The sequence below is a fragment of the Kastovskya adunca genome (genome assembly GCF_059505785.1).
Window position 1 is genome coordinate 1 of sequence record NZ_JCACLG010000025.1, and the last position, 57671, is coordinate 57671.

41 protein-coding genes and 1 tRNA gene (1 of these 42 running past the window's edge) are annotated in these 57671 nt (G+C 47.6%); 21 read left to right on the top strand and 21 right to left on the bottom strand.

Features of this window, described 5'->3' with window-relative positions; translation table 11 throughout:
• Positions 1-304: SH3 domain-containing protein (locus AC5JR3_RS08920; RefSeq protein ID WP_495845078.1), on the top strand; the 304-nt coding region annotated here is incomplete at its 5' end.
• 324 nt (positions 305-628) lie between these two features.
• Here AC5JR3_RS08920 and AC5JR3_RS08925 read toward each other — a convergent pair.
• Together AC5JR3_RS08925 and AC5JR3_RS08930 are read right to left on the bottom strand one after the other, a co-directional pair.
• Positions 629-1780, bottom strand: a complete 1152-nt coding sequence (locus AC5JR3_RS08925; protein ID WP_495845079.1) for an RRXRR domain-containing protein — start codon at positions 1778-1780, stop codon at positions 629-631.
• 326 nt (positions 1781-2106) lie between these two features.
• Positions 2107-3384: an aspartate aminotransferase family protein gene (locus tag AC5JR3_RS08930; RefSeq protein WP_495845082.1), complete on the bottom strand. Its 1278-nt coding sequence runs from the start codon at positions 3382-3384 to the stop codon at positions 2107-2109.
• A 273-nt stretch (positions 3385-3657) separates the two neighbouring features.
• On the opposite strand from AC5JR3_RS08930, the gene AC5JR3_RS08935 reads away from it, so the two are divergent.
• Together AC5JR3_RS08935 and AC5JR3_RS08940 are read left to right on the top strand one after the other, a co-directional pair.
• The gene (locus AC5JR3_RS08935; protein ID WP_495845083.1) at positions 3658-5337 is read left to right on the top strand and encodes a DUF8738 domain-containing protein; all 1680 of its coding nucleotides are present in this window, start codon (positions 3658-3660) and stop codon (positions 5335-5337) included.
• 160 nt (positions 5338-5497) lie between these two features.
• A complete protein-coding gene (locus tag AC5JR3_RS08940) occupies positions 5498-6121 on the top strand; it encodes a gamma-glutamylcyclotransferase family protein (RefSeq protein ID WP_495845085.1) in 624 nt (207 codons plus the stop codon).
• A gap of 3 nt (positions 6122-6124) precedes the next feature.
• On the opposite strand, the gene AC5JR3_RS08945 is transcribed toward AC5JR3_RS08940, so the two are convergent.
• Entirely contained in the window at positions 6125-11965 is a 5841-nt protein-coding gene (locus tag AC5JR3_RS08945) for a PAS domain S-box protein (RefSeq protein ID WP_495845087.1), read from the bottom strand.
• A 1060-nt stretch (positions 11966-13025) separates the two neighbouring features.
• On the opposite strand from AC5JR3_RS08945, the gene AC5JR3_RS08950 reads away from it, so the two are divergent.
• From AC5JR3_RS08950 to AC5JR3_RS08975, 6 genes are all read left to right on the top strand, one after another.
• Positions 13026-16511, top strand: coding sequence for a PAS domain S-box protein (locus AC5JR3_RS08950; RefSeq protein ID WP_495845088.1), 3486 nt, complete (start codon positions 13026-13028; stop codon positions 16509-16511).
• 18 nt (positions 16512-16529) lie between these two features.
• Complete coding sequence (locus tag AC5JR3_RS08955) at positions 16530-17249, top strand: response regulator transcription factor (RefSeq protein WP_495845090.1); 720 nt, start codon at positions 16530-16532, stop codon at positions 17247-17249.
• Positions 17250-17619: 370 nt separating this feature from the next.
• On the top strand, positions 17620-19362 hold the full coding sequence (locus AC5JR3_RS08960; protein ID WP_495845092.1) for a putative bifunctional diguanylate cyclase/phosphodiesterase: 1743 nt from the start codon (positions 17620-17622) through the stop codon (positions 19360-19362).
• 81 nt (positions 19363-19443) lie between these two features.
• A complete protein-coding gene (gene lgt / locus AC5JR3_RS08965; RefSeq protein ID WP_495845094.1) occupies positions 19444-20331 on the top strand; it encodes a prolipoprotein diacylglyceryl transferase in 888 nt (295 codons plus the stop codon).
• Positions 20332-20669: 338 nt separating this feature from the next.
• On the top strand, positions 20670-21482 hold the full coding sequence (cobM, locus tag AC5JR3_RS08970) for a precorrin-4 C(11)-methyltransferase (protein ID WP_495845096.1): 813 nt from the start codon (positions 20670-20672) through the stop codon (positions 21480-21482).
• Between the two features lie 209 nt (positions 21483-21691).
• Positions 21692-22174, top strand: coding sequence for a flavin reductase family protein (locus tag AC5JR3_RS08975; protein ID WP_495845099.1), 483 nt, complete (start codon positions 21692-21694; stop codon positions 22172-22174).
• 343 nt (positions 22175-22517) lie between these two features.
• On the opposite strand, the gene AC5JR3_RS08980 is transcribed toward AC5JR3_RS08975, so the two are convergent.
• Positions 22518-23087, bottom strand: a complete 570-nt coding sequence (locus tag AC5JR3_RS08980; protein WP_495845101.1) for a type 1 glutamine amidotransferase domain-containing protein — start codon at positions 23085-23087, stop codon at positions 22518-22520.
• A gap of 554 nt (positions 23088-23641) precedes the next feature.
• Between AC5JR3_RS08980 and nuoB the strand changes: the two genes are divergently transcribed.
• Positions 23642-24388, top strand: coding sequence for an NADH-quinone oxidoreductase subunit NuoB (gene nuoB, locus AC5JR3_RS08985; RefSeq protein WP_495845103.1), 747 nt, complete (start codon positions 23642-23644; stop codon positions 24386-24388).
• A gap of 76 nt (positions 24389-24464) precedes the next feature.
• Here nuoB and AC5JR3_RS08990 read toward each other — a convergent pair whose 3' ends face one another.
• The 4 genes from AC5JR3_RS08990 to AC5JR3_RS09005 form a co-directional block, all read right to left on the bottom strand.
• Positions 24465-25295 carry a metallophosphoesterase gene (locus tag AC5JR3_RS08990; protein ID WP_495845105.1) on the bottom strand — a complete coding sequence of 277 codons (831 nt, stop codon included), beginning with the start codon at positions 25293-25295 and terminating at the stop codon, positions 24465-24467.
• A 58-nt stretch (positions 25296-25353) separates the two neighbouring features.
• Positions 25354-26526 carry a phospholipase D-like domain-containing protein gene (locus tag AC5JR3_RS08995; protein WP_495845107.1) on the bottom strand — a complete coding sequence of 391 codons (1173 nt, stop codon included), beginning with the start codon at positions 26524-26526 and terminating at the stop codon, positions 25354-25356.
• Between the two features lie 773 nt (positions 26527-27299).
• Positions 27300-28475, bottom strand: coding sequence for a PAS domain S-box protein (locus AC5JR3_RS09000; protein ID WP_495845109.1), 1176 nt, complete (start codon positions 28473-28475; stop codon positions 27300-27302).
• 511 nt (positions 28476-28986) lie between these two features.
• Positions 28987-29895: an alpha/beta fold hydrolase gene (locus tag AC5JR3_RS09005; protein ID WP_495845111.1), complete on the bottom strand. Its 909-nt coding sequence runs from the start codon at positions 29893-29895 to the stop codon at positions 28987-28989.
• 212 nt (positions 29896-30107) lie between these two features.
• Between AC5JR3_RS09005 and AC5JR3_RS09010 the strand changes: the two genes are divergently transcribed.
• From AC5JR3_RS09010 to AC5JR3_RS09025, 4 genes are all read left to right on the top strand, one after another.
• The gene (locus tag AC5JR3_RS09010; protein ID WP_495845113.1) at positions 30108-32297 is read left to right on the top strand and encodes an FAD-dependent oxidoreductase; all 2190 of its coding nucleotides are present in this window, start codon (positions 30108-30110) and stop codon (positions 32295-32297) included.
• A gap of 51 nt (positions 32298-32348) precedes the next feature.
• Positions 32349-33677, top strand: a complete 1329-nt coding sequence (locus AC5JR3_RS09015; protein ID WP_495845115.1) for a glycoside hydrolase family 3 N-terminal domain-containing protein — start codon at positions 32349-32351, stop codon at positions 33675-33677.
• A gap of 268 nt (positions 33678-33945) precedes the next feature.
• The gene (locus tag AC5JR3_RS09020) at positions 33946-35169 is read left to right on the top strand and encodes a DUF4336 domain-containing protein (RefSeq protein ID WP_495845117.1); all 1224 of its coding nucleotides are present in this window, start codon (positions 33946-33948) and stop codon (positions 35167-35169) included.
• Between the two features lie 988 nt (positions 35170-36157).
• Positions 36158-37108 (top strand): aspartoacylase, encoded by a 951-nt coding sequence (locus tag AC5JR3_RS09025; protein ID WP_495845119.1) that lies wholly within the window; start codon positions 36158-36160, stop codon positions 37106-37108.
• On the opposite strand, the gene AC5JR3_RS09030 is transcribed toward AC5JR3_RS09025, so the two are convergent.
• Positions 37030-38916, bottom strand: coding sequence for a glycoside hydrolase family 10-like protein (locus AC5JR3_RS09030; protein WP_495845121.1), 1887 nt, complete (start codon positions 38914-38916; stop codon positions 37030-37032). The genes AC5JR3_RS09025 and AC5JR3_RS09030 overlap by 79 nt on opposite strands.
• A gap of 433 nt (positions 38917-39349) precedes the next feature.
• Between AC5JR3_RS09030 and AC5JR3_RS09035 the strand changes: the two genes are divergently transcribed.
• Positions 39350-39856, top strand: coding sequence for a hypothetical protein (locus AC5JR3_RS09035; RefSeq protein WP_495845122.1), 507 nt, complete (start codon positions 39350-39352; stop codon positions 39854-39856).
• Positions 39857-39945: 89 nt separating this feature from the next.
• Here AC5JR3_RS09035 and AC5JR3_RS09040 read toward each other — a convergent pair whose 3' ends face one another.
• From AC5JR3_RS09040 to AC5JR3_RS09060, 5 genes are all read right to left on the bottom strand, one after another.
• On the bottom strand, positions 39946-40770 hold the full coding sequence (locus tag AC5JR3_RS09040) for a DUF3153 domain-containing protein (RefSeq protein ID WP_495845124.1): 825 nt from the start codon (positions 40768-40770) through the stop codon (positions 39946-39948).
• 68 nt (positions 40771-40838) lie between these two features.
• Positions 40839-42140 (bottom strand): TldD/PmbA family protein, encoded by a 1302-nt coding sequence (locus AC5JR3_RS09045; RefSeq protein ID WP_495845126.1) that lies wholly within the window; start codon positions 42138-42140, stop codon positions 40839-40841.
• 133 nt (positions 42141-42273) lie between these two features.
• A complete protein-coding gene (locus tag AC5JR3_RS09050; RefSeq protein WP_495845128.1) occupies positions 42274-43050 on the bottom strand; it encodes a ferritin-like domain-containing protein in 777 nt (258 codons plus the stop codon).
• Between the two features lie 29 nt (positions 43051-43079).
• The gene (locus tag AC5JR3_RS09055) at positions 43080-43817 is read right to left on the bottom strand and encodes a ferritin-like domain-containing protein (protein ID WP_495845130.1); all 738 of its coding nucleotides are present in this window, start codon (positions 43815-43817) and stop codon (positions 43080-43082) included.
• 197 nt (positions 43818-44014) lie between these two features.
• Complete coding sequence (locus tag AC5JR3_RS09060) at positions 44015-44731, bottom strand: PEP-CTERM sorting domain-containing protein (RefSeq protein WP_495845132.1); 717 nt, start codon at positions 44729-44731, stop codon at positions 44015-44017.
• Between the two features lie 633 nt (positions 44732-45364).
• Between AC5JR3_RS09060 and AC5JR3_RS09065 the strand changes: the two genes are divergently transcribed.
• Positions 45365-45826, top strand: coding sequence for an orange carotenoid protein N-terminal domain-containing protein (locus tag AC5JR3_RS09065; protein WP_495845134.1), 462 nt, complete (start codon positions 45365-45367; stop codon positions 45824-45826).
• 210 nt (positions 45827-46036) lie between these two features.
• Here AC5JR3_RS09065 and AC5JR3_RS09070 read toward each other — a convergent pair whose 3' ends face one another.
• Positions 46037-48121, bottom strand: a complete 2085-nt coding sequence (locus AC5JR3_RS09070) for an ATP-binding protein (RefSeq protein ID WP_495845136.1) — start codon at positions 48119-48121, stop codon at positions 46037-46039.
• Between the two features lie 161 nt (positions 48122-48282).
• Positions 48283-48804: a hypothetical protein gene (locus AC5JR3_RS09075; RefSeq protein WP_495845138.1), complete on the bottom strand. Its 522-nt coding sequence runs from the start codon at positions 48802-48804 to the stop codon at positions 48283-48285.
• A gap of 292 nt (positions 48805-49096) precedes the next feature.
• Between AC5JR3_RS09075 and AC5JR3_RS09080 the strand changes: the two genes are divergently transcribed.
• Positions 49097-49555, top strand: coding sequence for a hypothetical protein (locus tag AC5JR3_RS09080; RefSeq protein ID WP_495845140.1), 459 nt, complete (start codon positions 49097-49099; stop codon positions 49553-49555).
• Positions 49556-49566: 11 nt separating this feature from the next.
• Here AC5JR3_RS09080 and argB read toward each other — a convergent pair whose 3' ends face one another.
• Positions 49567-50460 (bottom strand): acetylglutamate kinase, encoded by an 894-nt coding sequence (argB, locus tag AC5JR3_RS09085; protein WP_495845141.1) that lies wholly within the window; start codon positions 50458-50460, stop codon positions 49567-49569.
• A 340-nt stretch (positions 50461-50800) separates the two neighbouring features.
• Positions 50801-51172, bottom strand: coding sequence for a DUF2237 family protein (locus tag AC5JR3_RS09090; protein WP_495845143.1), 372 nt, complete (start codon positions 51170-51172; stop codon positions 50801-50803).
• Positions 51173-52083: 911 nt separating this feature from the next.
• Here AC5JR3_RS09090 and AC5JR3_RS09095 point away from each other — a divergent pair.
• Both AC5JR3_RS09095 and AC5JR3_RS09100 read left to right on the top strand, forming a co-directional pair.
• A complete protein-coding gene (locus tag AC5JR3_RS09095; protein ID WP_495845145.1) occupies positions 52084-52920 on the top strand; it encodes a hypothetical protein in 837 nt (278 codons plus the stop codon).
• 80 nt (positions 52921-53000) lie between these two features.
• Positions 53001-53711, top strand: a complete 711-nt coding sequence (locus tag AC5JR3_RS09100; protein WP_495845146.1) for a histidine kinase — start codon at positions 53001-53003, stop codon at positions 53709-53711.
• Positions 53712-53871: 160 nt separating this feature from the next.
• Here AC5JR3_RS09100 and AC5JR3_RS09105 read toward each other — a convergent pair.
• A tRNA-Ser gene (locus AC5JR3_RS09105) sits at positions 53872-53956 on the bottom strand.
• Positions 53957-53991: 35 nt separating this feature from the next.
• A complete protein-coding gene (locus AC5JR3_RS09110; protein ID WP_495845147.1) occupies positions 53992-54933 on the bottom strand; it encodes a TIGR04168 family protein in 942 nt (313 codons plus the stop codon).
• Between the two features lie 361 nt (positions 54934-55294).
• Here AC5JR3_RS09110 and nadA point away from each other — a divergent pair, with 361 nt between their 5' ends.
• A complete protein-coding gene (gene nadA, locus AC5JR3_RS09115; protein ID WP_495845149.1) occupies positions 55295-56266 on the top strand; it encodes a quinolinate synthase NadA in 972 nt (323 codons plus the stop codon).
• A 77-nt stretch (positions 56267-56343) separates the two neighbouring features.
• Entirely contained in the window at positions 56344-57261 is a 918-nt protein-coding gene (locus AC5JR3_RS09120; RefSeq protein ID WP_495845151.1) for an AAA family ATPase, read from the top strand.
• Positions 57262-57361: 100 nt separating this feature from the next.
• Here the strand turns inward: AC5JR3_RS09120 and AC5JR3_RS09125 are convergent, their stop codons facing one another.
• Positions 57362-57671, bottom strand: partial view of a DUF4230 domain-containing protein gene (locus tag AC5JR3_RS09125; RefSeq protein ID WP_495845153.1) — the 3' portion only. Its footprint extends 401 nt past the window's final position; only the last 310 of its 711 coding nucleotides appear in the window; the start codon falls outside the window, past its right edge; the stop codon is at positions 57362-57364.

A 57671-nucleotide genomic window follows, 5' to 3' on the forward strand; every position in this document is an offset into this window, starting at 1 on the left:
AGCACCAGCACCAGCACCAGCACCAGCACCAGCACCAGCACCAGCACCAGCACCAGCACCACAGGCAAACCTCTGCCGCACTGTAACAGTCGCTGATGGTCTGAGCGTCCGTTCTGGCCCAGGTACCAACTTTTCGCAAGTTGGTGGCGTCAACTTTAACACCACAGTCAGGCTCACAAATCCGCCACGCAGTCAAAGAGATGCGACAGGACGCACCTGGATACAGATTGCCTCGCCTGTTGCTGGCTGGGTTTCTAGTGGGTTCCCAGAGGGCAACCTTAGCTCCCAGTTTCGTTGTCCTTAATACTTAATACCCGGTGAGAGGGAAATAACCTTTCAAGTCCGAATTATTAAGTAGGGATTTTTAGGGGCATGGCAGTGTTCATGCCCTTACTACTGTAGAAAAGAAAGGCGATCGCGTCTCTGCTTTAGTACGCAATTGTGCAGACAAAATCCTTTTGGTCATCTTTTCTTCTGGCAGGAGACTCCGTTTCGGCAAGACTTCGGCGTGAGGCTTCGACGGTGAGACTTCGGCGTGAGCGCGGTTCCTGAGCCTGCCGAAGGACAGTCGAACGCTCAGCTGAACCGCTCAGTCGAACGCTCAACGACCGCCGTTACAATCTTTGATTTAGCAGGAGAGGAATGCCAGTCCTCCACGTAGGTTTACGATTAGGTGACTTGAGTAGCGAATCAATCGGGTGTTTTTGTCAGTTACACCCTGCTTGAGTCGCTTTTTAGTAGGGAAGAATTGATACAAATCGTTAGCACTGATATATCCTTTAAGGGTGGTCACTGACTTGTACTGAGCCTTGTCGAAGTAGCCAGGCCGAAGTGTTGAGCGCTTGGTTTTGTACTCAACATAATCTCCGTTTTTGAAAGAGTGCGTCCCCTCAAAACCACCGTATGTATCACGAATCCCACCTTTTTGAACGGTTAAGTCGTGCATCTTACGGGGTCTTGAAGGAAGGCGCTCTACGATACCAAAGGTGAAGGGTGTCACCTGAATTGACCCTTTCCATTGATGTCCTGTCTGTCTCCCAGTCGTATTGACTGCATACCGGATGAAGTGCCGAGCGGCTTGCGCTATAGCATCCGATACGTGTGCGGCAGGTGCTTGCTCTGCCTTATTTTTAGACTTGGGAAGTTTGAGCCATTCCCTTGTTGCCTTAGTTTCCCATCCTTTAACTAAGATCACCGGAAAGCGATTATTTAGTTCTTTGATTAAGAATGTTTGACCTTGAGCGGCAACAGTAAAGCCAGGGCTATCTGACTTGTTGAGTCGCTCTACATAAGCGTGAGTGATTGGATACAATCGCCGCAGTTCGTCTATAACTCTCAGTTCTAGTTGCTTGTTGGCTCTAATGCTGGGAGGTAGCTTAGATGGTCGGCGATTATTAAATCTCTTCTGTCTGTGGTTGCGAAGTTTGAAGGGAAGACTTCGTTTGATTCGTCGTCCCCGTCGCATTCGGCGAAGTATAGCCCGTTGTGCTAGTCGTTTTTGAACTTGCTTCTTGGGTAGGTTAAGGTTCAACCCAATCAAGGTGTTTTGCTTAGACTGAACAGCTACGCCAGTAAAGCCGCTTCCGGGGTCGATGCCAAGACTAATATCTTGGTAAGCTCTACCCGATGGTTCTTCAACGAGTTGAACGCAGAATACTCGCAGGTCGTTTTGTACTACTTTGGCTTTCCCGTTTCTAACCCAGCGCCTTGCCCTTGATGATGAGGTGGGCATCGCAGGAGTGCCATCGGGATTCAGGACTGGTACACGTTTGTTGAACATGGAGATAATCCAGTTTGTTGACTGTACTTGTTGGTGGTCGTTGACTTGTACTGAGCCTTGTCGAAGTAGCCTAGTCGAAACGTTTCCCAACTACCCCTCGCCCATTCTTTGTCGCGATTCCTAACAACTGGTTAGGTCAAACAGATAATCCCTGCTGGCGTGGCACAAGGAAGTGTGTAACGCCAAAGAACTCAGTGGGCTATTCAGCTTGCTTTACGCTTGGAGTGAGCGTGTTTCTCCTCAAGCTCCCGTTAGAATCTTCGATTTAGCGGGAGAAGCTGACTGGTCGCTAGCTTGTCCCTAACGACCAACAACGCGCTCTCAACTTAGGCAGTGACCGTTTTTATTGCCTTTTCCACTACTTCCACTGCCCGCTCGACTTCTTCGGCTGTGACAATTAAGGGCGGGACGAAGCGGACGACTTTAGGGCCAGCGGGAACAAGGAGCAAACCGTCTTGAATCGCGGCTTTAACCACATCGGCGGAGGTGACTTCGGCGTCGGCACTCAGTTCCATGCCGTTAATTAATCCCCAGCCACGCACATCGGTAACTAAGTCAGGATATTTTGCAGCGATCGCTCTTAAGCCTTTGCGGAGTTGTTCGCCCCGTTCCTGCACGTTTTGGAGAATGTTTTCCTGTTCCAAGGTCTGACCCACCGTAAGGGCAGCCGCACAAGCCAGGGGATTCCCTCCAAAGGTGCTGGCATGTTCCCCAGCTTGGAAAACATCGCAGAATTTCTTGCACATCATCGCGCCAATGGGGATGCCCCCGGCTAACCCTTTAGCACTGGTGAAGATATCTGGCTCGATGCCCAAATTTTCGTAGCCCCAATACTTCCCGGTGCGACCCATGCCGATCTGCACTTCATCCATAATCAGCAGGAGTCCTGTTTCGTCGCAGATTTTCCGCAACCGTAGGAAGTAATCTAAATTTCCAGGACGGACGCCACCTTCTCCTTGCAAGCCTTCTAGCATAATTGCGGCGACTCGCTCGTTGCCCTCATCTAGGTCAGCGATCGCATTTTCGATTGCCCGTAGGTCGTTATAAGGTACGTAATGGAATCCTGGGACTAGGGGATTAAAATTCTTTTGGTACTTTGGCTGTCCGGTGGCGGTAATTGTTGCCAGCGTCCGCCCGTGGAAACTTGCTTTAGCTGTCAAGATTACAGGATGTTCAATATCCATCACAGTGTGAGCATACTTCCGGGTAAGTTTGATTGCCGCTTCATTTGCCTCAGCACCGGAGTTGCAGAAAAATACTCGCTCTGCACAGGAATGATCGATAATCCACTTTGCTAGCTGCCCTTGTTCCGGGATGTAGTAGAGGTTGGAGACATGGTGCAGCTTTTTGATTTGCTGGGTAACGGTTTCAACTAAGGCGGGGTGGGCATGTCCCAGGGTACAAGTGGCAATTCCCGCCACAAAATCCAGATATTCGCGCCCTTCGGTATCCCAAACCCGGCAACCTTCACCTTTTTCCAACGCCAGCGGAAAACGCCCGTAGGTCGCCATTACGCTGGTATCAAAATCTGCTGGGTTGTAGGGAGTTGATGTGCCTGATTCAGCAGGAATAGAAGAATTCTCTGCTAGCGTTTCTATGCTCACTCTTGGTTTTCTCCTCGTTCTTTTTCCTTATCTGGAATGGTAATGGGAATTGTTCAAAGTTTTTGTCTTTCTTGAACAAGAGATTCGGACTAGCAACCCACCTGATAAAATCACCCGATCGGGTGAGTCGAGAAGAGAATGCGCTCAAAACTTTACCCAGCTTAGCTTTGGGGTAGTTCTAAACGGGAAAAAATCTCCAGAACCTATGGAACTAACCCTCCCCGTATTAGCGTCCTAAACCTCTGTATAGTCTGATACAAGGTATTAAATTTTATGCATTACTTTCGCTCCCCAGGTGCATTGAGGCAGAGAATTTTTGCTACTTTAATTTTGACTAGCTTCTTGTCTTTGGGTGCTGGTATGTCGCTGGTAGATGCGGCATCAGCAGCAACCGCCGGACGCCCCCAGAGTGCGACAGAGTTAGTCAAACAACGACAAAATCGCGGCGATCGCTTACCGAATTCTGTCGTCAATGCCATTCGTCGCGACATCTCCCGCAACACCAATATTCCTCGCGGTCAACTACGAGCCGTTGATTATTCCCGACAAAGCTGGCCCAATAGCTGCCTGGGACTAGCCAAAGCTGGCGAAGCTTGTGCTGAAATCTTTATCGAGAACGGCTGGCGGGTGATTATGTCTAACGGTAAGCGCCAGTGGGTATACCGCTCTGATAACAGGGGCGACATAGTACGAGCAGAATCGATCACCAATCCCAATAACAGCAATTTACCCAACTCGGTTAAGACTGCCGTTTTGCAACTTGCCTCTGAGCACTATCGCGTCCCAACGTCCCAGATTCGGATCGCCACCGCTCAACAAGAAACCTGGGCTGATGGCTGTCTCGGACTTCCTAGCCCTGTAGAACGGTGTGCTGGCGTTCTCACTCCCGGCTGGCGGGTAACGGTAGAAGTCAGCGGGCAGCAAACTAATGTCTACCGCACCAACAACGATGGCTCCCAAATCAGAACGGATGCCACCGCCGATTTACCGCCCCGTACTGATCGCTTGCCCAATTCTGTCGCTAGAGCGGCGATCGCAGCGGCTCAGAGAGAACTGGGAGTACCCCCAGCCCAGTTATATATTCTCCAAACAGAACAGCAACAATGGCCCAATGGCTGTCTCGGTTTGGCTCGTTCTGGAGAAGGCTGTACCCAGGCGATCGTTCCTGGCTGGCGAGTTACTGTCAATGGCAACTCCCAAACCTTGGTCTACCGCACTAATAAGGATGGTTCTGCGGTGATGCGAGAAAATGCTGACGATCGCCTGCCCAGTGGAGAAACCCTACCCGATAGCGTCCGCCAAGCTGTATTGCAGAAGGCGCGATCGCGTTCAACGTTACCAAATCCTGACCTACAAGTTGTTCAATCTGAGCAAAAACAATGGACAGATGGCTGTCTCGGACTCGGTGGGATCAGTGAGCTTTGTCTGCAAGCCATCGTTCCTGGTTGGCGAGTTACCGTCACCGATGGTCAACAAACTCAGGTCTATCGCACCAATAACGATGGTTCTACAATTCGCTTAGAAGAAGCAGATGCCACTCCAGAAAACAGTGACGTAGTTCCCATTTCTGACAGCGAACTCCCACCTCCATTGCCCCGAAATACCGTTTTTCGGGCGATTACAACAGGTGGTATTGCCGGACAAACGGTAGAAACTCGCCTCCTCGCAGATGGGCAAGTGATTCAGACGCTGATTGTCCGGAACGGCAGCACAGTTCCACCTCGGATTTCTCGTATTTCCCGCCAACAAGTTAGACAGTTCCAGCAACTGCTACGTCAGCAATTCTCCCAGTTTGATCGCCTCAGTTACCCTGCCTCCACAGGTGCTGATTTCTTCACGATCACGCTGACAAGCCAAGGCGGGACAACCAGATACGCCGAAACGGAAATCAACCGTCTCCCTCAACCGTTGCAGGAAGTCATTCAATCCTGGAATCGCATTACCCAAGGTTAGTATTGACGATTAGCCACCGGAGATGCCCCCGTTATAGTTTTTGGACTTGACGGGGGAAAAACTGTGAATCTACGGTTTGTCGATCGGAATATGTTGTATTCTTAGGCAGCTTTTTGCTAGAATCCCTAGTCATAGCTACAAATATCACTGATAGCCGTTGATGAGTGTTCAGCCTAAACATCCCAGCGATCGCCACGACGAAGTCCGCCGCAATTCTCCACAACAGTTGAGCAATCCCTGCCAACTAAGAGAGAATTTGCACCCCCTGCCCCTTCAGGAGCCAATGTTCTACTATTTCGCCTATGGTTCTTGTATGTGCCCGGTGGACTTGAAGCGATCGCTCGGCGAGAATACTCACCCCTACGTCATCGGTGCTGCCACCCTCAAAGGCTATCGCTTAGGCTTTTATAGCAAATCTACTCTGCGTAAATGCGGCGTGCTAGATGTGGTAGTCGAACCAACAGCGGCAGTGGAAGGAGTGCTGTATCAACTCCCTTGGCGCTTGAGCGACGCCCTCGATCTTAGGGAAGAGATTCCCACCAATGGCTATCGGCACGAATCAGTAGAAATCCACTGCCAAGGGCGCATATACAACAACGTCCGTACCTATGTAGTGGTGGATAAGTTAGCCGAAGAACTTGCCCCCAACGACTGGTACTTCAACGTCGTGCTGCGAGGAGCCGTCACCTGCGGACTCCCAGAGCCTTATTGCTGGAAACTATTTGAACACATGCACCAGCTACAGCAGGGTCGCTGGCGCTCTACCCTTTTGCGTTCCGCTTAGACTTTAGCGCCGAATCGGAATTTGAATTAAAAACTCTGTACCCTGATCGGGTTCTGAAGAACACAGCAATTGACCGCGATGTTTTTCCACCACAATCTGGTAGCTAATCGACATTCCTAAACCTGTACCTTGACCCACAGGTTTCGTTGTAAAGAACGGATCGAATAACCGAGCGCATACCGACTCCATCATCCCTGTACCATTGTCAGCAATCCGAATTTCTACCTCATTGCTGTCATTAACCTCGGTACGAATCTTAATCATGCTGGGATAATTTTTCATAGTTTCAACGGATGCTGCCAACTCCGCCCTATGCTTTTTGTGGCACTCATCTAAGGCATCAATGGCATTCGCCAAAATATTCATGAACACTTGGTTAAGCTGTCCGGCGTAGCACTCTACTAAAGGCAAGTTGCCGTACTCTTTGATGACTTGAATACCTGGATGATCGGGTTTTGCTTTGAGGCGATTTTGCAGAATTAGTAGGGTATTGTCTAGACCGTCGTGGATATCAACAGCTTTCATATCGGCTTCATCTAGCCGCGAGAAGTTCCGCAACGATAGAACAATTTGGCGGATACGTTCTGCCCCCACCTTCATTGATGTCAGCATCTTGGGGAGGTCTATTTTCAGGAAATCAAGGTCAATTGCCTCTACCTCATCTTGAATCGCGGGTGCAGGTTCCGGATAGGATTCCTGATAGAGTTCAACCAAATTGAGCAAGTCGCTTGTATAGTCGTTGGCGTGGACAAGATTGCCGTAGATAAAGTTAACGGGGTTGTTAATTTCGTGGGCAACACCCGCAACGAGTTGCCCTAGGGAAGACATTTTTTCAGTTTGAACGAGTTGGGTTTGGGTCTGACGGAGTTCGCGTAAGGTTTGTTCTAATTGCGTCGCTTGCTCTCGCAGTTGCGCTTCTGACCGCCGCAACGCTGCCTCCGCTTCCTTATCCCCCGTGACATTGCGACAAACAATCACGCCGCCCCTCAGCACTTCCTCGTCATCCCAAAGCGGTCTGCCATTGATTTTTGCCCAGAGACCTTCCGGCGTACCAGCATGGCGAACAAACATTTCTAAATCATCAACCGCTTCTCCTTTAATCGCCCGTGCCAGAGGTAAATTGTCTTTGGGGTAGGGGGTGACGGCATCGGGTAAAAATAGACCGTAGGTGGCAGACCATTCACTGGGGGCGGTATCTGTAGAACCGGAGCCAAACATTTCCTCAGCGGCGGGGTTGAAGATTAAAAACTGCCCTTGTTCGTCGGCGACGATGACACCATCGCCCATGCTATTGAGGATTAATTCAAAGATGGCTGTTTGCTGCCTTAACTCTGCCTCAGAACGAGCTAATTCGGCGGCAGTTTGCTGCAATTGGGCTTCTGCTTGTTTGCGATCGCTAATATCCTTCATAAAGCAGTGATGCCCGATAAACTGCCCTTGCTCGTCGTAAGCAGAAATCATCACCAGTTGCTTATAAAAGATCGAACCATCTTTACGGATGCCCTTGGCTTCCGCTTCCACCTTGCCATCACGCAACATTTGTTGGTAGGCAATGCTCAACTTTTCCTGGTCGTCAGGATGTACCGTTAAGGGCCATTCCATCCCGATCATTTCTTCCGGTTCGTAACCTGCTGGGCTGGCGTAGGCTCTGTTGACAGTAAGGTAGCGCCCTTGGGTATCTAGCCGCGAAATTCCATCTACGGCATTTTCCATCGCCGCCGTCAGTTGGCGGAGTTCTTCCTCGGCTTGCTTGCGTTCGGTGATGTCACTGCCAACTCCGACAAATCCTGTAATGTTTCCTTCTGAATCGCGCAAAGCGGTTACCGACAGTAGCACTGGAAAGCGACTGCCATCTTTGCGGATATAAGACCATTCACACTCATCGTAGGACTTATGCGATCGCGCTTTGGCAACAAACGTCTCAAATCCAGGCTCAATAGGGATTCCCAACTCTTGAGATAACTGTTGCGATCGCCGCACGACTTCTTCTTTGTCATGCCAAATAGCAGGCGTTGCTTTTCCTAACACCTCTGCTGCTGTATATCCTAGCAGTCGTGCGGCGGCGTCATTAAAGGTGTGGACAATACCCTCTGCCGTAGTCGCAACAATTAAGTAGTTGGTACTATTAAAAATCGCTTGCTGTAGTGCTGTTGTCTGTTGCAGTTTCTCCTCTGCCAGCTTGCGTTCGGTAACGTCGCGCGTTACTTTCGAGAAGCCCCGTAGCTGTCCAGTTTTGTCCCATAAGGCTGTCACCATCACATCTACCCAAAACAGCGACCCATCCTTGCGAACGCGCCAGCCTTCGTCTTCAAACCAACCTTGGCTTGTTGCTACCCTCAGTTCTTCCTCTGGCTTCCCTTGCTCGATATCTTCAGGGGTGTAAAAACAAGAGATAGGCTGACCGAGAATCTCCTCAGCCGCATAGCCGTTGACGCGTTCTGCCCCATCATTCCAACTGACAATCCGTCCGTCAGGCGAGAGCATGAAAATCGCGTAGTCCTTCACCCCCTCCACTAACAAGCGGAAGCGCTCTTCGCTTTCCCGCAGTTCCTCCTCTGCTTGCTTGCGTTCGCTAATGTCGTGGAAGTAGACAGAAAGCCCATCTTCACTGGGATAAGCACGGACTTCAAACCAGCCATCCAGTGGTGGGTAGAACTCTTCAAAGGTGATGGAGATCTGTTGCGTTATGCTCTTGTGATAGTAATGGTCAAACGTCGAACCCACGGCTTCAGGAAACTCATCCCAAATATTTTTACCCAGGAGTTCTGTCTGGCTTTTCTTTAAAAGCTGTTCTGCCTGTTGATTAAGATAGGTGAACTGCCACTGATGGTTGAGAGCAAAAAAGGCATCAGTAATACTCTCAAGAGTATTGACAACTTTTCGACTTGATGCAATAAGTGCTTCTTCTGCTTGTTTTCGCTCCGTAACGTCAAAGCGGATGCTGATGTATTTAACAATTTTGCCATTGATGTCAAATATCGGGGCAATGGTGGTGTCAACCCAATAGAAAGAGCCATCTTTGCGCTTGTTTTTAATCTCGCCTTTCCAGACTCTGCCTTGTGAGATCGTCTCCCAAAGGTTTTGGAACAATGACTGGGAATGCTCCCCAGAGTTGATCAAGCGATGGTTTTGTCCAATCAGTTCTTCGCGGCTGTATCCGGAGACTTGACAGAACTTGTCATTGACAAAGGTAATCGTTCCCTTCAAGTCTGTTTCGCTGACAATTGCCGCTTCATCAAGAGCATTCTGCCGATTTTTCAGTTCTCTTAGCAGACTTTTTTGCTCTTTGGCGAGCTGTTTGAGGCGCTGTTGGGCTTGCCTCTGGCTGGTGACGTTGCGGTAAACGATCGCGCCCCCCCTGAGGATACCAGATTCGTCTAATAGCGGTCTGCCGTTAACTTTTAACCACAGACCTGTCGGCTTGCCAGGATGACAGACAAACACGTCCACATCGTCAAAGGCTTCGCCTCGAATCGTCCGCGTCAGCGGTATATCTTCTGAAGGGTAAGGAGTACAACCATCAGGCAAGAACAAGCCGTAGGTCGCTGACCATTCATCGGGGGGAGTATCTGTGGAACCCAAACCGACCATTTCCTGGGCAGCCGGGTTAAAGATTAAGAAGTTACCTGTTTCATCAGCAACGATGACGCCATCGCCCATGCTGTTGAGGACTAATTCCAGGATGCGAGTTTGCTGCCTTAGTTCTGCCTCAGAACGAGCCAACTCGGCGGCGGTTTGCTGCAATTGAGCTTCTGCTTGTTTGCGATCGGTGATGTCGCGCCAGCAACCGATAATTTCTTGAACATTACCGGATGTGTCTCGTACGAGCTTTAACTCATCGTGCATCCAGTGGTAAGTACCATCTTTAAAGAGGAAACGGTATTCCTGGGAATGGTGTTCCTGCTCAAACACCTGCTTCATCTCAGCGAAGATACGCGGAGCATCTTCAGGGTGAAGGTGGTTAGCCCAAAATCCTGAATCCTTCAGGAATTCCTCTGGCAAAAAGCCCATTTGTGCCGTGACATTCTCGCTGATGAAGGTAGCGGCGAGATTGTCCGAAACGCTGGCGCTATAAATCACCGCTGGGCTATAAGCAAGCAAATGTTGGAATCGTTCTTGAGTAGCCCACAGTGCTTCTTCTGCGGCTTTGCGATCGCTAACATCAAAGATCGCCCCATCTAGAGAGAGTACCTCTCCTACAGAGTTGAAGACGCCTTGACCTTTTTCCGAAACCCATCTGACGCTGCCATCTGCCCCAATCAGCCGATATTCAATGATGTAAGGCTGTTTTTTCGCCAATGCCTCATAAATGGAGCGTTCCATTACCTCTACATCTTCTGGATGGATGATACTCGCAAAGCAGCGGACTCTGTTTTGAATAAAGTCAGAGGCAGGATAACCTGTAATCTCAGCGATCGCATCGCTAATAAAATCCATTGTCCAATCGGCATCGCAAGCACAGCGGTAGATTGCCCCCGGAACATTAGATACGAGCGAGCGAAAGCGTTCTTCGCTTTCCTTGAGGACGGCGGCAACTCGCTGGCGCTCCGTGATTTCTGCTTGCAACTGCTCAACAGCATTTCTGAGTTCCGCCGTCCGTACTTCGACTCGCGTTTCTAGCTCGGCGTTGGCTCTAGAGAGCGCTTCTTCCGCCGCTTTGCGCTCAGTGATGTCATGCATTGCCACCACTGCACCGAGTTTTTTTCCTTGAGGATCGAAGAAGGCTTGTCCGCTGGCTAAAAGCGTTCGCTGGGGTCTGCCTTTAGGAGCCATTACCATTTCCACATTTTGAATTAATTCTCCCTGAAAAGCTCGGAACAAGGGGATGTCTTCTCTCTGCATCCGCGTCTTGCCATCGACATGATACAAGTCATAGTATTCCGACCAAGCTTCGGGAGGAATGGATTGTTCTGGCAGCCCATGATACTCTCGCGTTGCTTGATTAAAGCAAGTCAAAACACCATTAGCGTCGCAGGCGACAATGCCTTCTGTCAGGTTATCAAGTAGGGTTTTTAAAAATTCTCGTTCCTGATGTAAAGCTTCCTCGATTTGCTTGCGTTCGGTAATGTCAGTGACAATCCCATCGATCCGGATCGGAGTACCGCTAGCATCGCAGGCGAGACGACCTCGGTCGTAAAGCCAACGGACTTCGCCGTCTGGACGTACAATCCGGTATTCCCTTGCCAAATTACCTGTGGTAAAAACGGTACCCGTAGAATCTACAACTCGCTCGCGGTCTTCTGGATAAATAACGTCCTGCCAAAGGTTCGGGTTATCGAAAAACTCTTGCGGGGAACGACCGTAAACTTTTTCGGTGGCGGGGTTGATGTAAAGTATCTCAAAGTTTGTGCTGGAAACAGACCAAACCACGTTATCGAGGGAGTTGAGAACGCCATTAAGCTTTGTTTCGCTCTCGTACAAAGCCGCTTCTGCCTGCTTGCGACTGCGGATTTCTGCTTCCAACGCGGCGGGACTGGGCAAGGCGAGAGCTTGAGGAACAACTGACACGAGCGCGATCGCTATACAGACAGAAATCCCAGCCGTCAAAGCTTTCACTACCCCTGAAAGCCAGTAGGTCGGATGCCAAAGCGTCCACACTCCCATAATGTGAGTTATGCCACAGGAGACGATGAAGGCTCCAAATAATAGGAAGATCCAGTTGAAGGGAAAGTCCCGTCGCTTTTGAACGAAGTAGGCGAGGGCAAGAGAAATAGAGAAACAGCCAAGGGCAATTAGAGTATCGGAGGCGATATGTAGCGACAGCAATTCTGGCTTCCACAGGTAGCAATGTCCGTGGGGGATAAATGAATCTGTTTCAAAAAAGCCTTGCAAAGATTTCAGCATACAAATTTCCTCTTTTACTCCTTAGTGCGAAGCTTTTTTGGTTTATTGGTAGTGGAGGGAAAAGATTACAGCGCAATTTTCTATCTGGAGGTTGCTAGTTTTTTGCCGATTTTGGTGTTGTCAAGGTTGCTAACTGGAACGGTTTAAGTTCTCTATTTTAGTAATTGTCTTGAGATTTTGTAGCAGGTTTATTACGTTTACGATGTTGATAAAAGAACTACAAAAGCACACCAGAACGCAGAGAAAGAAGCAAGAGATAATAAGTTTCTTTCGGATGCTTTAGGGTGGATATATCCAAATTGTAGCCAAACATAATCCTTTCTTGTTCTCCCTATCTTTCATCTTTCTATCCAATCGTTTTTTACCTGGCGAACGCAAATTGGTATTAGGAGAAGTATTCAATATTAAAATGTATCAAAAATTACATTATAAAGTACTAAGTATAATTACTAGTATAAAAATGACTAATTCACCGATCAATAGGCAGAAGTTCACGGGATACTGCTGCTCAAATTTAGGTCAACTTTTATAAAAAGTAACACTTGCAAACCAACTAATCCAATGTAGAAATGCGTAAAAAGATTTAAGTAGTATTTCTGAAGGATTCACAACTGTTCTCAAAAAGTGTTTTTATTTACTGAGCTTTAAAGATGTTGTTGATGAATTCACTGGGGGTCAAACCCCTCTCCTTGTAAGGGTTCGGTGTATATCCATCTCTTACCAGGATGCAACACATTGTCCGATCCCCCTGATTGACTGACAAAAGTCTTTCGCCCTCACCCTAAATCCGTTTGCTTCAACTCAAGCCTACTTACAGTAATTTCACTGAGATTAGATCCACGAATTTACGGAAACATCCTCAGGGGTTATAAGTTAAGCAGAGTTATTGTAGTAACGGGTTTGGGAATTAGTTAATTTAATAATATTTGGGGAAATAACGGGAATAATAAGGGTGTCTCGTTGAGTAGAAGGATGCTTGAAATTGAAGAGCGCGATCGCGCTTTTCCTACCCGTTGTGATAACCCACTGTTTGTTTTAAAAGTTACGACACCAACCAATCATGCTTCTAGACTCTCTCCACTCCTTGAATTGGAAGCAGGCGATCGCTCCCGATCCGCTCGCCGTCGCTCCTGATACGTCCTTAATAGAAGCAATCTCCCTCATGAGCCAAGGGGGAGAGGGTTGTGTTTTGGTGATGGAGCAGTTGCAGCTAGTGGGACTCCTGACGGAGCAAGAGGTTATCCGGCTTGTTGCGACAGGGCGGAGTTTGGAGGGCGTCAAAATTGGCGAGGTGATGGTACAAAACCCCGTAACGTTGAAGCGATCGCAATGTTCTAATGCTTTTACCGTCTTAGATTTATGCGATCGCCATCAAATTCACTACCTGCCGATTGTGGACGATGGGGAGCAGGTGCTTGGTTTAGCGACGCCGACAACGCTCTGCCGATGGCTGCGGCAAGCGCAGGCTGAGGGGAGGGTAGCACAAGCCCCCCTTAGAGATCAAAAAGTAACAGACGCCCTAGGAGGCGAGCCTCACCCACTTACAGAGGAGACACTACACGCTGATGCCGATTTAGAGCAATGCGCTGCCGAACTCCTGGTAACGAATCAGCAATTAGAGGCGACGCTGGAAGAACTGCAAATCGCCAAGACTGAGCTAGAAAGGCGAGTCGAGGAACGCACCGCCACACTGAAACAAACCAATCAGCAACTACAGGCTGAGATTGCCATTAGCGAGGCTATCCGCCAGGAACGTCAGTGGGCAGAAGAGGCGTTGCGGGAAAGTGAAAAGCGACTGCGTATCGCCCTAGAAGCTGCCTGTATGGGGATCTGGGACTGGAATCTGCTGACTAATGAAGTAGTTTTGTCTCCTAGCCTTGAACAGCTACTGGGACTGGAAACAGAAGCCTTCACGAGTACCCACGACCGCTTCCTTGACTTGATTCACCCGGAAGAACGCGATCGCGTTTTACAAGAGAAACAGCGTGCTATTGCACAGAGGACACCCTACAGTAATGAATTTCGGATTGTCTTGCCTAGCGGCGAGATTCGTTGGATAGCCAGCAAAGGCAAGGTCTTTTACGACGCCACGAACAGAGCCATCCGCATGATCGGGGTAAAATTTGACATCACTCTCACCAAGCAGGCAGAGGCAGAACTCCGCGAGTTAGGAGCCGCCCTAGAAAATGCCGTAGAGGGCATCTCGCGGCTGGACACCCAAGGACGCTATATCGCTGTCAACAGAGCCTACGCCAATACTGTAGGTTATCAGCCGGAAGAAATGATCGGTATGGATTGGCAGCGCACTATAGTTCCTGAAGATTTGGAAAAAATGGTCGCCGCCTACCAACAAATGCTCCAATGTGGCAAGGTGGAAGCGGAAGCCAGAGGTGTTCGTAAAGACGGCTCGCTGTTTTATAAGCAATTGGTGATGATTTCTGCCTACGACTGGCAACGGCAATTCATTGGGCATCACTGCTTTATGAAAGACATTAGCGATCGCCGGCAAGCACAGGAGCTAATCTTTCAGCGCGAACAGCATCTAGCCGCGTTAGTTGAAGTTCAACGTCAGTTGTTAGCTTGGGATGGACAAGGCGATCGCTATCAGGGCATCCTAGAAACCTTAGCGCCAGTCTCCTGTGCTAGCCGCATTTATGTCTTTGAAAACCACACCGATGAAGCTAATCGCTGCTTTATGAGTCAAAAAGCGGAGTGGTGTGGCGAGGGAATTAAACCGGAGATTGATAACCCCACCCTGCAAAATCTCTCCTATGACAACTTCTTTCCGCGATGGGCGCAAGCCTTAGCGCGCCATGAAATTGTTAACGGCATCGTGGCAGATTTCCCAGAGTCAGAGCGCGTCATCCTAGAGCCGCAGGGTATCCTTTCTATTCTGATTTTGCCCTTAACGGTCAACGATGAATTTTTTGGGTTCATTGGCTTTGATAACTGTGTAGAAGCCCGTTTTTGGGAGAAGTCACAAGTCGCTCTCCTGCAAGCGGTGGCTGTGGCGATTTCCCTGGTACAGGAACGCTTCTTTGCCGAAGCAGCACTGCGCGAGAGCGAACAAAAATATCGCTCCGTTGTTGATACCGTTAAAGAGGTGATTTTTCAAACCGATGTAACGGGTGCATGGACATTTCTCAATCCTGCTTGGACAGAGATTACCGGATTTTCCATCGAGGAAAGCCTCAACAAGCATGCTTTAAACTACATCCATCCAGGCGATCGCCAACGCAATGGGGAACTATTCCGACCCCTAATCAAGCGTCAACAAGAGTTCTGCTGCCAGGAAATCCGCTATTTGACTAAAGACGGCGGCTTTCGTTGGATGGAAGTATTTGTGCGGCTAATGTTAGATGCCGACGGTACCCTCGTGGGTAGCTCTGGCACCTTAAATGACATGACTCAGCGCAATCAAGCAGAGGAAGCCCTACGGCAAAGCGAGGAAAAGTTTCGTAATTTAGTCGAACAAACCAACGACTGGGTATGGGAAATTGATAGCAACACAATCTTTACCTATGTCAATCCCAGAGTGCGCGAGATTATCGGCTACAAGCCGGAAGAGCTAATTGGCAAAACGACGTTTGACTTTATGGCGGTGGATGAGGCAAATGAGTTTTCAGCCATTCTCCAGCTTTATACTTCCCAGCAGAAGCCATTTATAAATCTTGAAAAAACCCTAATTCACAAAGATGGTCATCGGGTTATCCTGGAAACAAGTGGCTCACCTGTATTTGATTCTCAAGGAATTTTGCAGGGTTATCGAGGTATCAGTCGAGATATCACTAAACGCAAACAGGTAGAGCAGGAGATTCGTAAGGCTTTGATGAGAGAAAAAGAGCTTGGCGACCTGAAATCTCGCTTTGTTTCCATGACTTCCCATGAGTTCCGCACTCCTTTGTCAATCATTTCCTCATCGGCTGGGGTTTTGGAAGATTACAGCCACAAGCTAGACGAGCAGAAAAAGCGGAAGCACCTACAGCGCATTCAGGTATCTGTCAGACACATGACTCAGTTGTTGGAGGATGTGTTGGTGATTAATCGAGCCGAAGCGGGAAAATTAGAGTTTAACCGGACACCCCTGGATTTAGTCCTATTCTGCCGCGATTTGGTGGAAGAGCTGCAAAGCAGCACTGACAATCCGCGGATGATATTGCAGACCTACGGTGCAAGCACCTTGAAGCCTGTAGACAACCACCTAAAAGCCTGGGTTGATAAAAAGTTACTGCGGCAAATTCTCACCAATTTGCTCTCGAATGCCATCAAGTATTCACCCCTTGATAGCACTATTTATTTCCAACTGACCAGTGAAGATGGAGCGGCAGTTTTCCAAGTTAGGGATGAGGGTATCGGTATTTCCTCGGAAGATCAAACTAGACTGTTTGAATCATTCCACCGAGGTCAAAATGTTGGCAACGTCCCTGGTACCGGATTAGGGTTATCGATCGTGAAAAAGTGCGTGGAGGTTCACGGGGGGCAAATTACAGTTACCAGTGAAGTTGGAGTCGGCACAACCTTCGCGGTAACTATTCCCACAAAGTAAACAACAGTTGATAAACAGATGGTAAAAATTTTAGTAATTGAAGATGACGCTTTAGTCCGAGAGAACATTCAGGAAATTTTGGAGCTAGAAGACTTTGCTACCATTACCGCCGCCGATGGTTTCCTGGGTTTACAGTTAGCGAAAGCAGAAATTCCCGATTTAATTATCTGCGATGTTATGATGCCTCGACTAGATGGCTATGGACTTTTGGCAGCACTCCGCCAAAATGCTACTACTAACAGTATCCCTTTGATTTTCTTGACGGCAAAAGCTGACCGCTCTGAGTTGCGACAGGGTATGGAACTGGGCGCTGATGATTATTTAACTAAACCCTTTACGCCATCTGAACTACTCAGAGCGATCGCCGCTCGACTAGAAAAACAAACTAATGTGATGCAGCACTATTCTCAGGAGCGGCATCGAGTTGAGAAGTTGCAGCGAAAAATACAAGAAAGCCAGAAAATAGCTCATATCAAAGAAAATTTACTAAAAAAGCTTTCTCAGGACTTGCGCGATCCTGTCTCTAATATCAATATGGCAATTTATCTGCTAAAAAATTCTACCTCACCCGCCGAGCGCGATCGCTATATCAATATTTTGCAAAACGAATGTGCTCGTGAAATTGCTTTATTAAATGAAGTCTCTAATCTACAGGAACTTCTCAGTCCCGAAAAGGCAAAGGTTCTTTATCAGTTTAAGCTGCTTAGTGAAGATAAACAGAGGAAAAAGGGTAATTAAATTAGGACAAAGCAAATACTTAAAGGTTCGCATTCAATGTTTTTGCCCGCAATACAAACTAATTTGAAACATCTTCCGTTACAGCACAATGTTTAAATTTATTCTCGCCTACTTATTTAAAACTTAATTTTTATCTGTGTAGCCGCAAATTATTATAGGTTTGCATACTGGAAAGACAGGGTAGCCCGGTGAGCAGTCCTAGAAAATTACAAGGTGGTATCAGTAAAGACAAGCGTATTTATTTTATGCGGTAACTTTTAAGAAGTTTTCCTGATTTCTGCTGATAGATTTTTTTTATGGTCGGGGGTAAGAATGAAGATTATTAAGGATTTATCCAATCTTTTACAAGATTTACAAAAAGTTTAATCTAATGACAAAGATTTTAGTGATCGAGGACGAGGCAGAAGTTCGAGATAATATTCAAGAAATCTTGGAGCTTGAGGATTTTGAAACTATTGTTGCCCCAAACGGTCGCATTGGCGTCACCTTGGCTAAAGCACAAGTCCCGGATCTAATCATTTGTGATGTGATGATGCCGGAGTTGGATGGTTATGGTGTACTAAAAGAACTGCGTCAAGATGCAATCACTGCTACTATTCCCTTGATTTTTTTGACCGCCAAAGCAGAGAACTCAGACTTGCGCCAAGGGATGACATTGGGAGCAGACGATTATTTAACTAAACCCTTTACCCTGGCTGAACTGCGTCGGGCGATCGCGACTCGTCTAGAAAAAAAAGCGGCGGTTGTCCTGCATTACACCAACCAAATTAAGAACTTGGGAGCTAAGTTAGAGCATCTAACCTATTACGACAGTTTGACAAACTTACCCAATCAACGACTACTGCGGGAGCGATTTAATCAGGTAAAAACTCAAGCAGATTCCCAAAAACAACAGGTTGCTGTTCTGCTGATTAGCTTAGATCAATTCATCTCATTGACTAGTAGCTTAGGGCATACAGACACTGAGGTATTACTTAAAGCAGTTTCTCAACGGTTAGTCAACCAAATCAAACCTGTTGAAGATGACATCGATACGGTGGCTCGATTAGACATGGCTCAATTCGCTATCCTTCTCAAGCCAATTTCTTGTAAACAAGACGCCGCCAATGTCGCTCAAACAATTTTAGATGTTTTATCTCAACCCTTGCTTTTAAGCGATCGCGAAGTCTTCATCACCAGCAGCATTGGCATTGCCTTCTCTCTAGCCGCCTTCAGCAACCTAGACAACTTAATTAGTCAAGCTGAGGTAGCAATGAGGCACACCAAGCAAGGAGAGGGGAACGGTTATGAATTCTACACGACAGAAATGACCGCTGATTTTGATAACCGTTTTACCCTAGCAGCTGACTTGTACCATGCGCTAGAACGGGAAGAATTTCTTCTTTTTTACCAGCCCCAAGTAGACCTCAAAACGGGACAAATTTTCAGCACAGAAGCTCTCGTGCGTTGGCAGCACCCAGAACGAGGCTTGATTTCTCCAGCAGAATTTATTCCCTTAGCAGAAGAAACGGGTTTAATCATTCCCCTAGGAGAATGGGTATTGCAGACAGCCTGCGCTCAAGCGAAAGCTTGGCAAGCGGCTCATTCTGTGCCACTACAAGTTGCAGTAAATCTGTCTGCTCGTCAGTTTAGCCAGCCTGATCTAACTAAAAAAATAGTCCGAGTTTTAATAGAAACAGGTCTTGAACCAAGCTTGTTAAACTTGGAACTTACAGAAAGTATTCTCATCGCAGATGTGGAAGCAGCTAACAAAACCCTCAATGAATTAAATGCTGTGGGTATTCAAATTGCGATTGATGATTTTGGAATTGGCTATTCTTCTTTGAGTTACCTACAAAAGTTCTCCTTTCACACCTTAAAAATCGATCAATCTTTTGTTCGTAATATCACTAACAACCCAGGCAATATAGCCATTACAACTGCCATTATTGAGATGGCACACCGTCTCAACTTGAAGGTGCTAGCTGAAGGGGTAGAGACGGAGTCAGAACTGGAGTTTCTCTATCAGCATCAGTGTGATGCGATACAAGGCTATCTGTTTAGCCCGCCCAAACCAGCGGCAGAATTGACAAGGTTGCTGAAGGCGGGTCAACAACTGCAACAGAGAAAGTAGCTCCTAATTCCCAAAGGCAACATACAATCAATCGTGTAGCGAAATGTAAGGGGTGAGAATTTTTCTGCCTCTGTTGCTGGTATGACACATCTTTCTATGTTGCTGGGAATGCCCATTTTTCCCCTGGCATTTGAATTTACTTCTCCAGGGCCCATTATCGTTGAATTTGGCCCGGTCGCCATCCGCTGGTATGGTTTGTTAATTGCTTCAGCGGTATTAATCGGCGTCAGTCTTTCCCAATATCTGGCAAAACGCCGTGGTGTCAATCCTGACATAGTAGCCGACTTAGCAATTTGGCTGGTACTGGCGGCAATTCCCGCCGCACGGCTTTACTATGTCCTGTTTGAGTGGCAAGATTACTCCCAACGTCCTGAGGACATCATCGCCATTTGGAAGGGGGGTATTGCCATTCATGGTGCTATCTTAGGTGGCATTGCAGCGGCGCTGATTTTTGCCCGAATTCAGAAAGTTTCCTTTTGGCAATTAGCTGACTTGGTTGTACCGTCCCTGATTTTGGGACAGGCGATCGGGCGTTGGGGAAACTTCTTTAATTCTGAAGCCTTTGGAAGTCCTACCAATTTGCCCTGGAAACTCTATATTCCCCCTGGACGCCGTCCCCCTGGATTTTTGAATGTGGAGTATTATCACCCCACGTTCTTGTATGAATCTCTGTGGAATTTGCTGGTGTTTGGCATCCTGATGACGCTGTTTTTCCGCGATGTGCAAGGAAAGTCGCGCCTGAAGGTGGGAACGCTGGCTTTGGTTTATTTGGTGGGTTACAGTGCAGGTCGCGTTTGGATTGAGGGATTGCGTACTGATAGTTTAATGCTGGGCCCTTTGCGGATCGCTCAACTAGTTAGTTTGGGCGCGATCGCCATCGGTTTACTCGGCTTAACGTGGCTTTATATTCTCAAGCGTCCCTTACCAGATGTTGTTCATCCGGGTAGGGAGCAGCGGGAGGAGGGATGAAGTATGAAGTATGAAGTATGAAGTATGAAGGGTGAAGTATGAAATAGGCGATTGGAATAATGGCTAATCGTTGTCAATTTTTCTCTCCCCTGCTCCCCTGCTCCTCTGCTCCCCCGCTCCCCTGCTCCCCCGCTCCCCTGCTCCCCTGCTCCCCACTCACCGACTCAGGACTAATCTCAACTGAAACCAAACAACGCAGCAAAAAAAAAGCTCTAGAGCCTAAACTCCAGAGCTAAACCAGGGTGCATCTACCACTTCTTTATTCCCCAAGTAAGCGAGCCTAATCCGGAAGGATTTGAGCAGTCACAAAATTTTTCGGCAAAACCAGATTGTAAATAATGTCTATTTTCATCGATCCCTCCCAGGTTCAAGCCCTTCCTCCCCTGTCACCTGCCGTTTATATTGTGGGCGCGGGGCCAGGCGACCCGGAGTTATTGACGGTTAAGGCGCAAAAAGTTCTTCAAAGTGCGGATGTGATTGTTTTTGCTGATTCCTTAGTTCCCAAGCAAATTTTGCAGGGGGTACGTGCGGAAGCGGAATTGGTGCGAACGGGGAGTAAAACCCTAGAGGAGATTTTGCCGCTCATGATCGAGCGCGTGCGATCGCATAAATCAGTCGTCCGTCTCCACTCCGGCGACCTCAGCCTCTACAGCGCCATCCACGAGCAAATGCAAGTCCTGGCAGAAGCAGAGATTCCCTTTGAAGTGATTCCCGGTATCAGTGCCTTCCAAGCCGCCGCCGCCAAGCTGGGTGTGGAGTTAACTGTGCCGGGGTTGGTGCAAACCATCATCCTCACCCGCATCAGCGGTCGCGCTTCCGCCGTACCGGAAGCGGAAGAACTGGCATCCCTCTCGGCTCATCAAGCTAGTCTTTGTCTTTACCTCGCCGCTCGTCATGTCGAAGAGGCACAAGCGAAGCTGATGCAACACTACCCCGCAGATACCCCAGTTGCCGTTTGCTTCCGCGTTGGTTGGTCAGACGAAAAAATGTGGGTAGTTCCTCTGGAACAGATGGCAAGCCTAACAAAAGCCGAAAACCTAGAGCGGACAACACTTTACATTATTAGCCCAGCTCTAAAAGCCGCAGGCAAAGCCCGTTCTCGCCTCTACCATCCCGAACATTCTCACCTGTTTCGTCCCACTCGTCCTTAACAAGAGTGCGATCGCTCTATCAAATCACTTTAAAGACAACGTCCAGCCCAAAGGAATGCTGCAACGCCTTAAAAACCGTTTTCAACCAAAACCCTCATCAGCCTACCCTCACCTACTCCAAACGCCTAATCCTTCATAGGGGGAATTCCGCTGGCTCAGACAGATTGGTAAACTGATGCGGTGTAAGCGATTGGGAGGTAGAAAAACCCTTGCTAGACGAACAAGCAAAAAAGACAATGCTCCGGAAAATTCCTCATGGAATCTACATCTGTGGCGTAAAAGACGGCGAGGAAGTCAACGGCTTTACCATTAGCTGGTTGATGCAGGCTTCATTTAAGCCGCCACTCGTTGTCAACTGCGTTAACACGTCCAACAAGTCCTACGAGATGATCAAAAACAGTGGATTCTTTGCTGTTAGCTTCTTGGACAAAGGACAAAAAGACCTCGCTCAGAGGTTCTTCCAGCCGCTAAAGCGGGTTGGTAATCGCTTTGAGGATGTGGAGTTTTATGCCGGAGAAGCAACGGGATGCCCGATTATTGCTGATTCTCTGGGCTACATTGAGTGCAAAGTGGTTGGGGAAATCGCAGAAGGCGACCACAGTGTCTTTGTTGGGGAAGTGATCGGCTCTGGTGTCCACCGAGAGGGCGAACAGATTTTACTTGAAGATACTGGCTGGCAGTACGGTGGATAGAGAAGTATAGGAATTTATGCTAATTGCTGCTAATTGTTAATGGCTAATTGTCTTTAAGGGCGCAATTAGCTATTAGTATTGACACTCTCCGCGCATTTCTGCCGGAGAGTAAACCTCTTGCATAAGTCGAATAGACCCCCCTTAATCCCCCCTTAGTAAGGGGAAAGACTTGAAATCTTGCCCCCTCCCCTTAGTAAGGGGAGGGTTGGGGAGGGGTCTGGTACATTTTTGCAAGAGGTCTAGTATCAACCAAATCTGGCTCCTCAACTACCGGGATTGGCTTACTTCTAGAAGTGTTAGAAAAAGCCCCGTCACGGGATTATGAGGAGATTTTCAAAATTGCTTACGCAGACTTACGTTGCTCTGCATGTTTGCCCTCAGCAAATTCTTCAATCATCTTGCTGTTAAAAGCAGGAAGGTCATTCGGGTTGCGGCTGGTAACCAAACCGCTATCTACAACCACTTCCTGGTCAACCCAGTTTGCTCCAGCGTTTCTCAAGTCAGTAGAGAGGGAAGGCCAAGATGTAACCGTACGCCCCTTGACCACATCTGCTTCCACCAGTGTCCACAGACCGTGACAGATAGCTGCGACGGGCTTACCCGCCTCAAAGAATGATTTAACGAACTGCACTGCCTTTTTGTTGATACGCAGTTGATCCGGGTTCACGGTGCCACCTGGTAAGAGGAGGGCATCGTAGTCATCAGGACTCGCCTGATCTAGCTCTACGTCAACGGGAAATTCATCCCCCTTGTCGTAGTGATTCCATCCCTGCACTTTGTCGCTTTCGGGCGAAATCAGGTGAGTTTGAGCATTAGCATCGTTAAGTGCCTGCCTGGGTTTGGTCATCTCGACCTGTTCAAAACCGCTTGCTACTAAGATGGCGACTTTTTTACCATTGAGTTCTTGAGCCATACTTATAATCTCCTTAAGTTATTACGTTTACATTTAAATAAATGCTAATTCTTATGGTATTTATTTTGTCAGGTGCCTACCTCTATCGATTGGACTGGTTTTGCATATTAGGAGCTAGAAATCTAGATGTGCAATGTTCGCCAATCCCCTAAGTGAACTCAGTAAGTAGGCGAGAATTAAGTCAGGTGTGTTCAGTGTAAAATCTCAAATTGGCTTATATTCAGGAATTAAGCTCTATTTTGAAGGATTTAACCCTGAATGAAAATCTTTAATTATTTACATATCCTACTCATTCGTCGCTCTTAAAATAGATATTCTTATAAAAATTGAGATTGTAAATATATCTAATTAACTGCATTCTTGCATTGGTTTTGTGGAAGCGATCGCCTGTTATTTCAGCTACTCCCAGAGTGAAAGCAGGCTGCTGTCAAATCGAGTGTATTCACAATTACAAAGCACGTTACAACAATCCCTTCCTCAAGTAAGAAGAGGAGTTAAGCCATAGGAGGTAAGTTGTATCAATCAAAATTAGCAAATTAAGCAAGAACCTACTAATGAATTCAGAATCAATTGCTCAAAATCAACAATTTGATCCGCAACAGATATTGAATCCGGCGCAGCAATCTCAGATCACTCAACAGCTCTCCGAAAGCGTCATCTTGACCACAGTAGACGATCTCTACAATTGGGCACGACTCTCTAGCTTGTGGCCCCTACTGTACGGCACCGCTTGCTGCTTTATTGAATTTGCCGCTCTGATTGGTTCGCGCTTTGACTTTGACCGATTTGGCTTGATTCCTCGTTCTAGCCCACGCCAAGCCGACTTAATCATCTTGGCAGGCACTTTGAACATGAAAATGGCTCAACCGACGCTTCGCCTTTACGAACAGATGCCTAGCCCAAAGTACGTTATTGCGATGGGAGCCTGCATGATCACGGGAGGCATGTTCAGCGCTGACTCTTATACAGCTATTCGAGGGGCTGATAAAATTTTGCCCATCGATGTTTACATTCCCGGCTGTCCTCCTCGCCCAGAAGCGATCATAGATGCCATTATTAAGCTGCGTAAAAAAATTGCCAATGAATCAATTCAGGAGCGGGGAAAAATTGAGCAAACTCATCGCTTCTACAGCACCACCCATAATATGAAACCAACTACATCAGGTCATACGGGTATATACATCAATTCACCTTCTCGTCAGCAACCGCCCAAAGAATTAATGGATGCAGCGGGAATGCCACTTCCTGGTACTCTCCAATCTGCGGAAAAAGAAGCCGTTAATCTTGGCGAGAAGGTTTAAGTTTGATGCTTTTCCATCGCTATCATGGGTAGGGGCAAGACACAATGCCCCTACTTTACTTTATTGAACCGATGTTCTAGCGGCTAACTAAAGCGATCGCCGTGACTTCTGGAGGACAATACCAACGTCCTGGGGGAAACGTACCTAAACCGCGATTGACATACAAATAATTGCTTCCGACCTGATGCAGTCCCTGTCCCCATTCCCAATGGCGAACCACTTTCGGCCATTTTGCCTCTAAAAAGGGAATCCAGGGCCAGAGGAATTTGGGAATTTTCTCCCGCGAGGCGTGAATCCAACTGGGTACAGAGCCTCTCCCCGGAATCACAATTTGCCCCCCGTGGGTATGACCGGAAAGCTGCAAATCAACCCGCCAGGGTTGCAATCGCTCAGCGCTATCGGGATTGTGAGATAAGACAAGGCAGGGAAGATTGGGGTCTAACTGCCCCATGACGGGAGCCGGATTGAACTCAGGCGACCAGAAATCAGGGAGTCCGACTAATGCTAACTCCGGCCCTAGAGGATAGGCAATCTGATTCCAGAGCACTTGAATTCCCGCATCAGTGAGGGCAGTAGTGATTTCGTTTTTTGAATAGGGGTAATGAAGGTCATGATTTCCTAAAACTGCAAAGACACCTGCACGACTTTTCAAATCCTTGAGCCGCTGTGCCAGTTTATGAATGGGCTTAGGGTTGTGGGTAACAAAGTCGCCAGTCAGCACCACTAAATCGGGTTCGGCTTGATTACTGGCATCAATCGCCTCCGCTAGCAGCTCTTCCGTTAGCAGTAAGCCGTCGTAGTGAAAATCTGTAAGGTGTACTAGTTTTGTTCCTTCTAAGGTTTTGGGTAAATCAGCGATCGCGATCTCTAAGTGCTCAATACTTAAGGGTTCTGACAATATACGCATTTTTTAATAACTAATAACTGAATAACTGTGACTACCTATATATATGACAGAGCCTAGGTTATAGCTGCCAATGAAAAAATAGCGCCAACCGACCGAGCAGGCGATTTGTCAGCGGTCGAGCTTGCCACTTTGCCAAATGGATGCGACGGCTCTTAGAAAACCCATGTTGGAAGAACTCCTCCACAAATTCCGCAAACTTAGGTTCAGCTAAGGAGACATTGAGTTCGTCATTGTGGAAAAGACTGCGCGGATCGTAATTGGCACTTCCAGTTCCCACCCAGTGTTCATCAATTAGCAACACCTTGGCGTGCATCATACTCGGCTGGTATTCGTAGATTTCAATCCCAGCTCTGAGCAGCTCCCTGTAACGTTCCCGGACGGCATAATAGACCATCTGCTTGTCATTGTGCGGGCCTACCGTTAGAACACGCACATCAACCCCCTTTTCTTTAGCCTTGAGAAGGGCATTCCGGGAGTTGCGATCTGGCAGAAAGTAAGGACTAGCAATCCACAGCCGCTTTTTTGCCGCGAGGACACTCGTGTAGAAGAGCGCATGAACCGACGAACTGGCACTAGGAAATTCACTCGGCGTGACGAGGATGGTTGGCCCATTCGTGACGCTAGGTTGAAAGATTTTTTGACTTAAGCTACCGATTCCCCCCACATACATCCAGTGCTGCGTGAAGATGCCTTCCAAAGTAGCGACAATTGGCCCTTGAAAGCCAATCTCAAAGTCAAGCCAAGGGCCCTCATCACCTGTTTCTTTCATACCGTCCCAATGGTCTGAAACCCCTGTACCACCCACCAAAGCGATCTTTCCATCAATCAGCAGTAGCTTGCGGTGGGTACGGATGTTGTAAGTTAGGGGAGCCTTCCAACTGAACTTGTGGAAGAAGCGGACATCAACACCCGCCGCCTGTAAATTCTGCCAGTACTCCTTAGGAATCGCGTTCACACCGAATCTATCGGCAATGAGCTGAATCTCAACCCCCGCCTTGGCTCGCTCGATCAAGGCAGCCGCAAAATCGTCAGCGCGGCGACCAGGGGTCATATAAAAGGTTTCAAAGTGGATTGTATGCCGAGCGCTACGGATTGCCTCCTCTCTGGCTTTATAAATAGCATCGATATTAAACCAATAACCGATTGGCTTGCCGTGGGTGAGGTGGGAGGCGGATACGCCCATCATCGCCAGCGGAAAATGAGGCTCCTCTAAGCCCGGAACCTCTTTCATCCTGTAGTCAACCTTGTTGTAAAATGCCCCCTGAAGATAGAGGATAAACAACAAAACTAGTAGTAAGACCAGGAAAACTCCAAGACTCCACCACATCCAGGGGTTTAGTGATGTTCTTGTCACACTAGATGATAGGGGGAAAAGAGCTGTTGCTTTGGACGGGGGAAGTTGAAAAATTAAGCGGCTGTGCATCTAAAGGGCATGATTTTATTAATCGTTTCAGGATTGTGGCTTGGCGATCGGGGACTGGATAAGAAGCCTTAAAACCTAACTATCTAGGATATTGACACTCTTTCCAATCCTCAACAAAAGCCAGTTCCAGGAATATGTTAGTTAAACGTGCAACAGCTTTAAAAGCTTCTTTGGGAGGAATAATTTAAGCAAACGCGAGGACGTTCTGCGACTGCCACTGAGTTTCAACCTCCTTCACTTAACTTTAAAAATCTACATACCAGTTAAATTTAAAAACCAATTGCTGATAACTAAAAATTAAAAGTATTAGCTATCATTTAGAGGATTTTCATTAAACAAGTGCGCTTAAACAACCCTAACCAAGTTGTAAGATGGGCATTCCCCAGAAACAACTTTTTGTAGAATTTTAAGCTTATCAAGGGCATTGCCCACCCCACGTTCATTAGATCCTGCTACTTATCTACCCTACTCCCCCTTCATCCTCCATCCTTCACCCTTCACCCTTCATCCTTCACACTTCATCCTTCATCCTTCACCCTTCACCCTTCATCCTTCACCCTTCATCCTTCATCCTTCACACTTCATCCTTCATCTAGGTCTTTCAAAATGATGTGGGACTTCGGGTCAAAGGCAATCATTCTTTGTTCCTGTAAGGTGGATAGTACTCGCGTTACTGTGACTCGCGTCGTGCAGCAGGCACTGGCTAAGTCTTCATGAGTCAGACGGACGCTCAGACGAGTTCCTTCTGGGACGGGTTGACCAATTTCTCGCTTGAGAAATAGCAACAGCGCTTGCAGGCGGTCTTTCACCCGTCGCTGTCCAAAAATTCTTAAAAAGGCTTCGGCTTGTTGCAACCGCTGGTTAATCAGAGGCAAAAGGGTCTGGGTTAAATGTGGGGAAGCCGCGATTTCAGTGAGGGAAATGCTGGCTAATTTGACATCTGAGAGCGCTGTTGCTTGGTAGGTTTGGAGAGTCGTCATTGCCGCTCCAAAGGGCATAGAAGGGACGGCTAATCCTACCATCACCTCTTCGCCACTGTCACAAAGGGTACTCAGCTTGACGATTCCTTGAGAAACAATCCAAATTGCCTGGGGATTGAGAGGGATCAGTTCTCCCTTTGTATAGGTTTCTAAAGGCTTCTGGTAGCAGAGATCGTGATCTTTTTTTTCTAACGCCTTGAGAGCCTGTTGGCGATCGCAAATATCGCTCACTAACCAGCGTAGGGTAACTACTTTCCCGTCTGAATTACGTCTAGTCGCCAGGGTTATAGTTGCCTCAAAGGAAACGCCGTGATGGTTTTGCAGACGGAATTTCCACTCCCTTATCTGCTCGCGCTGATCTATCTGGCTCAGTTGGGAACGAAAGTCTTGACGATCTTCTAGGGGAATCAAACCCAGCAGAGGTTTGCCGATCAAGAAATCCTGCTTGACGCCGAGCCGGGTAGCCGCCGCCTGGTTGGCTTCTCGAATCACACCGCGTACATCAGTAACTAGGTACGCCTCCGGTACGAACTCAAATAAATCTTGGTAGCGTTGGCGTTCGATTTGCAGCAGTTCGTGTGTTGCGGCTAGTTCTTCCTGCTGTTGGAGAAGCTTTTCTGCTGCTACCTGCAATTCTTCTGAGGCGCTACCCAGTTCCTTGAAGGCGGTTGGGAGCAAATCGGGTTGCGCTAGCGTTCCCACATTGGCGTTGCGGTACAACTGTGCTAGCCGCCAGTTGATTGCCTCCACCCGCTGAGTAAACATTTCTATATTCATCTCAAGCTTTTCCTAGCTACCCTTGACTAAAACTAATTTCTCTTTTCCCTGCTATCTCCTCAAATCGGTTTTAGTAAGCCGCTTCAGAGATTTTAGATCTTCCTAAGAGTCACTAGATGGCTATTTTTTACGACTCTATCGATAGATAGATATGTAGATTTGCTAATCACCTCAAGAAGCGGTTTTAGGTAATGCTCAAACGGCATAAGGTAAGAGGCGAGAATCAATCAAACTATGTAGTAGACCTTTTGCATAAGCCGAATAGACCCCCCTTAATCCCCCCTTAGTAAGGGGGGAGACTTGAAATCTTGCCCCCTCCCCTTACTAAGGGGAGGGTTGGGGAGGGGTCTAATACATTTTTGCAAGAGGTCTAGTGAAGCTCTGTCAAGTCTCTTAAATGGTTTCCTAGTCAGGGCTGAAGCCCTAGATTGAGAAATTTAGCCCTGACTACAAACCAATAATATTTACATGTCCTACTTACTTGGGCATCAACAACCCAGGGAATAGCTATTTAGTCTGAGCTTTCTAGTAGAGGTAAAAATTTTCGGATGAGTCCAATGGTGACGGCGGGAAGCTCTAATTGGGGAGTCAAGCCGACATCATCAAGTTGTTGAAAAATCCGCACGGCTTGAGGATTCATTTCGGCAAGACGACGCCCGACTTCTGGCCCTGTAAATTCTGACTTTTGTCCCCAAATGATGGCGGTGGGGACGGTAAGTTGGGTGATGTACCGGGACAAATCAAAACATAAATCTCCCCGCACAAAAGATAGAGCCGCATACTCGGCATGCGGCTGTCGAGCGGATTCCAGGTAGGCTTGTACGATTTCGGGATAAATTCGTTCAGGACGGGCAAATTGGTTTTGTTCTAAGAAGTTGCGAACGCCGAAATCTGTAGCCACCCCTGTGCTGTAAAGTAGCCGATCGAGAATTGGCGTACTGACGACTTGAGTAAAGAAGTTACGGGTGTAGTTTTCTCCAAAATCAGAAAGACCTGCGGCGGTGGTCAAAATCAGAGACTTAAATAATTCAGGATGAGCGATCGCGGTGCGAATGGTAAACGCGGCTGTCAGTCCAGAAGCAATGACAGTGGTTGGGCGATCGCTAATCTTTCCCATAAATTCGCCGATACTCAGGATATAATCCTCGATTCGGAAAAACCGGGCGGGATGGTTGGAGCGTCCCCAGCCAATCAAGTCTGGTGCCACAATGCGATAGTCAGCAGCGAAGGCTGGATAAACTTTAGACCACTCGTAGGCAGAGGAGCCACCACCAAAGCCGTGAAGAAAGACTAAGGTTTCGCGATCGCTGTCATTATTACCCTCGCCACTAGACCACAGTTGACCCTCAGAGGTGTAGTAAACAATGCTTCCCAACGTGGTGTTGATAGACTGCTGAACAAAACCGGGTGGTATAAACATAAATCGAGCTTCTCAATGGTGCCTATAACATTCCACAGCCCCCCGAAACCTGCATCACTCCAAAGGTGAAATCCCAGGGGCGTGACAAACTGCCGCGCCGACTGAAGCCATAAGTAAAGAAGCAGGAGTCATCCCACAGGAAAAAGTCTTATTGTCAATGTAGTCAACTCCCTAGTACTCACTACGCAATTTCTTCCCAGACAAGAAGCACTATGGTTGACAGTATTAAACAACCCAACGGGATTTTAAGTAAGAGCGCTTTTACCCGTCCGGCTAATGGCACTCAACTGTCCTATCCGATTTTGGTGGTTGGGAGTTCGACAGCGTCATATACCGCTACCTTGGGGGCTTTGCGAACCGATCCGCAGGTCGTGGTTTGCCTAGTAATACCCCAGCAAGTTTTAGGAGGACAGTTTACTGCCCAAGCCTTACCTGCATCGGATGACGGCGATCAGCTCAAGTCTCCCAACGGTGAGGCTTATAGCATTTCTAAAACTCATCGCAGCTTCCGTAATCTGCAACGGTCATTACAAGCCGTGAGTGGGCAAGTGGTAAAAAATCCCGGTGGCGGTTGGGTGAGTCCCTTGTGTACGACACCTGTCACCTCAGCCAGAGCGTTGAATGAGGCGATCGCCCCTTACATTACCCAAAAGCGCTTAATTATTATTCCCTTTGCTGAACCCATGCAGGTGATTACCACGACATCTGGGCAGCGTCGCCGGGTGACAGGGGTGGTTTTCCGAGATACCCAAAACGGGGCTAATTTTACCGTCTCCGGCCAAGTTGTCATTGAAGCAACTGATCTAGGGGACTTGCTGGAACTAGGAAATATTGAGTCGCGGGTGGGACAAGAAGCACGCAGCGAAACGGGGGAACCCCTCTTGCCGGAAGTAGCGTTGCCTAGATGTCAGCAGTCAATTACCTACTGCGTACTCCTAGAGCGCACAGCACCGGGAAGGGGCGTGTCCATTGGTAAGCCCATCGGCTATGGAGAACAACCCTGGCTTTTACCAACGGACTTTACAGGCAAGTTTTGGACACGCAAAAGTAATTTGGTTTGGGAGGCGCGGGACTTTTTTCACAGTTACGGCATCTTCAGTTATCGCCGCCTACAGCGCGTCAGCCTCAGGGAGAGCAATGTTAGTGTCGGCGACGTGACGGTGCTGAACTGGAGTACTAGTCCGCGAGGGCCGAGTGGTAAAGAAGGATCATTCTACATTGGTAACGACTACCGCAACGGTATCATTGTCGGGGTGAGTCGAGAGGAACGTCAGGCAACTCTAAAACGAGCACGCGATCGCTCCCGTGCCTATGCCCACTTTTTGCAGGTTAGCGAAGGCAAAGACTTAAAGCCCCGTGGCGATCTCACTTGGACAAGTGACGGTATTGCCCTAGAACCCTACATCCGGGAAGCCCGTCGCGGCGTAGCCCTGAGCACTATCCGCCATCAAGATGTGGCGAAAGCGTTTTTCCCAGGACAAGCGCGGGCAAGAACCTTTGATGATAGTGTGGGCATCGGTCAGTATCACTACCTCGACATTCACGGCAACGACGAACCGGGACAAGTGAGTTTACCCGGCGACTACGTCCTGGCTTTGCCCTTTTCAATTTCAATGGGGGCGCTGGTTCCCATCAATACCGATGGCTTAATTCTCTCCTCTAAAAGTCTCGGGACAACCCACATCACCAACGGGGCATATCGCATGCATCCGGTAGAGTGGGCAATTGGAGAAGCGGGGGGAGCCTTAGCTGCAATGGCGATTAGAGAAAACGTGGAAGCCCGCGATATCGTCCTCAATGAGCCACGCAAACGCAAGTTACAAGGGCTACTTGCCCGCAATGGCGTACCCCTGATCTGGTTTGATGACATTACCCACGATGACCCAGATTATGAGGCAATTCAGGTACTCGCCACAGCAGGTATTGTCCGCAGCGAAAGCAATGCCAACTTAAACTTTCGCCCCCAAGCTCCTGTAAACCGAGCCGTAGTATGTACAGCACTAGTAAAAGTTCTCGGTTTACCCTTAGTCACGCCAACGACTCCCACCTTCTCTGATGTCCCATCTAACCATTGGGCGTATGTCAACATTGAGTCACTGTATGCACAAGGTTTAATTGCCGGATTGGGAAGCGGACGCTTTGCACCCGATCAACCCATTACTCAACTCCATTTGTCTTTCCTAATTAGGAAGGTCGATCAGTTAATTGTGCCAGGAGTTTACAACTTGGCAATCTCAAAAATTCCCACAACAAACCGAAACTTACAGCGACGCGAACTTTCCAGAGTTCTCTATGAGGTGTATCGCATGAAGTTAGGTTTAATCGGAACTGCACGTCTTCAACCTGCATCTATAAATCGTGAAACTGATACCTCCTCCACAGTAGAAGTAGTTACGCCCTGAAGCCGCCTTTAGGATGGGCATTGCTCATCCTAAAGCTATAGATAAAGAGTTATGGCTACCACACTATTAATCCAAATCTTTAAAGTAGCGATCGCCTTATCACTCTGCTTTATAGCCATCACCCTAAGAACGCCGTTTTTAGCCAGTCTTAGAAATGAATTTTTCTGGGTAATCTTAGTTTTAGGTTTGGGTTTAATAGCATTTGAAGTTTTTAATTTCAAACAAAAATCTCTCAAATCAAAGCCCATCATTAGTTTTTTAGTTGTAGCACTGTGTTGTAGCAGCCTTGCTATTGCCATTACTCAGCAAATACAATTTAACCTAACTAAGCGACATGTTTTAAGCCAAAATGCTGCTCAACTTGAAAAGCTCGGTCAGCATTTTATCGTTGGTTATCGAGATTTGGCAGAAGTCAAAACGCTGGTTGAAAAAAGAGCGATCGCTGGTGTTTTTATCACTCGGAGAAATATAAATAATAAAACATTCAAAGAAATTCAAGAAGAGATTTCAAGTTTACAAAATATTCGTGCCTCTCAAGGTTTACCTCCCTTGTGGGTAGCCAGCGATCAAGAGGGAGGTATCGTTTCACGCTTGTCACCTCCTCTAACTCAACTCCCTCCTTTATCTAAGATTGTCGAGGAAGAAATAAGTGATGAGCAAAAGAAATCGGAAGTAATTCAGTATGCATTCAAGCAAGGTAAAGAGTTATCCGCTCTAGGTATTAATTTAAATTTTGCTCCCGTAGTGGATTTAAATAAAGGAGTTGTCAATCCTCAAGATAAATATTCTCAAATTTATCGGCGTGCTATTTCAGCGGATAAAGAAGTAGTCGCCTCAGTGGCGTTGTGGTATTGCAACGCCCTGGGTCAAACCGGGGTGAGGTGTACGATTAAGCATTTTCCTGGGTTAGGACGAGTCGAGGACGATACTCATCTAGCCTCAGCGGATTTGCAAACCTCTATTGCTGAATTAGCGAAGGACGATTGGGTACCGTTTCGGGAAATGATGAAATCTCAGGCGTTTACGATGTTGGGACATGCAAAGTTAACAGCATTAGATACAGTTAATCCCGTTTCATTCTCGCATCAGGTAGTAACAGAATTGATCAGAAATGATTGGCAGCACGATGGAGTGTTGATTACCGATGACTTTTCTATGCAAGCCGTTTATGGCAGTAAAGCTGGATTGAAAGCTGCCACTGTTCAAGCGATTAATGTAGGGGTAGATTTAATCTTAATTGCTTACGACAAAGATTTATACTATCCAGCAATGTCAGCTTTGCTAAAAGCTGAAGAATCGGGAAAACTGGATAGTGCTTTACTAGAAAGAAGTCGTGTCAGATTAGAGCAAAATCAAAAACTTCTCAAGAGTGGAACCTGACTGACTGACAAAAGTCCTACACTCCTTGATTGACCGTAGAGCGCTAAAAGTTTTTTGGCGTTGGGTTTGACGCTGTTCAACCCAACCTACCCGAAAAGATTTGTCACTCAACCAGCACGCTTCACTCTGCCCAACCTAATAAGATTAAACAAGGTCATCTTGTCAGTTGGGTTGAGGAACTTACAAAGCAGCGTTCTTGCTGAGGAACCCAACATTATCGACGAGCAAAACCGTTTTGAGGATTGGGAAGTTGGGAGGAGGTCGTGCAGTGGATACCGCAATAACAGCGCAAAATATACAGGAGCAAGTTAGCTCTAAAGACTGGTCATGGCGTTTCTGGCTCACTTTGCCACTCTACCCCTACGGCAAGCGGCGGACAATTCGCAAAGAAGTGGTTAAGGACACCGTTTGGACTTTCGACCAAGTGCAGGGTATCGTCTATGTCGCCGTGCCGATTCGCATGAGTGTCATTAGGCTCGATGCTGGGGGGCTTTTGATCTATGCGCCTGTTGCGCCGACAAGAGAGTGCATTCGACTGGTTAAGGAGTTGGTGGCAAAGCATGGTGGCGTTAAATACATTATCTTGCCCACTATTTCCGGCTTAGAGCACAAGGTCTTTGTCGGCCCGTTTGCCAGACAGTTTCCCAACTCGCAGGTTTTCGTCGCCCCGAATCAGTGGAGCTTTCCCTTAAATCTCCCCCTAAGCTGGCTGGGCTTTCCTTCCAAACGCACTCAGATACTCCCATCTAATAGCAGCAAAGTCCCCTTTGCTGATGAGTTTGACTACGCGATCTTGGGTGCCATTGAACTTGGGCCAGGGCGGTTTGAGGAAGTGGCATTTTTCCATAAGCGATCGCGTACACTGCTCATAACTGACTCGGTGCTTTCTGTACCAGAGGAACCGCCGGAAATCGTCCAACTTGACCCCTACCCGTTGCTGTTCCACGCGAAGGATGATGCCTTCGATGTTATTGAGGACAACGAGGCAAGCCGCCGCAAAGGATGGCAGCGCATCTCGCTGTTTACGCTTTACTTCCAACCCAGTGCGCTGAAGGTAGCGGAAATGGGGCAATCGGTGCGCGATGCGCTTAAAGCTCCGGATCGGTCGAAGAAAGCCTATTTCGGTTGGTTTCCCTTTAAATGGCAGGAGGACTGGAAGCAGTCCTTTGATGCTTTGCGAGGAGGCGGGCGTCTATTTGTCGCACCAATTCTGCAAACCCTGATTCTCAACCGGGCACCGCAGGAAACCCTCGACTGGGCAGAGAAGGTGGCAAGCTGGAATTTTCAGCGGATTGTTCCCTGTCACTTTGACTCGCCGATTGAGACAAGCCCGCAGCAGTTTCGGCAGGCGTTCGCCTTCCTTAAAAAGAATTCTCTTCTTGCTGAGGGCGAAAGCCAATGTTTACCGGAGGAAGACTTTAGCTTACTGAGGAAACTGGATAACAACCTGATTGGGTTTGGCATCACGCCGCCACCGCAGGAAAAGGTTTAGCTCTGAATGTAGATCCCCGACTTCTTGAAGAAGTCGGGGATCTGAGGCACAAGTTTTGCTTACTCCCTTCCCGCCAGAAGGCTACCTATTCCGGGAGTGGCTCAAATGCGAGGTCATGCTTGGGGGTAAAGGTCTCTCTACTTTACTCGACCCACCAAAATTTGACGCACTACCATACACATCTGCTATATTATTATAGTAATGACGGCATATGCAGTCATGTGTTCTCAACAAAAAAATCGAGCATACTCTTTGGCGAGAGTAGCCCGATTGTCTAAGAATCAGCGCTAAACTGATTCAGCCTTAGCTATCGCTTGTCGATTATCCATAAAAGAATAACAACGATACAGTCCATCAATTCAGGCTGCTGTAATTTAGGTATACCTGTTACAGCAGCGGATACGAGTATGGCAAGGACTAAGAAAAGCCATACTCGGATTTCTCTATTCATTTTTTTTTGTTATAGGACTCCTCTATACTAGAGCCATTCTCGGCAAACGTCTATTTTCTTCTAGTCAGTCGAATCTGATTTCTTTACTCGCTATATTCAAACCCTTCAGTATAACAAACTTCATAAGAAAATGAGAAGACCTCTTAGAGATATTTCTAGGAGGTCTGATTCGTTTTTTAGGTGAAATAAACCACGCATCAAACATTAATTTCAGGGGCAATTCCTGGGAAATCTCCGGAACCAGCGTGTACCTAAATAGCAAAATTATCAGCTTTCTCTAACTCAGCTAACACCTTAGTCTTGAAATCTTCAGAACCTTGTCAAAATTCTCACTATCAGCAAAATATTACTAAGCTCAAAAACTCGGTTGATTGGGAGCGTGTAAGAATCCTTGCTCCTTAGCCTTTTGAACCCATTTCTCCGCATTTCATAAGTATAAAATTTTAGTTAATTAGATATTGGACATATAGTAATACTCTCCCTTACTGTAATTGCAAGAAGACAACCTTCTCAAGCAGAACTTGAGGAATGAAGAATATGAACCCAATTAATCGAGTGGCGATCGTTGGAGGAATCCATGGGAATGAACTAACCGGGGTATACCTAATCGAGAAATTCCAGCGATTTCCCGAACGAGTTAAGCGTTCCAGTTTTGAAACGTTGACATTATTAGGAAATCCCAAAGCCGTTGAAGTAAACAGGCGATACATCGACAAAGACTTGAATCGCTGCTTCCACAACCAAGACTTGCACGATCCGACAAGTTCTAACTATGAAGAACGCCGTGCAAAGACGATATACCAGTTGCTAAAACCGCAAGGTAAATCCCCAGTCGATTTGCTGGTGGATTTGCATAGCACCACCGCCAATATGGGGCTAACAATTATTCTGGGGAACAACCATCCCTTCAACTTGCAATTGGCGGCTTATCTCAGTGCAATTAATCCCTTGGTAAGGGTTTATAGCTACGCTCAAGATAGTCAAAAAGATGCTTGCTTGCGGTCTATTTGCGACTTGAGTTTTTCGATTGAGGTAGGTTCTGTAGCCCAAGGCGTGATCGATGCAGACTTTTTTATCAAAACGGAGGAACTCATCTATGCCGTTTTGGACTATTTAGAAGCCTATAACCAGGGGAAAACCCTACTCAGCGATCGCACCTTCGCCCTCTATGAATACCTGGGAATTATCGACTACCCACGGAATCAAGAGGGCAAGATTCAGGCAATGATCCACCCTCAGCTTCAAGGGAAAGATTACGAAGCCCTGCATCCAGGCGATCCCTTATTTCTGAGCTTTGATGGTCAAGCGATCGCCTATGAAGGAAAATCAACCGTTTATCCCGTTTTCATCAACGAAGCCGCTTACTACGAAAAAGGCATTGCCATGTGTTTAACCCAAAAGCAATTAATTTACGTTGACCCTTCCGAATCTTCTAACAAAGTGGGGGGTTCTGCGGGCATGGGGAAGAGTAACCCAAAAGCAGACTGACGCTGGTTAGAGGGTTCGGAAGCGTTGTTCCACAAGGTTTCGTAGAAGAAGAACGATACCCCAGCAAATCCGCGTTGTCGTACCGCCTCAACCTGCCGATTGATTTGGGATAGGGGAATGGGTTTGTTTTTGAGTCCGGAAAGAATGCCGATACCAACAGGAATATGACTGCGTGCGGCTTTTATGTCGGGTTGTTCTAATTCTGAGATAAAGACATTGAAGTCATCCCGATAAATCTGCACCATCAGTTCTTCCACCAAACCGCGTCGTTCCCACGTTTCCCAATCCGCTAAGAAATATTCGTAGGAAAAACGTTGAGGATTGGGGGAAAGGGCGACGATGACATTCTGTTTCTTGTCTTTAACTGCCCGGAATACCCGCGTCATAAAATCAGTCATTTTGTTTGCCCGCCAGCGCACCCATGCGGGATCTCTGGGATTAGCAGGGGGAGATTTACCGCCATGTTCTTGTTTGTACAAGGCGACGGTGTAGGGGTCGTAACCAAAGTCAGAAGGCAAGCCAAAGTGGTCGTCAAATTGGATGCCATCAATGTTGTAGTTGCTGACAATTTCAACCACTAAATCTTGGATGAATTGCTGCACTTCTGGTTTAAAGGGATTGAGCCAAACGCGGCTGTGAACTCCTTCTTTTTCTGTCTTTACACCGTTCTGCTTTTGGGTAAGCCAGTCGGGATGGCGTTTGGCTAATTCGGAATCCGCAGGTGCCATGAAGCCAAACTCAAACCAGGGAATGACTCGCATTCCTTTTTGATGTCCCAACTCGATCATCTCTTTGAGCATGTCTCGCCCTTTAGTTCCCATATCGGGATCGAGGTTTGCGTCTAAAGGTGTCACCAACCTGACGGCTCGTCCAGTGACTTTTTCGGCCACCTGGCTGGGGTAAAGTGTATAGCCCCAGTTCCAGACGGTGGGGTAGAGGGTGTTGAAATTCAGTTGCTTGAGGCGTTCGATGGCGCTGGTCAGTTTGCTCCGGGAAAACAGCACATCGCTATCAATGTTGGTTAGCCATACCCCGCGTATCTCGCGTTTTTGAGCGTTGTAGTTGGGGGCGGAGGTTGGAACGGCGGCAATGTATTGCTTAGATATAGCGTTGGCAATGCCTGTTGATTGGCACAAGAACGCCGCGACATCGGCACGAGTAGCAGATTGATTGGGATTAAGCGATCGCACGTTCGGATAATTTACCACCAACTGTCTTTCTGTAGCAGCGGCGATCGCTTCTGTTGCATACTCAGGAATCGCTTTTGTATCTGTAAATGCTGCATTTAAGGTTGTCGCCGCCGCCTCTGTCGGCACATACTTCAACCCATTTGCCAGCGACACCAACACCTGTACGCGGGGAATTCGTTGCGTCGGTCGAAAAATTTGACCCGGATAACCAGAGAGAAATCCCGTGCGGGCTGCCTTGCTAATCACGTTATGCGCCCAGTAACTGTTTGGCACATCAATAAACTGACTCCCACTGTTTACTTCAGATGCAGTGGGAAACGCCCGCGCTAACATCGCTGCAAATTCTGCTCTGGTAACAGACGCACTCGGTTTAAAGCTGCCGTCGGGGTAGCCACTAATGATTTGCTGCTGTGCAAGCTGTTCGATACAGGGTTGCGCCCAAGTTCCCTGAACATCAGAAAAGGTGCTTTGCGAGTAAGCCGCAGGTGGCTTCACCACCGCTAGTGTGATGCCTAAGATAAATAAAAAGACTAGCCAAGCTTGACGCCCACAGGCACGACTAAAAGCACAAAGCCCATCTGCACAGGCGGTAAAAAGGTTTTTGACAAACCGATTCATAGGGGACACCGATTGAATTATCTAAAAGACACGTAGGTCTGCGATCAATTTCCCATGACTTAGGCAACTTAGCTTATGTTGCATTCACCCATTAATTAATGCGTTGCCTGACTTTAGACTTCGCGCCGCGCAATTTTCGCCGGGAGTCTCCATGCGCTTTACACGCCCAATGTGCATGATGAACATATCGAGTTTGATCACCCGCTTAAATTTTTGAGACTTCAGAGCATTTTCAGCCCCTAGGCTCTAGTAGATTTACGGAGAACTGTGCGAGTTTTATACGTGAGTCTACTGATAAATTCTTTAAGTTATGTAACGATTGCCTAAATTTTCTGAAAGATACAATAGAGAAGTGTAGGCATTAACGTGTGAAATCATCCGCTCTTAGGAAGTCAACAAAATTCCTAATCGACAGGCTACTCCGGAGTTCCCTATGATTGACCCCTACACCAACTCAGAAACAAACAGCAACAGCGTCAACTATGAGCGATCGCTCAGAAGATTAGCCAGAAGCATTGCCTTGTCTCAAGGGCAGTTCTCGCTGATTTTGGCGTGCTGCAACTCTCTACCCCTAAGAGAGCAACTTGTCACCCGGCTACATGAGTTATCTCCCATCGAAATTCAAGAATTAATTCTGCATCCTTCAGTCAATAAGCTATTTACAACCATTCAAGTAGCCCTTGCAGAGGAGCAGCCCCCAGCTTTAATGGTGTTTGGATTAGAGTCTGTAATCACCCTAGAGCAACTGCTCAAAGCAACAAACTTAGTGCGAGAGGAGTTTCGCAAACAGTTTGCTTTCCCCCTAATTTTGTGGGTGAATGACGATATCTTGCAAAAGTTGACACGGATAGCACCAGACTTCCGCAGTTGGGGAGCCAACTCTATCCGGTTTGACCTCAACAACCCCCAGCCCATTGATCTGAGGATCAATAGCGCCTAGTTTGGGGGAGCAGGGGAGCAAGCGCCGCACTAGGAGCGAACGGTTGTTCGCCCCTACTATAGGTTGTCTTCTCTTTCAAACTATGGCCGCTAGCTCTGAGGTACAGCAGGAGGGACAATTGCCTCCGTCCAGGGAAAACGCTTGTACTTCAGATAGAAACCAACGACTATCAATGCGAAAATTAACACCGTTCCTAAACCCAACGGGTTAGGCATCCAGAAGACGGCTTCTATATGGTTGATTTGTCCGGGTTCGAGCTTCCAGACTAACTGATGTCCGTTGTAGTAGACATCGGGAGCGATCGCATTTTCTGCCTTTTGAATGCTGCGTGCGCCCCAAGGGGTTTCCAAGGCGAACTGCAAATCGAATAGCGAGCTAGGGCTGACAATCACATTACCGTTGCTAGAAAGAACGCCCAGCGATCGCAAATCCAAGTCGTAGCTCAAGCGATCGCGCTGTAAAAGCAAAAGGTTACTCTGAGCCAAATGGAACTTGGAATCGAAGTTAGGCAAATTAGCTGCCTCTAGCGACGACTTTGATACTGACTTTTCCTCAGTATTGGGGTTAAAGAATTGATTGAACTTGGACTCCAACTCCGCACCGCTACTAAAAGGAATGGTGACGAGCAGATCCTTGTCAGAAACCCGCTTGACCTTCCCTTGAAGTTGATGCGATCGCCGTTCAATACTCTTGAGCCAATCCTGTACCTGATCATTGCTAAAGCTCGTCAGTTTTTCCCCAAGCTTAATATGGTGAACAATCGCTCCCTGATGTGGCCCCTCAAAATTTACTCCCAGATCGTACTTAACACAACCAGAAAGTAGCAGCGATGCCAGCAAAGGAATCACCAGAACCCGCAAACGCACCACCGTGCGGTAGGTACTCTGCAACCAATCAACCGTAGCTAGTCTCACAACAACGTCCTCCTTCTTCTCTTCCCTCTTGGCGTACAAGGTTTGTGTTCGGGGTTCCTAAAAAACTACTACCGCGCCGCCACACCCAGTCCTTCAAACAACAAACACGGTAGATAAGACCCGCCGCCGATCCATTCCGGCTGATTGCCCAAATCTACCAAATGCTGGAACCCCTCAAAAATACTACCAGCGACCATCGTATTCTTCACGCGACCGACAATTTCACCTTTTTCTACCTTGTACCCCAGATCCAGATTTACCGAAAACTCTCCAGCTAATTGATTCGACTGTCCTGCTCCCAAAACTTGATCGACAATCAATCCTTCATCCATCCCCGCAATCAACTCCTCCATTGAGGTTTTCCCTGGCATCATGCAGAGATTGACTAAATTTGGTGAAGGACGAGAAAGCCCGCCACGAAAGCCATTCCCCCTGAAGGGATACCCGCCACGAGATGCCCAGTGGCGATCGCAATAAAATTCCTGCACAACACCTTGAGCAATCAACTCCTTGCGGCTAGTGGGCGTTCCTTCATCATCAAACACACAAGCAGAAGCCCCAATACTAGGGTCTTCATAAATTGTTAAACGCGGGTCAAATAACAGCTCTCCCCTTTTGTCTGCTAGGGGGGATGATTTTTGCACCACCGCTTGACCGGAGAGAATCGTCTTAAACAAGCGTCCAATGGTACTAGCCGCCGCTCTGGGGGTAAATAAGACAGGAAACGTGCCGCTTTTAATCGTCGCTAGCTTTTCCGCTCGCTGGTACTTTTGCAAAAGTGATTGCAGGATATGCGAGTAATCTGGAACTCCGTCTCGCACCACTTCATAGCTGTACGCCTGAAGAAAATCTTCCCCCTTCACCAAGTTGCCAGACAAACTGGTGCTGATCACCTGGCTGCTCCGCTCGGCGTAAACATTCCTATTAGTAGCAATCTTGACCGTACCAGAACGGATATGAAACGCCACATCAACGAGGATATCCGGGTTGTAAGCCTGAACTTGTTCAATTAGGTGTTCGCCGACGGTGACTAAGTCTGGAGTCGGCGGTGGGGTAAATTCACTTTTTGGTAGTGTTAGCTGCACATTAGAGGCAAACTCAAACTCCGCCGGGTCGCTAATTTCGGCAGTCTGCACCGCCGCCGCCACCAGATCGTCGAGGCGCGTCAAATCGGTGGAACTAGCAAATCCTAATCTTCCTTGGCAAATCACCCGCAGAGCAACGCCTTGCAATGCTTTAGTTTGCAAGGACTTTAAGCGATTGTTCTCAAACTCAATCGGCGTGTCTTGACTGGAGAGGTAGTAAACTTCCGCCGCCTCAGCGTGCGGTGCGGCTAATTTGAGAATCTGCTCTAAGGTCGAAGCACTCACAGTACCAATGGCGAAGGTTGCGATCCGATAGTATCATCTGCTTCCTCGGTCACAAAAAAACAACCCACCAGATGCAGCGACTAAACCTCTTCGCTGGATTGGTGAGTTGCAATAAAATCAGACAAGCTTAAGACTACGGAGTGAGGATAGGTTTAACTAGTGCTAGCACCTCATCCATCGTGGCAAAACCATCAAAGGCTTCACTAGCAAAGGGAATTGGGGAATCAGGACGGACTTCTTGATAAATCACCTCTTGAGGACTTCTAATCCAAGGGCGGATGTCTGCACCTAAGAGAGTTTGCCGTAGGAAGCGGATTCCTGCCGCGTGTCGTGCTTCTACCGTGTGAATTTCTAAGGCTCCAGCGAGTACCGTTTTGCCTGCTTCTCCGGCTGCTAGCAAGTTCTGCACTTGCCCTTTGTAGGCGGCGACTCCCAAATCCTCAACATACTGCCCCGCGAGCAGAAAATCGGCAGGATTAGCAAAGGGGTCGCGACCTAAGATGGCGCTGTAGTTGGGGTTGGCGGGAATTGTGACGGCATCTGGGTTGCCTCCCAAAGCTCTCAACACCGCCGACAGGTCAACAACGTGTTGTGCCTCATCTTCTCCGTAGGAGACGATTGCTCCTTTGGCGATTTGTGGCGCACTTGCCAAACCACCGCCGTTGGTGGCATCAATAGCTTTTCTATAAAAATCAGCTTCTAGCTTTTCCAAAGTTAGGGCATACTCAACGACCTGTTGGGGCGTTGGTATAGCACCTTGAGCATAAGCCGCTTTAGCTGGGGCAAGGAACAAGGAGAGAAAGAGAATAGCTACTAGCGCGATCGCTTTAGTGAAGCGGCTAAGTTTGGGTGGGAAGTTCCAGCGAGGCGGCTTGTTTGTTGCTACCTGCTGCACTGTCAGATTGGGCATAAATTTCATGGGGGATTTCTCCTTACAGATCAAGCGACGAGCGTACCGTTGATGGGGTTATTGAGAATATTCAGTCCGCTGACGATACCGATAATCTGCTTCGGCGTGTACAGCTCGTCATAGGCGCGCCCTTGGAAGGGGTTGAGGCTTTCTACTAAGTCAACACGTCCTGTGCGATCGCCATCAGCTTCTGTCGCCGGACGACCTAGCAACCCCCGTACTCCCGCCGCGTGACGACCTTCAACAGAGACAATGGAACCCGCAGCGAGTAAGTAGGTGGGGTTCTTGAGGCTTGGGCCCGCACCGTTATAAGCATGGACGCCTGTATCTTCTAAGGCGACGGCTGTATTTAAGATGGTTTCGCGATCGCGCAACAATACATTTAGCCCAGGACGATTAAAGCGCAGATCTCTCGTCTGGAAGGTCGCATTTCCACCCAGTACGCTCCGCAAGAATTTCACATGCTCGGCTTCATGATTCCCTAACGCTCGCATGTATTCCAGTTCCTTGCGATCGCGAATTTTGCCAGAGCGGACAACCGCCGCATAAAATGCGGCTTCTAGTTCCTCTAGCAGTAGCGCAAAGTTGAGGATGCCATCATCGTCAGCATTAAAGGTGAGAGTTTTAGCACCATTACTACTCTGTGCTGTTACTGCTTTGGGTAGAGTTGTCAGGGCTAAGGTACCAATACCAAACAGACCCCATTTCAATAATTTGCGCCGCGAGGCGGACGATCTTTTTCCTAACGGCTGGATTGACAAACTCATAAAAAGTTGCTCCTGAAGTGAGACACACTTCATTGCTTTAAAAGCTCAAAAGTGGTGGTTTTTTCAATTAGCGAATTTCCTAATGCCGCAAGTTGTTTGGCACTTGCAAAACCCTCATTTGTAAATAGCTACGCTTTAAAGTCGGTGCCACTTGGTAGGTAGAAGGTATAAAGTGTCAAACAAGATGGGAAATAGGGCTAGCAAATCTTTTTGCTTTTGTTGTTTTTTTGCAGAGAAACTAAACCCAACGCACCAATCGCCAGTAGCCCTAGGGCTGAGGCGGGTTCGGGGACAGACTGACCTTCAGCTGCCACTCCCGTGGCTCCTGTGAGGGCGATGGTGTAGCTTCCGCCCTCGTCCAAAATCGCACCATCAAAACCGCTTAGAGGCGACATAGCACCCGCCGCCGTGGGTTCAAAAACTCCCGTCAAGATGGTGTCTAAGGGAACATCAACAGAGAAATCAGCAAGATCGGGAAAAATATCGTCACCCGCTTCATTGATCGGATCTAAATCTAAAACGGAGATGGCTAAATAATAAATGCCAGATTGAGTTGGCGTGAAAGGGTTATTTGCAGGAAGGGTAGATTGATCAACACTGCTGGAGGTGCGCTCGTTAAAATAGACCCCCATTCCCTCAGAGTCAAAGAGAGATAGCTGTGTTGGAAAATCAGCCCCTCCAACTGTTGTTGCTGAGAAAGGATCGCCATTCAAAAAGATTTTGAATAAATCTGCATCTCCAGAGAGAGTTCCAGAAATTGACTGGAGCATCGTTTCCTTTGAGGGAATAACTTGCGCGGTGCTAAGAGTCTCCCCCGCATCACCCATTTCGGTGAATGTAGCGGCTTGAGCTTGACTAGAAAATATTACGGTCGTCAGGACAGATAACACAGTTATCGGTGCAATCTTTTTCATTGAACAATTCCTTATTGAGGGCGCTTGTGAAAGTCCTGTTTTTAACTTGTCAATCTCTGTTTGGCATCTATTACGTATTGGTTATTTTCGACGCACGAAAGTGAAATTAAACTATCTTCCTTAAGGTAGACAATGGCTATTTTTAAATTTCGTAAGTATACGCAATAGTTACCTGATGAGCGATCGCCAAGCTGGACTCTAAGTAACTTAGGCTGTTCTAAATCCTCGTCACACTGTCCTAATACTGGGTTTCACCTGGTGCTCATTTCCAGACCAAAAACTGTCCATTTTCTAGTTAATTTTTAGCCCATCAATTTTTTTCAGCCACGTAATACATCGGAGAATTGAATTCATTAAAAAACAATGAAATAAATCTGAATTTAGATAGTTGACATTCTTCCAGAACTAAGAATGACATCACAGCCAGGATAATAGTTTTTATATTAAGGATTGAAAAGTTGCCAGTCAGAAATTGGTAATTTACATCTGTCATCAGCAGTGATCCCTATATCTATCTTCAGTGGGGTTAATCTCATTGGAAAGCATATTAAAAATTGTTAAGTGAGGAGCAGATTAACGCTGCCTCATTTGCTTGGACAACTAAGCAAGCAAACAATTCAATCGGAGATATATATGACATTTGCAACTAACGAAACCACAAAAAAAGCTTTACAAAAGTTTCAAGGCTTTGATGCTGATACCAAGCTTGCCGTTTTGTGGTTTGGTTATCTGGATATGAAAGAGCAACTGACTCCTGCTAACCAAACTTCTGCTCAAACAACGGCTGAAGCTTTGTATGACACCATCAAGGCAATGTCCAAAGAAGAGCAGTTGCAAGCGCAACGCGACATCGTTAGCAGAGCCGATAATGATATCACCCGTTCCTACCACGCCTTGAGTTCCAGTGGTAAGCTGGATACCTGGCTGCGTCTAGCACAAGGAATGGAAGAAGGTACGGTTATCCAAGTGCCGGGTGACTACGAACTACCTTCGGAAACTGAGGAGTTCACACAGCAAATCAAGCAGTTGGACTTTGAAGAGCGGATCAACTTCATGCGTAGTGCCGTAATCGAAATGGGCGCTGACAAAAACTAAGCGAGTTTTAGTTGCATTAGGGGCTTGGCAATGCCAAGCCCTTAAAAATAGTCCCGCTAAGTAGGACTTGTAAATAATTCTAGGTTTGTAGTTAGGGCTTTAGCCCCCGCGCCATTGATATAGCAAAGTGCTGAGTCGGTGAGTTAATATTCAACCAGCACGCTTCCTTGAGGAATCAGGAGTGTCCTAACCTATAGGTTGACTGCGATATCAACTGATTTCCCGTTGCCAGAGAGTTTCCGCCACTCGCGTCATTCCTGACTTGAGATGGCGGCGATAGGTACTAAAGGGTAAATCTAGCAATTCAGCCGCTTGTTCTTGGGTGGGGGCGGGATTTAAATAAGTGCGCTCTAAGGCACGGTACAGTTTTTGATCGCGGGGTGATGACTGTAAGGATTCAGTCGCTTCTTTGACAAGAGTTTGCAACATGGTAATGCCTTCGGCAGCACTCACCTTGCCTGTCACTTGTTCAACTAATAATCGCGATCGCAACAAGGGATTATTCTGAAGGGCATTAGGGCGAGAAAATTGACGAAACACATCCTGCACAGCACTAACAAACTCAGACTGACTTAAGACGAGTAAGGGTTCAGTCACTTGTGAGGGGGAAATTGCCAGGGCAGAAGCTGCCACCTCTCGTTGAGCCAGCAGTTCTTGCCAAGCGGCAGGTGATATCACTCGCCAGTCATGTCCGTAAACGCCATAGCGACGCCCCCCGACTGTAAAATCCGCCTCAGGAATACGCGTCAAGTCGGCATAGGCAAACATCGCTGTCCAATAATCTGGTTCTGCACAGGGAAAAAAGGTGAAGGCAAGCCCGGCTGTATTGCGATGATGTTGCACAAAGGTAATGAAGATCAGACTTTGTATAGGTGAAACGGCTTGATAAGTGTCGTGTGCCATCCAGAAGCGGAAGAGAGTTGCCCCTTCACCAGGGCGTAAGGGGGCATGATTTTGGAGGTAATTCCAAGCCGCCGCCGCCGCCGGATCTATTTGTAAATCTTCCTCACTGGCATGATGGAGTGCCAGCATCATGATAAATCCAGCCAGCTTTGATAAAGCAGCATCTCGAAAGACTAGCACTCCCTGCGGTTGCCTTGCTATCCAGTAGGCGGCTAGTTTTGCTGATTCTTCTCCTTCGCGATCGCTTACCATTTCTAGCAAGGCGTCTCGATCGGTTTCCTGGAGGGTGTCCGTCGTCAGGCTTTTGTTTTCTTGCCAGATAAAACTCGGTCTAACGGCTGGGTTATCGCGATGGAGAAAAATGTAATCAAAGAGAAGGCGGTGCTGTTGCTGACCTTGAGTTTGCCCTAAGCGTGTCGTGTAATAGGTGCGGGCGCGTTGATGGAGTTCGGTGTACCAATCGCGATTGCGCCAGCGCAAGTCAGCAATCAAAACTTCCCGCGCTAAGTCATGGGGAAATATACCCAGCTTCCCTGACTCAATGAACGTCAGTCCGCGCAGCCAGTTGAATAACTCATGGGCATCAGGTATTGCTAGCATCTTCGCTAATAGGGCTTCAGTTGTCAGACGCACGCTTGCACAAGCTTCCAACGCCATCCGGTGGGCGTTACTGGGTACCTCTTGCACAAATCTGTCTAGGAGTGTTTTGATCACATCTGGCACCCCTTCCGGTTGAAAGGTGATGTCCTGTCTTTGAGCCAATACATCAGCCACCATCGAGAGAGCCAGCGAATGACCGTGGGTAAAGTCGAGAATCGCTTGATGCTGCGCTTTGGGGATTTGTCGTTTAGTCAGGTAAGTGCGGCTTTCCTCTGGAGAGAGGTTGCGTAGCGGCAATAAGTGCATCAAGGCTTGCCAGCCTGGATCAGATCGCCAAGGGGCGCTAGGAGATTGGCGACCTGCTAGAACAATGAGAGTATTTTCTGAGAGGGTAGGAAGAAACTCTTGGCGCAGCCATTCATCAAGAGAGGCGAGGGTTTCGTAGGTATCAATTAAAATAACGTGGCGATCGCTACTGTCAGCTAAGGTTTGTAGGGCAGACTGCTGGGGTGGCACCATCGCCACTTCCAGCGCCCTGAGGAACGAGTTAGGTGTGGGTTCTAGGTGGCGGGCGTCTAAGTAAGTGACCTGTATTTGCGCCTCTTTGCAGAGCCGTGCAAACTCTCCTAGTAAAGTCGTCTTCCCGACACCACCAGGGCTGAAGAGGTATAAGACGCAAAAGGGTAATTCCGCTGCGGCAATCGCGCTTTTAAATAAATTCAGCTCGGGAGTACGACCAACGAATTGACGATGCCGCTCTGCTCTCAAACGCTCTTCTAGAGATAATGGCACTGGCTGTACTCCCTCAAATAACTCGGCAAGATTGAACTAGTGCCTATCGTCTGCTCGATACTGCATACTCAATTCAGTAGCGAGTAGTGTGTTACTTGTACTAGCCCTAGGAGTAACACTTTCCCAGGCTTCCCACACCACGACTTCGGGAGGAGCTGCCGCTAGCTCAACCACAGCAGCCCACCGAGGGTCAAAATCACAACGAGTAAGGCAATCCAGATAAACTGATTGTCTTTGGTATTGACTTGAGTTAAATCAAGGGGTTCTAATTCTGTAAGGTCGCGTTGGCGTTTCTGCGTCGCCATGCTAGTAGTCCCGCGACGGTCTTTAGGGATACTTTCTGCAATGGTTCCGAGGTCGGGAATTTCCGTCATCCATTCAGCAGGACGATTGAGTTGGGGCGCTTTCAGGATGTAGAGTAAGCGCTTGCCTTGTTTGCTGGTTTCGGGATCGGGATGACGAGTCAGGTTTTGGCAAAGGGCGATCGCTTCATTGTTTTGCCCAGCAGCTTCGTGAGCCATCACTAGCCAAAGTTGCGCCTCTCCTCCCAGGCGAGAGTTCTGAGAAATTAAAGCACAGGCGGCTTCTAGGCGTTGGACAGCAAGGCGATATTCACCCCCCTCAAAAGCTGCCTGACCAGCCTGGTACTCAATGTCGAATTTTTCTTTATTTTCGGAACTCACGTTTAAATTTCGTTGGTATAGAGAAATAAAAGGATTGAAATCCTCATCGCTTGGTTTCTACCTAACTCAATCGTGCCCGTTAGCCATGGGACACCAGCTTACATAGGGTTAATAACAACATCTGGAATTCTTAAAATTCTAAAAGAAGATTATCCTGAACTTAGAACTCTACGTCATCTACCTAAAGGCACCATCACACAGGCACTCTTGCTCGCAGGGTGTGGTGGAACGAATTAGCGAGCAAACGATTCAGTAACTTCTATTAAGCCCTGGGATATTTTGAGGTGAAACTATGCTGACACGTCCTGCATTTCGGCAAGGTTGTTTTAGTGGATTTGGACTTAATTCTCCGCTGACTTCCTTAAGCTTGGGGGTTATTTTACTAACGGTAGTGGCACTACCAGCAACGGCAAGACCCCGGAGAGTATTTCAGCACAATACATTTGTCCAGCCCGTGCAGCCCTCTCTACCGTATGTGTACGGCAGCCCAATTCCATCCCCCGTACCCTTACGTCAGCCTACAACTCAACCTTATTCATCACCCTACGACTCCTATGATTACGGATTTAGTGGAACGCCTACACGGGGTGTAATCCGCAATTCCACCTTGATTAACCCCACTGTGATCGATTCGCGAATTACTGATTCGGTATTAATTAACCCAACAATCGTCAACACCCCGCGCCGAGGAATCCAGCGATCGCGTATTTATTACGGTTCGCCGAATGTCCAAATCAATATTGGGCTATAGGGGTTACTCGCTCAAATCATCAACTTTGAACCAACAATCATGGAGCCAATCCCTTCGTCGGTAAAGATTTCCAGCAGTAGGGCGTGGGGAAGGCGACCGTCAATGATGTGGGCAGCGTGGACGCCTTGGGCAAGCGATCGCACGCAGCAGTTGACCTTGGGAATCATCCCTCCGCCAACAATACCTGCATTAATAAGCTCTCGCGCTTCTTGAATCGATAGCTTGGCAATCAGGGTAGAGGGGTCATGATAATCCTTCAAAATCCCGGCAGTATCCGTGAGCAAAATCAACTTTTCTGCCCCCAACGCCGCAGCAATCTCCCCCGCTACCGTATCGGCGTTGATGTTGTAGGCTTGCCCGTTTTCGTCGGCGGCAACGCTTGATACAACAGGAATATAGCCGCTTTTAACCAGGGACTCCACCAGCTTAATATCCACACTGTTGACTTCCCCAACAAAGCCAATGCCTTCTCGACCTTCAGGGCGGGCTTTGATGAGGTTGCCATCTTTGCCGCACAGTCCCACCGCCATGCCACCCGCACGGTTTATAAGGGCAACAAGTTCTTTGTTGACGCGACCTACTAGCACCATCTCCACCACATCCATCGTGGCAGCATCCGTCACTCGCAGCCCATTTTTAAATTGCGGCTCAATGCCTAGTTTTTCTAGCCAGCTATTGATTTCCGGCCCTCCACCATGCACGACGACAGGTCGCAAGCCGACGCAGGATAAAAACACGATGTCGCGGATCACCTTGTCTTTGAGAAAGCTGTCTTTCATGGCAGCACCGCCATATTTGACAACCACGGTTCGACCAGCAAATTGTTGAATGTAGGGGAGGGCTTCACTTAGCACCCGCACGCGAGTGGCTTCGGCTTCTCTGATGTAGTCGCTATCGTTGAGCATGAGCAGCAATAAAAAGAGCGGTAAGTTGTTTGAGAGGTTTGACTGACGAGTATTTGGCAGGCTCGGCAGAAGATTCCCAGAACTAATTCTAAGTTTTCCTGCAATGCAGGATGCTTGGTAATTTTAGCTATAGGCGTGCAAGACCAAGCCGCAGCGCGATCGCACTTGGCAATTGCCTATAGGAGCATTGTGAAGGCATCTGCTGGCTGGTTCTTACCGATCTAATTGTCTGACAACCCAGGCAGCTCTTGGAAGCGGCTGAGTTAGGAATGCATGACATCGGTGGTGCAGCAAACTGCTCGCGTAGCAATACTCAGCAAATCTCTCCAGGATGAGGATTTCAGCTAGGGTCAAGGCCGTGTTGCTTCAGTTCATCCAAAGAAACGTATTCCACCGCTAATGCATGAGTTGCTGATAAAACGACAGGTGGTGCCACACCAGCATCCAGCGCCTCCTTCCAGCGAGAAGCACACAAACACCAGCGATCGCCGGGTTTTAGACCTGGGAAATTATAAGTGGGGACAGGCGTACTCAGATCGTTTCCCGCCGACTGAGTGAATGCCAGGAATTCTTCCGTCATTTCCGCACAGACGACGTGCGAACCAACGTCACCAGCGCCTGTACTACATTGTCCGTCCCGATAAAATCCGGTCATAGGAGACGTGCAGCAAGTCTCCAACTCTCCTCCAAGGACGTTCCTAGCCTGTGTCATAACAACAACTTCTCTGTAAAAGCTTTCATTGGTAGATTATAGAGATCTGCTGGCGCTCGGCAAGGCGTGTTTTTTGGGTATGGGACTTCTTGGCACTTGAGCGATCGCTGAATCGGTTGGAACCCAACGGAATGAAACTTAATTACCAGCCGCGCGATCGCATTCCTAGAAATCTCAGCTAGTTTCTTATCTCAGGTATAGAAATGTACAGGAATAAAAAATGGGTTTGCATCACTTCATCAAACCTATGCTGTGCAATTTTAAATAATATTAAGTGCTATTAATATTTGCTGCATTGGAAGTTTGACTATTTTTTCCTTCACTCGATTGAGAACATTGAGTTGATACATTTAATTTAATTATTTTTTTGTTAAGGATAAGTTATAGACTCAAAATGCGATCGCGATCGCCTATGTTCCCACCCCTCTAAACGACTGAAAGTACTTCCAGCAGTTGCTCCTAGTCAAGATTGAAGCAATTATTCTGAATTACTGGCATCAAGCACAGGCTTACTTGGCTAAACGGTGAAATTCTTTATCTGTAATTAGCTAGAAAGAAAGATCACCCTGGAGATAGAGTCAGAATAGCTTCGATGGAAGCTAAGTTAGAAGTGACGTATTAAAGTCGTATCCATCTAAGCACCAATGAGTTAGATAGCTGAGTTTGCTGCTTTTAGATAAGCACTAACTCTTGTTGTAGTGCTTTTAATAAATATTAGGTGGAAAAAAGTAAACACAGGTATCTAATTGTTGTGAAAGCAACCTCGATCCCTTAGACGAGATTGAGTAGTGTTTACATTACATGAGATTATACGGATACACAGATGCAGATATTTATTTCTATTTTGAAAATAAATCTTTATGCGTACTGATGTACGCAGTTCATGGTGTCTAATTAACAAAAGGATAATTATGCTTAATCAAAATCAAACTTACTCTGCCCCTCACTGGTCTAAAAGAACAGGTGCTTGCCTAGGAGCGTTCACCCTGGCTCTCACCACCTTGCTGGTTGGCTGCGGTGGTGGTGAAGAGATTGAAGAGGGGAGAACCAACGTTACTAAGGAAGACGTTGCGGATGTTGCAGCCGATCCGACATCTCCGGTGGTCGGAAAAGAGGTGACGATCAGAAGCGAAACAGCAACAGCAGTTGGAGAGAACAGCTTTGTCCTACAGCCGGAAGGGGGTGAATCCATCTTAGTGGTTAATTCCACCGGTGATTCCTTTGTGCTTCCTAGTGAAATACCCATTCAAGCGACGGGGACAGTTGAGGAATTTGTTGTTGCCGATGTCGAGGAAAAATACGGTCTGACGTTAGAAGACGAACTGTATGTAGACTACGAGCGCAAACCCGCCATTATTGCCAAGTCTCTAGCACTTGCCCCCAAGCCCGAACAGCTAGCGCAAGCTCCTGCAGGTTATTTCGATAAAAAAATCGCTGTCGAGGGTGACCTCAGAAAACTGGAAGCAACTAACAATGCCTTTGCTCTATTTGAAGAAGGTTGGGTTGATGATGTCGGCGTACTAGTTGTTGGTACCGAGGGTAAGACTGGAGGCGGTGTACTTGACGAAGGCGAAAACGTTACGGTGACCGGCGTAGCGCGTCAGGCTAACGCTCAAGTTCTGCAAGAAGCAAATTTGGGCTGGGACGACAACAAGATCCAGGAGTTTTTATCTAGATACACTGACAGACCCGTAATTGTAGCCGATGGTGTCTATCCCTCTGCTGTCGATCCTGCTCCTGGTAACTAGTAGCCTGATTAGGGTAAAAATTTCTTTCTCTAAGTAATTAAGAGAAATCCAAACAGTTGAATTCAATAAAGGAAATAAAAATGGTCAATGCAAGAACTACACCAGAACGCGGTTACTACAAACGTGCTGTCGGTGTTTTCAACAGGCAAGAAGATGTCGAAGCTGTACTCAGTGACCTGAAGAAGTCAGCTTACGACATGGACAGAGTCTCCCTAATCGCGCGGCACATTGACGGTGTCAAGGGCGCTGAAGAGGTAACAGAACAACACGGAAATGAAGCCAAGGAAGGAGCCGGAATTGGTGCGACCACTGGTACGGTTCTAGGTGGTCTTGGTGGCTTCTTAATCGGTGTCGGTTTACTAGCGATTCCTGGTGTTGGGCCAATACTCGCAGCAGGAGCAGAGATATCGGCTATAGCCTCTACTCTGGCAGGAGCCGGAATTGGTGCGGCGGCTGGCGGTATTATTGGAGCATTGGTTGGTCTAGGTATTCCTGAAGAGAGAGCCAAGGTATACAACCAGCGCATCGAGGCTGGCGACTATTTGGTAATGGTCAGCGGAACGGAAGATGACCTTAGTCGCTCTCAATCCATTATGCGTAATCACAATGTTCAAGAGTTTGGCATGTACGATGCTCCCGATCTTGTCGGAGCTAAGCCTGCTCCTGCTGCTCCAGTAGCCGAACCCGTGGTGGAGCGAGAGGAAGTTGTTACCAAGACTCGCGACATAGACATAGACCGCGATAACGAACCAGAGGTACTTATCGTTGACAAGCGAGACGAAATTCGATAAATCTGGCAACTATTTCAGCCGTTGTATCTTAGGTCAAGCGGCGTAACCTGTAGATAGTTTCCTCGCCTTGACCCAAATATAAAGCCAAAGCGATCGCTACTCTCAGTTAGGGCGATCGCTTTGGCTATGGCTTTCGCCTAAACCCCAGTTATCCGTTCAACGGAGAGGGTGAGATTCGAACTCACGGACTCTTGCGAGTCATCCGATTTCAAGTCGGACGCAATCGACCACTCTGCCACCTCTCCAGGTTTATCTATCATATCAAGGTGGGGGGCGCTTGTTACGACTGTCTAGAAGTAGTTTGTACAACAGCTTCTGAATGGCGATAGAGAACTTCTTCAGAAGCGATCGCGTAATCTTGTCCCACCCAAACCAGAGAAACCTGGGAGACAATACCAGCTTGCATCGTCACCAGGGAGAAATTCCGCAGGCGATCGCTGCTAGTTTCGATAATCCGAGGGACGCGGGCGGAATTTAAATAAACTGTCCCCTCAGGGCTAGTGAAGAGCGATGTGCGTAACTGGTCTTTCCTATGACGCAGTTTGTGGTGCATGTGACCGAAGGTAACTAGGGAAATGGATTTACCTAAGTTTCTGGTTTTGGCGATCGCTTCCCCAAAATCCGGATCGCCATAATCCCCCCCAATCGGGTTCCAATCCTTGCCACAAGGGTCTTCTGCGGCTTCCCCTAAACCCACCGGGCCGTTGTGACCCATAAAAATAATCGTTTCATACGCCGTACTCTGTGCCGCCGCAACAATCCGCTCAACCGACTCCTCAAAATTGTTGACACCGTAACGCTCTTGATAGAAGTTCTGGTTCTTCCAAACTTCGCCACCCCAGCTAAAGGGACGACTGCCAACAACAGAGAGATTAAACTCTGGAAAGTCCAGCTTCCCATAACCGACATGTGCCTCACCGAGTAAGTCTAGTTGTTCTTGCACCCAGTCTTCCTTGGTATGGTCGTAGGGCGATTTTTTTCTTCCCCAGTCTGAGGCACTGTACCAAGCGTCATGATTGCCCATAATGGCAGCCTTGGGAAGCTCTAAATTGGCAATTTCTCGCACCACCTCCACCGACTCATTGCCAAAATCCCCCACAAACAGCACCAAATCCACACCCAGCGCTTGGAGAGCCACACCATCCTCAGCTTCCCAAGCATCGTGGATATCTCCAACAACAGCAATTTTTAGTGGCTGCTCGTAATTACTCTGATTGCTCATCTACTCTCTCTCTCCAGTCCTTTTCCAGGATAAGAAAGCCTCGCTATTTTGGCAGGGTTAATCGCAAACTTGCTAATAATTCATAGTTCATGGTTTGCCCTCCTTGCTGCTACGCAAACATACCGAACGCCAGTTCCCAACACTTAGTTTATCCTTCATCCTCGGCTACGAAAGAGCATCGCGGATCAGCGCACCCGTCCCCAAGGCTATACACACTTCATCGTTTCTCCCCCTAATCCCTCATCAATCTAGAGATAGTTGTTTTACTGCACGTTTTCTGAATTTTTCTCAAACACCATGCAGTTTTTGGTAAAAATAACTATAATTATCACAGACTCTTTTTACGGGGTAACTCAACACCTTGTTTACGACAGCACTTCCGCAACAGACGCAAGCATTCGGCGCTCTTCCCCACGATTTATTTGGGGCAATTGACGCACTCAAAAAAGACCTGAATGCCGTTATTCTCGCGCACTATTACCAAGACCCTGATATCCAGGATGTTGCCGACTACCTGGGCGATTCCCTGGGGCTGTCCCAACAAGCAGCGAGTACAAACGCCGATGTCATCGTCTTTGCTGGTGTCCACTTCATGGCAGAAACTGCCAAAATCCTCAACCCGGACAAACTGGTACTACTCCCAGATTTAGAGGCGGGTTGTTCGCTGGCGGATAGCTGTCCTCCTGCCGAATTTGCTGCGTTTAAAGCGGCGCATCCCGATCATCTAGTGGTGTCTTACATCAATTGCTCTGCCGAAATCAAGGCGATGAGCGACATCATCTGCACCAGTTCCAACGCCGTCAAAATTGTCAACCAGATTCCCGAAAATCAGCCGATTATCTTCGCTCCCGATCGCAATTTGGGGCGCTACGTCATGGAGCAAACAGGACGCGATTTGGTGCTGTGGCAAGGAAGCTGCATCGTTCACGAAACCTTCTCAGAAAAGAGACTGGTGCAGTTACAAATTGAACATCCAGACGCGGAGATTATCGCTCACCCAGAATGCGAAGCCCCCGTACTGCGTCACGCTTCCTATATCGGCTCGACAACCGCCTTGCTGAAGTATTCGCAAAATAGTCCGAAGCAATCATTTATCGTGGCGACGGAACCGGGAATTATTCACCAAATGCAAAAGGAGGCTCCCAACAAGCGATTTATCCCTGCTCCAGGGACAAACAATTGCAATTGTAATGAGTGTCCTTTCATGCGGCTGAATACGCTGGAGAAGTTGTATCTGGCGATGAAGCATCGACAACCAGAAATTACCATGCCAGAGGATATTCGCGTTGCAGCTTTGCGACCGATTCAGCGGATGTTGGAGATGAGCGTGTAGGGATGCAATTAGGATAGAAGACTTTTGTTGAATTTCAGTTAGGTATTGAATCAGTTTCTGTAAGGTAGGTTACGCTGTTGTTAACCTACCTCGTATTTTGTATTGATGAGCCAGAAATTCATATGAACACTCGCCTCCAAAGTAAATTATTAGAGGAGCTTTTTAAATTGCTTCCAGATAATTGTCAGCTTTGGATAGCAACGCATTCAATTGGCATGATGCGTCGGGCTAGAGATTTACAAGAATCTAACCCTGGTGAAGTAGTATTTCTTGATTTTGATGAGAAAGACTTTGATCAACCACAAACTCTGATGCCACAGCCACTTAACCGTGCTTTCTGGGAACGCACACTTAAAGTAGCCTTAGACGATCTATCTGACCTCATAGCTCCTCAAAGAGTAGTTATATGTGAAGGAAATCCCGTGGGTACAGGCAATCCTAAAAAAGCAGAATTTGATGCACATTGCTACCGTAAAATTTTTGCTGAAGAATTTCCTGACACTCAGTTTCTGTCGGCAGGTAATTCAATTGAAGTAGAGACAGACCGGTTGGCTTTAGTTTCAGCTATTGAAGCTCTTGCCAAGGGGGTAGAAATTATTCGTGTCGTTGATAAAGATGATAAAAGCGATACTGAGATTGAAGAGCTTGCTAAGCAGAAAATTAGAGTTCTTTCACGCAGGCATATAGAATCATATTTATTTGATAATGAAATACTTCACTTACTTGCTGAAAACTCTAATCAACTACATCAGTATTCTTCTTTGTTAGAGAGAAAGAAAGAAGCTATTGAGCGCAGTTCTGCTCCTCCCCGTAATAACCCAAGCGATGACATAAAATCGGCTGCGGGAGCTATTTATAATGCGGCAAAAGACTTACTAAAACTAGAGAAGCCTGGAAACAACGTAAATTCATTTTGCCGAGATACACTAGCACCACTAGTGACTTCAGGAACGCAGGTTTATACAGAACTTAAAAAAGCTATATTTGGTTTGTAATCTAGAACAATTTTGAAAGAATTGTAACTTTATTCTCTTTCAGAGCGAGCTTCTAAACTTCTGAAAAACGGCGATGTAGGGATTTTTCTAGAGCTAATCTTCAAGAACTTGAATTGGTGCAAGTTTCAGGTGAGGGCGGTTGAGTTTCTACCTCAACTTTTTTATCGTCCAAAGTGTTTAAGAGTTTAGTCACAGCTAATTCTGCCTTGTCGTTTGCCTCTGCCAGCAAATCCTCTCTACAAGCCGTCGCGACAATTTTCTTCAGGGTTTCTCGCTCGGCTAAGGTTTGCAACTGCGGGGCGACATCTGGCCCTAAACCGAGAAAACCTCGGTCGTAGTCGTACACACTGGAGCGGTTGACATCAATTTTGCTATCGAGGATGCGGGGAGGGGGGAGACGAATTTGGACA

Coding starts and splice junctions, on each gene's coding strand:
- AC5JR3_RS09015 (WP_495845115.1), top strand. CDS start 32,349: ATGGCTACCACACTATTAATCCAAATCTTTAAAGTAGCGATCGCCTTA.
- AC5JR3_RS09000 (WP_495845109.1), bottom strand. CDS start 28,475: ATGAATATAGAAATGTTTACTCAGCGGGTGGAGGCAATCAACTGGCGG.
- AC5JR3_RS09060 (WP_495845132.1), bottom strand. CDS start 44,731: ATGAAAAAGATTGCACCGATAACTGTGTTATCTGTCCTGACGACCGTA.
- AC5JR3_RS09035 (WP_495845122.1), top strand. CDS start 39,350: ATGATTGACCCCTACACCAACTCAGAAACAAACAGCAACAGCGTCAAC.
- AC5JR3_RS09080 (WP_495845140.1), top strand. CDS start 49,097: ATGCTGACACGTCCTGCATTTCGGCAAGGTTGTTTTAGTGGATTTGGA.
- AC5JR3_RS08990 (WP_495845105.1), bottom strand. CDS start 25,295: ATGCGTATATTGTCAGAACCCTTAAGTATTGAGCACTTAGAGATCGCG.
- AC5JR3_RS09005 (WP_495845111.1), bottom strand. CDS start 29,895: ATGTTTATACCACCCGGTTTTGTTCAGCAGTCTATCAACACCACGTTG.
- AC5JR3_RS09095 (WP_495845145.1), top strand. CDS start 52,084: ATGCTTAATCAAAATCAAACTTACTCTGCCCCTCACTGGTCTAAAAGA.
- lgt (WP_495845094.1), top strand. CDS start 19,444: ATGACACATCTTTCTATGTTGCTGGGAATGCCCATTTTTCCCCTGGCA.
- AC5JR3_RS09100 (WP_495845146.1), top strand. CDS start 53,001: ATGGTCAATGCAAGAACTACACCAGAACGCGGTTACTACAAACGTGCT.
- AC5JR3_RS09030 (WP_495845121.1), bottom strand. CDS start 38,916: ATGAATCGGTTTGTCAAAAACCTTTTTACCGCCTGTGCAGATGGGCTT.
- AC5JR3_RS08995 (WP_495845107.1), bottom strand. CDS start 26,526: ATGAAAGAGGTTCCGGGCTTAGAGGAGCCTCATTTTCCGCTGGCGATG.
- AC5JR3_RS08955 (WP_495845090.1), top strand. CDS start 16,530: ATGGTAAAAATTTTAGTAATTGAAGATGACGCTTTAGTCCGAGAGAAC.
- AC5JR3_RS08950 (WP_495845088.1), top strand. CDS start 13,026: ATGCTTCTAGACTCTCTCCACTCCTTGAATTGGAAGCAGGCGATCGCT.
- AC5JR3_RS08960 (WP_495845092.1), top strand. CDS start 17,620: ATGACAAAGATTTTAGTGATCGAGGACGAGGCAGAAGTTCGAGATAAT.
- argB (WP_495845141.1), bottom strand. CDS start 50,460: ATGCTCAACGATAGCGACTACATCAGAGAAGCCGAAGCCACTCGCGTG.
- AC5JR3_RS09055 (WP_495845130.1), bottom strand. CDS start 43,817: ATGAGTTTGTCAATCCAGCCGTTAGGAAAAAGATCGTCCGCCTCGCGG.
- AC5JR3_RS08980 (WP_495845101.1), bottom strand. CDS start 23,087: ATGGCTCAAGAACTCAATGGTAAAAAAGTCGCCATCTTAGTAGCAAGC.
- AC5JR3_RS09050 (WP_495845128.1), bottom strand. CDS start 43,050: ATGCCCAATCTGACAGTGCAGCAGGTAGCAACAAACAAGCCGCCTCGC.
- AC5JR3_RS09090 (WP_495845143.1), bottom strand. CDS start 51,172: ATGACACAGGCTAGGAACGTCCTTGGAGGAGAGTTGGAGACTTGCTGC.
- nuoB (WP_495845103.1), top strand. CDS start 23,642: ATGAATTCAGAATCAATTGCTCAAAATCAACAATTTGATCCGCAACAG.
- AC5JR3_RS08945 (WP_495845087.1), bottom strand. CDS start 11,965: ATGCTGAAATCTTTGCAAGGCTTTTTTGAAACAGATTCATTTATCCCC.
- cobM (WP_495845096.1), top strand. CDS start 20,670: ATGTCTATTTTCATCGATCCCTCCCAGGTTCAAGCCCTTCCTCCCCTG.
- AC5JR3_RS09110 (WP_495845147.1), bottom strand. CDS start 54,933: ATGAGCAATCAGAGTAATTACGAGCAGCCACTAAAAATTGCTGTTGTT.
- AC5JR3_RS09065 (WP_495845134.1), top strand. CDS start 45,365: ATGACATTTGCAACTAACGAAACCACAAAAAAAGCTTTACAAAAGTTT.
- AC5JR3_RS08935 (WP_495845083.1), top strand. CDS start 3,658: ATGCATTACTTTCGCTCCCCAGGTGCATTGAGGCAGAGAATTTTTGCT.
- AC5JR3_RS08925 (WP_495845079.1), bottom strand. CDS start 1,780: ATGTTCAACAAACGTGTACCAGTCCTGAATCCCGATGGCACTCCTGCG.
- AC5JR3_RS09010 (WP_495845113.1), top strand. CDS start 30,108: ATGGTTGACAGTATTAAACAACCCAACGGGATTTTAAGTAAGAGCGCT.
- AC5JR3_RS09025 (WP_495845119.1), top strand. CDS start 36,158: ATGAACCCAATTAATCGAGTGGCGATCGTTGGAGGAATCCATGGGAAT.
- AC5JR3_RS08940 (WP_495845085.1), top strand. CDS start 5,498: ATGAGTGTTCAGCCTAAACATCCCAGCGATCGCCACGACGAAGTCCGC.